General features: G+C 73.5%; 45 protein-coding genes (1 of these 45 running past the window's edge). 18 read left to right on the forward strand and 27 right to left on the reverse strand.

Annotation, left to right across the window (positions count from 1 at the left end; genetic code table 11):
• Nucleotides 1-2136 (reverse strand): type I polyketide synthase (locus IE313_RS14855; RefSeq protein ID WP_189932663.1); only part of this gene is annotated, 2136 nt, incomplete at its 3' end.
• Nucleotides 2137-2633: 497 nt separating this feature from the next.
• Between IE313_RS14855 and IE313_RS14860 the strand changes: the two genes are divergently transcribed.
• From IE313_RS14860 to IE313_RS14910, 11 genes are all read left to right on the forward strand, one after another.
• Entirely contained in the window at nucleotides 2634-3953 is a 1320-nt protein-coding gene (locus IE313_RS14860; RefSeq protein ID WP_189932187.1) for a nucleotide disphospho-sugar-binding domain-containing protein, read from the forward strand.
• Between the two features lie 5 nt (nucleotides 3954-3958).
• A complete protein-coding gene (locus IE313_RS14865) occupies nucleotides 3959-5371 on the forward strand; it encodes an NDP-hexose 2,3-dehydratase family protein (RefSeq protein ID WP_189932665.1) in 1413 nt (470 codons plus the stop codon).
• A gap of 14 nt (nucleotides 5372-5385) precedes the next feature.
• Entirely contained in the window at nucleotides 5386-6381 is a 996-nt protein-coding gene (locus IE313_RS14870) for a Gfo/Idh/MocA family protein (RefSeq protein WP_189932189.1), read from the forward strand.
• Between the two features lie 46 nt (nucleotides 6382-6427).
• Nucleotides 6428-7645: a nucleotide disphospho-sugar-binding domain-containing protein gene (locus tag IE313_RS14875; protein ID WP_189932191.1), complete on the forward strand. Its 1218-nt coding sequence runs from the start codon at nucleotides 6428-6430 to the stop codon at nucleotides 7643-7645.
• A 9-nt stretch (nucleotides 7646-7654) separates the two neighbouring features.
• Nucleotides 7655-8728: a glucose-1-phosphate thymidylyltransferase gene (locus IE313_RS14880; protein WP_189932193.1), complete on the forward strand. Its 1074-nt coding sequence runs from the start codon at nucleotides 7655-7657 to the stop codon at nucleotides 8726-8728.
• A complete protein-coding gene (rfbB, locus tag IE313_RS14885; RefSeq protein WP_189932195.1) occupies nucleotides 8725-9714 on the forward strand; it encodes a dTDP-glucose 4,6-dehydratase in 990 nt (329 codons plus the stop codon). The genes IE313_RS14880 and rfbB overlap by 4 nt, the downstream gene beginning before the upstream one ends.
• Nucleotides 9715-9749: 35 nt before the next feature.
• A complete protein-coding gene (locus IE313_RS14890) occupies nucleotides 9750-11231 on the forward strand; it encodes an MDR family MFS transporter (RefSeq protein WP_189932197.1) in 1482 nt (493 codons plus the stop codon).
• Complete coding sequence (locus IE313_RS14895; RefSeq protein WP_189932198.1) at nucleotides 11231-12187, forward strand: NAD-dependent epimerase/dehydratase family protein; 957 nt, start codon at nucleotides 11231-11233, stop codon at nucleotides 12185-12187. The genes IE313_RS14890 and IE313_RS14895 overlap by 1 nt, the downstream gene beginning before the upstream one ends.
• Nucleotides 12188-12382: 195 nt before the next feature.
• Complete coding sequence (locus tag IE313_RS14900; protein WP_189932200.1) at nucleotides 12383-13012, forward strand: dTDP-4-dehydrorhamnose 3,5-epimerase family protein; 630 nt, start codon at nucleotides 12383-12385, stop codon at nucleotides 13010-13012.
• A 363-nt stretch (nucleotides 13013-13375) separates the two neighbouring features.
• Nucleotides 13376-14125 (forward strand): dienelactone hydrolase family protein, encoded by a 750-nt coding sequence (locus IE313_RS14905; RefSeq protein ID WP_189932202.1) that lies wholly within the window; start codon nucleotides 13376-13378, stop codon nucleotides 14123-14125.
• A gap of 467 nt (nucleotides 14126-14592) precedes the next feature.
• Complete coding sequence (locus IE313_RS14910; protein WP_189932204.1) at nucleotides 14593-15597, forward strand: LacI family DNA-binding transcriptional regulator; 1005 nt, start codon at nucleotides 14593-14595, stop codon at nucleotides 15595-15597.
• Nucleotides 15598-15610: 13 nt separating this feature from the next.
• Here IE313_RS14910 and IE313_RS14915 read toward each other — a convergent pair whose 3' ends face one another.
• The 4 genes from IE313_RS14915 to IE313_RS14930 are packed head-to-tail and all read right to left on the reverse strand — an operon-like array spanning nucleotide 15611 to nucleotide 21157.
• On the reverse strand, nucleotides 15611-17071 hold the full coding sequence (locus tag IE313_RS14915) for a hypothetical protein (RefSeq protein ID WP_189932206.1): 1461 nt from the start codon (nucleotides 17069-17071) through the stop codon (nucleotides 15611-15613).
• Nucleotides 17072-17081: 10 nt separating this feature from the next.
• On the reverse strand, nucleotides 17082-19400 hold the full coding sequence (hypF, locus tag IE313_RS14920) for a carbamoyltransferase HypF (protein WP_229924653.1): 2319 nt from the start codon (nucleotides 19398-19400) through the stop codon (nucleotides 17082-17084).
• A complete protein-coding gene (hypE, locus tag IE313_RS14925) occupies nucleotides 19400-20410 on the reverse strand; it encodes a hydrogenase expression/formation protein HypE (protein WP_373316989.1) in 1011 nt (336 codons plus the stop codon). Before hypE ends, hypF begins: the two co-directional genes overlap by 1 nt.
• Before the next feature lie 33 nt (nucleotides 20411-20443).
• Nucleotides 20444-21157, reverse strand: coding sequence for a hypothetical protein (locus tag IE313_RS14930; protein WP_189932211.1), 714 nt, complete (start codon nucleotides 21155-21157; stop codon nucleotides 20444-20446).
• Between the two features lie 267 nt (nucleotides 21158-21424).
• Here IE313_RS14930 and IE313_RS14935 point away from each other — a divergent pair, with 267 nt between their 5' ends.
• The 3 genes from IE313_RS14935 (at nucleotide 21425) to IE313_RS14945 (ending at nucleotide 24670) form a co-directional block, all read left to right on the forward strand.
• Nucleotides 21425-22009, forward strand: a complete 585-nt coding sequence (locus tag IE313_RS14935; RefSeq protein ID WP_189932214.1) for a cysteine hydrolase family protein — start codon at nucleotides 21425-21427, stop codon at nucleotides 22007-22009.
• Nucleotides 22010-22112: 103 nt separating this feature from the next.
• On the forward strand, nucleotides 22113-23066 hold the full coding sequence (locus IE313_RS14940; protein ID WP_189932216.1) for an arginase family protein: 954 nt from the start codon (nucleotides 22113-22115) through the stop codon (nucleotides 23064-23066).
• A 293-nt stretch (nucleotides 23067-23359) separates the two neighbouring features.
• The gene (locus IE313_RS14945; protein WP_189932217.1) at nucleotides 23360-24670 is read left to right on the forward strand and encodes an MFS transporter; all 1311 of its coding nucleotides are present in this window, start codon (nucleotides 23360-23362) and stop codon (nucleotides 24668-24670) included.
• Nucleotides 24671-24776: 106 nt separating this feature from the next.
• Here the strand turns inward: IE313_RS14945 and IE313_RS14950 are convergent, their stop codons facing one another.
• The 11 genes from IE313_RS14950 to IE313_RS15000 form a co-directional block, all read right to left on the reverse strand.
• Complete coding sequence (locus tag IE313_RS14950) at nucleotides 24777-25556, reverse strand: LacI family DNA-binding transcriptional regulator (RefSeq protein ID WP_229924654.1); 780 nt, start codon at nucleotides 25554-25556, stop codon at nucleotides 24777-24779.
• A 932-nt stretch (nucleotides 25557-26488) separates the two neighbouring features.
• Nucleotides 26489-27748 carry a sulfotransferase family protein gene (locus IE313_RS14955; RefSeq protein ID WP_189932221.1) on the reverse strand — a complete coding sequence of 420 codons (1260 nt, stop codon included), beginning with the start codon at nucleotides 27746-27748 and terminating at the stop codon, nucleotides 26489-26491.
• 282 nt (nucleotides 27749-28030) lie between these two features.
• Nucleotides 28031-29365, reverse strand: coding sequence for an NADase-type glycan-binding domain-containing protein (locus IE313_RS35190; protein WP_229924655.1), 1335 nt, complete (start codon nucleotides 29363-29365; stop codon nucleotides 28031-28033).
• Nucleotides 29366-29368: 3 nt separating this feature from the next.
• Nucleotides 29369-29932: a phage tail protein gene (locus IE313_RS14965; protein ID WP_189932222.1), complete on the reverse strand. Its 564-nt coding sequence runs from the start codon at nucleotides 29930-29932 to the stop codon at nucleotides 29369-29371.
• On the reverse strand, nucleotides 29929-31884 hold the full coding sequence (locus IE313_RS14970; RefSeq protein ID WP_189932224.1) for a putative baseplate assembly protein: 1956 nt from the start codon (nucleotides 31882-31884) through the stop codon (nucleotides 29929-29931). The genes IE313_RS14965 and IE313_RS14970 overlap by 4 nt, the downstream gene beginning before the upstream one ends.
• A 4-nt stretch (nucleotides 31885-31888) precedes the next feature.
• The gene (locus IE313_RS14975; RefSeq protein ID WP_189932226.1) at nucleotides 31889-32323 is read right to left on the reverse strand and encodes a GPW/gp25 family protein; all 435 of its coding nucleotides are present in this window, start codon (nucleotides 32321-32323) and stop codon (nucleotides 31889-31891) included.
• Nucleotides 32320-32640, reverse strand: coding sequence for a PAAR domain-containing protein (locus IE313_RS14980; protein WP_189932228.1), 321 nt, complete (start codon nucleotides 32638-32640; stop codon nucleotides 32320-32322). Before IE313_RS14980 ends, IE313_RS14975 begins: the two co-directional genes overlap by 4 nt.
• Nucleotides 32641-32671: 31 nt before the next feature.
• Entirely contained in the window at nucleotides 32672-34450 is a 1779-nt protein-coding gene (locus tag IE313_RS14985) for a VgrG-related protein (RefSeq protein WP_189932230.1), read from the reverse strand.
• Nucleotides 34447-35178, reverse strand: coding sequence for a CIS tube protein (locus IE313_RS14990; RefSeq protein WP_189932232.1), 732 nt, complete (start codon nucleotides 35176-35178; stop codon nucleotides 34447-34449). The genes IE313_RS14985 and IE313_RS14990 overlap by 4 nt, the downstream gene beginning before the upstream one ends.
• A gap of 101 nt (nucleotides 35179-35279) precedes the next feature.
• Entirely contained in the window at nucleotides 35280-35705 is a 426-nt protein-coding gene (locus IE313_RS14995) for a phage tail protein (RefSeq protein WP_189932234.1), read from the reverse strand.
• A 278-nt stretch (nucleotides 35706-35983) separates the two neighbouring features.
• Nucleotides 35984-36487 carry a hypothetical protein gene (locus IE313_RS15000; protein WP_189932236.1) on the reverse strand — a complete coding sequence of 168 codons (504 nt, stop codon included), beginning with the start codon at nucleotides 36485-36487 and terminating at the stop codon, nucleotides 35984-35986.
• Nucleotides 36488-37547: 1060 nt separating this feature from the next.
• Here IE313_RS15000 and IE313_RS15005 point away from each other — a divergent pair.
• Nucleotides 37548-37748, forward strand: coding sequence for a hypothetical protein (locus IE313_RS15005; RefSeq protein WP_189932237.1), 201 nt, complete (start codon nucleotides 37548-37550; stop codon nucleotides 37746-37748).
• Between the two features lie 1394 nt (nucleotides 37749-39142).
• Here the strand turns inward: IE313_RS15005 and IE313_RS15010 are convergent.
• The 8 genes from IE313_RS15010 to IE313_RS15045 all read right to left on the reverse strand — a co-directional run bounded on the left by IE313_RS15010 (nucleotide 39143) and on the right by IE313_RS15045 (nucleotide 49633).
• Entirely contained in the window at nucleotides 39143-39301 is a 159-nt protein-coding gene (locus IE313_RS15010; protein ID WP_189932240.1) for a DUF6760 family protein, read from the reverse strand.
• Nucleotides 39298-39789, reverse strand: coding sequence for a hypothetical protein (locus IE313_RS15015; RefSeq protein ID WP_189932242.1), 492 nt, complete (start codon nucleotides 39787-39789; stop codon nucleotides 39298-39300). The genes IE313_RS15010 and IE313_RS15015 overlap by 4 nt, the downstream gene beginning before the upstream one ends.
• Complete coding sequence (locus IE313_RS15020) at nucleotides 39786-40226, reverse strand: phage tail protein (RefSeq protein ID WP_189932243.1); 441 nt, start codon at nucleotides 40224-40226, stop codon at nucleotides 39786-39788. The genes IE313_RS15015 and IE313_RS15020 overlap by 4 nt, the downstream gene beginning before the upstream one ends.
• 74 nt (nucleotides 40227-40300) lie before the next feature.
• The gene (locus tag IE313_RS15025; RefSeq protein ID WP_189932245.1) at nucleotides 40301-41824 is read right to left on the reverse strand and encodes a phage tail sheath family protein; all 1524 of its coding nucleotides are present in this window, start codon (nucleotides 41822-41824) and stop codon (nucleotides 40301-40303) included.
• Between the two features lie 203 nt (nucleotides 41825-42027).
• On the reverse strand, nucleotides 42028-44274 hold the full coding sequence (locus IE313_RS15030) for an AAA family ATPase (RefSeq protein ID WP_229924676.1): 2247 nt from the start codon (nucleotides 44272-44274) through the stop codon (nucleotides 42028-42030).
• Between the two features lie 119 nt (nucleotides 44275-44393).
• The gene (locus IE313_RS15035; RefSeq protein ID WP_189932249.1) at nucleotides 44394-45104 is read right to left on the reverse strand and encodes a Pvc16 family protein; all 711 of its coding nucleotides are present in this window, start codon (nucleotides 45102-45104) and stop codon (nucleotides 44394-44396) included.
• A 22-nt stretch (nucleotides 45105-45126) separates the two neighbouring features.
• A complete protein-coding gene (locus IE313_RS15040) occupies nucleotides 45127-48432 on the reverse strand; it encodes a DUF11 domain-containing protein (RefSeq protein WP_229924656.1) in 3306 nt (1101 codons plus the stop codon).
• A 418-nt stretch (nucleotides 48433-48850) separates the two neighbouring features.
• The gene (locus IE313_RS15045; protein WP_189932250.1) at nucleotides 48851-49633 is read right to left on the reverse strand and encodes a helix-turn-helix transcriptional regulator; all 783 of its coding nucleotides are present in this window, start codon (nucleotides 49631-49633) and stop codon (nucleotides 48851-48853) included.
• Between the two features lie 285 nt (nucleotides 49634-49918).
• Here IE313_RS15045 and IE313_RS15050 point away from each other — a divergent pair, with 285 nt between their 5' ends.
• On the forward strand, nucleotides 49919-51247 hold the full coding sequence (locus tag IE313_RS15050; RefSeq protein WP_189932252.1) for a COG1470 family protein: 1329 nt from the start codon (nucleotides 49919-49921) through the stop codon (nucleotides 51245-51247).
• 243 nt (nucleotides 51248-51490) lie between these two features.
• On the opposite strand, the gene IE313_RS15055 is transcribed toward IE313_RS15050, so the two are convergent.
• Nucleotides 51491-52651: an acyltransferase family protein gene (locus IE313_RS15055; protein WP_189932254.1), complete on the reverse strand. Its 1161-nt coding sequence runs from the start codon at nucleotides 52649-52651 to the stop codon at nucleotides 51491-51493.
• Between the two features lie 177 nt (nucleotides 52652-52828).
• Here IE313_RS15055 and IE313_RS15060 point away from each other — a divergent pair, with 177 nt between their 5' ends.
• Both IE313_RS15060 and IE313_RS15065 read left to right on the forward strand, forming a co-directional pair.
• Entirely contained in the window at nucleotides 52829-53446 is a 618-nt protein-coding gene (locus IE313_RS15060) for a pyridoxamine 5'-phosphate oxidase family protein (RefSeq protein WP_189932256.1), read from the forward strand.
• A gap of 232 nt (nucleotides 53447-53678) precedes the next feature.
• The gene (locus IE313_RS15065) at nucleotides 53679-54866 is read left to right on the forward strand and encodes a damage-control phosphatase ARMT1 family protein (RefSeq protein WP_189932258.1); all 1188 of its coding nucleotides are present in this window, start codon (nucleotides 53679-53681) and stop codon (nucleotides 54864-54866) included.
• Nucleotides 54867-55018: 152 nt separating this feature from the next.
• Here the strand turns inward: IE313_RS15065 and metE are convergent, their stop codons facing one another.
• Entirely contained in the window at nucleotides 55019-57340 is a 2322-nt protein-coding gene (gene metE / locus IE313_RS15070; protein ID WP_189932260.1) for a 5-methyltetrahydropteroyltriglutamate--homocysteine S-methyltransferase, read from the reverse strand.
• A gap of 308 nt (nucleotides 57341-57648) precedes the next feature.
• Nucleotides 57649-57671, reverse strand: the 3' end of a protein-coding gene (gene nagA / locus IE313_RS15075; protein WP_189932262.1) for an N-acetylglucosamine-6-phosphate deacetylase. Its footprint extends 1270 nt past the window's final position; 23 of the gene's 1293 nt are visible here — the last part of the coding sequence; its start codon lies beyond the right edge, outside the window; it ends in the stop codon at nucleotides 57649-57651.

Here is a 57671-nt window from a genome sequence, read left to right on the forward strand (position 1 = left end):
GATGCCCCAGTGTTCCAGGAGTCGGAAGAGTGCGACTTGGAAGGCGAAGAGGGCGGTCTGGGTGTATTGGGTCTGGTGGAGTAGTGCTGCCTCGGGTGTGTCGTCCGGGGCGAACATGATGTCTTTGAGTGACCGTCCGAGCTGGGCGTCGAGCAGGTGGCAGACCTGGTCGAGCGCGGCGGCGAACACGGGGAACGTCTCGTACAACTCGCGGCCCATACCCGGCCGCTGACTGCCCTGCCCCGACAGCAGAAAAGCCACCTTGCCCTCGTCACCGCGGCTCGCGCCCCGTACGAGCGCCGGGTTCGATCGGCCCTCGGCGAGGGCGTCGAGTCCGGCGAGGAAGGCGTCCCGGTCGTCGGCGGCGGGGGCCACGGCGGCGCGGTGCGTGAAATGGGTACGCGTGGTGGCCAGGGCGTACGCGATGTCACCGGTGCCGAGACCAGGATGGGCGGCGGCGAAGTCCCGCAGCCGGGCGGCCTGGGCGCGCAGCGCCTGCTCGGACTTGGCCGACAGCACCCACGGCGCCACCGGTACCGGGCACACCACCGGCGCGGCCGCTGCCTCCGGCGCCGCCGACTCCTGCCCACCGGCGGCCGTGCCGGTCTCCGCCGTGCCGGTCTCCGCCGTGCCGGCCTCCGCCGTGCCGGCCTCCGCCGTGCCGGCCTCCGCCGAGGCGGGCTCCGTCGAAGCGGCCGTCGCGCCGCCTTGCACCGGCGCCCCACCGTCCTGCGCGGCGGGCTCGGGAGCGGCTTCCAGGATGACGTGGGCGTTGGTGCCGCTGATGCCGAACGAGGACACCGCGGCCCGCCGCGGCCGGTCCGCTCCCGCAGCCGCCGGCCACGGCTCGGCCTCGGTCAGCAGGCGTACGGCACCGGTCTCCCAGTCGACGTGCGGCGACGGCTCGTCGACGTGCAGGGTCCGCGGAAGCACCCCGTGGCCCATGGCCGCCACCATCTTGATCACACCGGCGACACCGGCTGCTGCCTGCGTGTGGCCGATGTTGGACTTGACCGAGCCGAGCCACAGCGGCCGGTCCGCAGCACGCTCCTGCCCGTAGGCGGCCAGCAGCGCCTGCGCCTCGATGGGGTCCCCGAGGGTGGTGCCGGTACCGTGCGCCTCCACCGCGTCGATGTCGGCGGCCGTCAACCGGGCGGCGGCGAGCGCCGCCTCGATGACACGCTGCTGGGCGGGGCCGTTGGGCGCGGACAACTGGCTGCTCGCACCGTCCTGGTTGACGGCGGAGCCGCGCACCACCGCGAGCACCGGGTGGCCCTTGCGCCGCGCGTCCGACAGCCGCTCCACCAGCAGCACGCCGACGCCCTCGCCCAGGGCCGTGCCGTCGGCGGCCGCCGAGAACGGCTTGCACCGGCCGTCCGGCGCCAGGCCGTGCTGCCTGCTGAACTCGATCATGCTCGCGGGCGAGGACATCACCGTGACGCCGCCGGCCAGCGCCAGTTCGCACTCACCGCTGCGCAGCGCCTGGCAGGCCAGGTGCAGTGCCACCAGCGACGACGAACACGCCGTGTCCACGCTGACCGCCGGGCCCTCGAAGCCGAAGGTGTAGGCGACCCGGCCCGACACCACGCTGTAGGAGCTGCCGGTCGCCAGGTACGCCTCCAGGTCCTCCGGAGCCCGGCCGGTGAAGCGGGCGCCGTAGTCGCCGTACATCACGCCCGTGAAGACTCCGGCGCGCGAGCCCCGCAGGGTCGCCGGCGGGATCCCGGCACGCTCCAGCGCCTCCCAGGACACCTCAAGCAGCAGCCGCTGCTGCGGGTCCATCGCCAGCGCCTCGCGCGGGCTGATCCCGAAGAACTCGGCGTCGAAGTGCTCGGCGTCGTCGAGGAACCCGCTCTCGCGGACGTAGATCCTGCCCGGCGCGTCGGGGTCCGGGTCGTAGAGGTCCTCGGTCCAGCCGCGGGCCGCCGGGAGCTTCGCGACGGCGTCCGTGCCGTCGAGGACCAGCCGCAACAGGTCCTGGGGCGAGCGCACGCCGCCCGGGTAGCGGCAGCTCATCGCCACGACGGCGATCGGCTCCTGGCCGGCCGACCTGGCTTCCAGGAGTCGCTGACGGGTCTGGTGCAGCTCGGTGGCCACCCGCTTGAGATAGTCGCGGAGCCTGTCCTCGTTCGTCATCTGGAGCTCGTCCTTCAAGCGGTCCGGAAGCTCGCGGAATCCCGAGCCCTTCGGCACGGCGCCGGCGGGGCGGGGTTCACGGGTCCTGGCGTCCCGGCGGCCGACGTCGTGCAGGAATCCGCCCCCGTCCGTGGTGCCCGAGCTTGAGTGGTGCCGGTCGGCAGGCCGGCGTTCGGCCCGGTTCGTGCCCACTGGCACACGGCCTGGTCCATACTGGGAAAGAGCTCTTAAGCGGCTCTATACCGCAGCTTGCGCGGTCGGCCGCCGCGGCGGCCCCGGGCACCACCGTGACCTGCCGCAAGACGTCCCGGCAGCCGTCCGCGGCACCGGGTGCCGACGCCCGCACCCCCCGCTTTAGAGGTGCATCGCCCCCGCTTTAGCCGCCCTTGGTGTGCTGAGTTCCCTCAGCACGGTACCCACGGCCGCCCCGCGTTCAGCCGGGCTGCCGTTTTGGCGTCCAGCGACCGAAAGCGACCGTAGGCGACAACGGAGCATTGATGCGCGCACTGTTCATTCCGGCGGCCGCGGCTGGTCACTACTTCCCGATGGTGCCCCTGGCCTGGGCGCTGCGGACCGCCGGCCACGACGTCTGCATCGCGGGACAGCCCCCGGTCACGGACCTCGTCGTGCGATCGGGCCTCACCACCGCGGTCGTCGGCGGGTCCTACGACCTCATGGCGGCCATCGCGGACGCGGACAGGGAGATCAGGGACCGGCTCGGGAGAAACCCGGCGTCCTTCGCGGAACTCGGCCGGATGGACCCCGACCTCAGGAAGTGGCACGGCGGACTGCGCACCGCGCCGCACACCAGGGCCGCGGAGGCGATGGCCGACGAGCTCGTCGCGTTCGTGCGCGGCTGGCGCCCCGACGTCGTGGTGAGCGACCCGATCACGATGGTCGCGCCGCTGGTCTGCGAGGTGGCGTCGGTTCCACTGGTGCACCACATGTGGGGCCCGCAGGAGCCGTCGCTGACGAACTTCGCCGGCTATGGCGGCCCCGTCGAACGGTGGCCCGCCGGCCTCACCGCGCTCTACGAGCGGTTCGGCGCCGAGGTGCGCGCCGACTACAGCCCGTTCAGCATCTCGGCCTGCCCGCCCAGCCTCCAGACGGCCGCCGTGCCCACCCGGCACACCACCCGGTACGTGCCCTACAACGGCTCCGGTGTGCTGCCCGGGTGGCTCACCCAACCGGCCGGGCGGCCCCGGGTGTGCGTGTCCTGGTCGACGTCGCAGGCCCTCGTGCGCACCGGAGGCCGGCACCCCGTCTCGGCCATCGCAGAGGCGCTGGGTGCCCTGGACGTGGAACTGGTCGTCGCCGTCACGGCCGCCGACCGCGACGCCGTGGGCGCCCTGCCCGCCGGGACCCGGGTCATGACGGATCTGCCGCTCGGCGCCGTCCTGCCGACCTGCGCCGTCTCCGTCAACACCGGGGGAGCCGGCAGCATCCTGACCGCCGCCGCGCTCGGCGTGCCGCAGGTGATCGCCCCGCAGGGCCCCGGGCACGCGTTCAACGCCGAGCGCATCGCCGCCGTCGGAGCCGGCATCGGCCTCGGCGCGCACCCCTCCGAGATCACCCGGCCCGGCCCGCTCGCCGAGCTGACCGGGTCCGTTGCGGCCCTGCTCACCGAGGAACGCTGGGCCGAGGCGGCCGGCGACCTGCGGCGGGAGAACCTGGCCCAGCCCCCGCTGAGCGACGCGGTGCGCCGTGTCGAAGAGCTCGTACGGACGACGAACGCAGCACCTCCACGACGGAACGGGAAGGTCACAGTGCCCGGATCAGCACCGTACGCGACGGCCCGGGACACGGAGGCGCCGTGAACACGATGGCACCCTTCGCCACCTCCGTGGCCGGCCGCGACGACCTCGCGTCCACCGTCGCCTTCGACGTCTGGTGGGCCGGACGGCAGAAGGCCAACCGGTTCGAGGTGGAGCGGATCCCGTTCGCCGCGCTCGACGACTGGCGGTTCGACCCGGAGAGCGGCAACCTCGGACACACCAGCGGCCGGTTCTTCACCATCGAGGGACTGCACGTCGCGGCCGACGGCGCCCAGGGGGCCGCCACCTGGCACCAGCCCATCATCCACCAGCCCGAGATCGGCATCCTCGGCATCCTCGCCCAACGGTTCGACGGCGAACTGCACTTCCTGATGCAGGCCAAGATGGAACCGGGCAACATCAACACCCTCCAGCTCTCGCCGACCATCCAGGCCACCCGCAGCAACTACACCCGGGTGCACCGCGGCGGTACCACCCGCTACCTGGAGTTCTTCCGCGGCCCCGGCCGCGGCAGGGTCCTCGTGGACGTGCTCCAGTCCGAGCAGGGCTCCTGGTTCTGGCACAAGCACAACCGCAACATCGTCGTGGAGGCCACCGGGGACGTCCCGGAGCACGAGGACTTCCACTGGGTGTCGCTGCACCAGCTCCGAAGACTGCTGCGCACCGACAACCTGGTGAACATGGACGCCCGCACGGTGCTGTCCTGCATGCCGCTCGCCCCGTCCGGCGGGCCCGGCGAAGGGGCCGTCCGGGCCGCCGACGACCCGTTCACGGCCGCCCTGCTGCGCTCCTACGGCACCTGCCCGCGCAACGGCACCGACCCCGGGCCTCCCCTGCACACCACCACCGAACTGCTGAGCTGGTTCACGGAGATGAAGACCCGCAGCGAATGGCGCACCCGGCTCGTGCCGCTGTCCGGCGTCGGCACCTGGACCCGCACCGACGACGAGATCACCAGCACCGACGGCAGCGGCACGTTCCGGATCATCGGGGCCCGGGTCAAGGCCGCCAACCGCGAGGTCACCAGTTGGACCCAGCCGCTGCTCGCGCCCCTGGAGCAGGGCCGCGCGGCCTTCCTCGCCCGGGCCGTGGACGGTGTGCTGCACCTGCTGGTGAAGGCCCAGCCGGAACCCGGCCTGCTGGACACCGTGGAACTCGCGCCGACCGTGCAACTGCCCGCGGCGGGCGCCGGCGGCCGCCCGGTGCCGTTCCGCACCGAGGTCACCGGGGCCGATCCCGACCGGGTGCGGTTCGACACCGTGCTGTCGGAGGAGGGCGGGCGCTTCCACCACGCGCAGACCCGCTACCAGATCATCGAGGCACCCCAGGACTTCCCGCTCGACGTGCCCGAGGGCTTCTGCTGGATGACGGTGCGCCAGCTCATGGAGCTGCTGCGGCACGGCCACTACCTGAACGTCGAGGCACGCAGCCTGCTCGCCTGCCTCCACAGCCTCTGGTGACGGGAGAGGGCGACATGGCACCCCACACGACCGGCGCACCCCTGCGGATCGGCGTCCTCGGCTGCGCCGACATCGCCTGGCGGCACACCCTGCCCGCCATGGGCCGGGTCCCCGAGGTCCGGCTGACCGCCGTCGCCAGCCGCGACCCGGCCAAGGCGGAACGCTTCACGGCACGCTTCGGCGGCGCCGCCGTCCAGGGCTACGAGGCGCTGGTGGACCGCCCCGACGTCGACGCCGTCTACGTCGCACTGCCCACCGGACTGCACCACACGTGGGCGCGCCGCGCGCTGACCGCCGGCAAGCACGTGCTGGTGGAGAAGCCGCTCGCCACCGGCCTCGCCGAGGCCGAGGACCTGGTGGCCACCGCCGCAGGACACGGTCGGTGGATCATGGACGGCTTCATGTTCCTGCACCACTCCCAGCACGCCGCCGTACGCCGGCTCCTGGACGACGGCGCGATCGGGGAGCCGCGGCTGTTCTCCAGCGCCTTCGGCATCCCGCCCCGCGACCCCGGTGACGTGCGCTACCGCCCCGAGCTGGGCGGCGGCGCGCTGCTCGACGTCGGCGTCTACACGGTGCGGGCCGCCCAGCTCTTCCTCGGCGAGGAGCTGACCGTGGCCGGCTCCGTGCTGCGCCGGGACACCGGGCGGGGCATCGACCTCGGCGGCAACGCCCTGCTCCTGTCCGCCGCCGGCGTGCCCGCCGAGCTGTCCTTCAGCTTCCAGTCCGCCTACCGCTCGACGTACGCGATCTGGGGCAGCGAGGGCCGCATCAGCCTCCAGCGGGCCTACACGCCGCCCGCCGACCTGCGGCCGACCCTGCGGATCACCCGGCAGAGCGGGACCGAGGAGCGCAGCCTGCCCGCGGACGACCAGTTCGCGAACCTGGTCCGCGCGTTCGCGCACGCGGTCCGGGACGCGGCCGGCTTCGCCGCCCACGGCACGACGCTGCTGCGCCACATGGCCCTGGTCGAGGAGATCAGGAACCGAGCGCGGTGGGCCGCGGCGTGAGTGACGCGCCCACCGCCCCGAGACCACAGCGCAAAGGAAACCAACGATGAAGGTTCTGTTCGTCCCCTGGGGCCTGGCCACCCACTACTTCCACATGGTGCCGCTGCTCTGGGCCTGCCGGGCCGCCGGACACGAGGTGCGGGTGGCGTGCCAGCCGGACGCCGCCGAGGCCGTCAGGAACTCCGGCATGACCCATGTGACGGTCGCCGAGGGCCATGACTTCAACGCCGAGTTCGTCGCACTCGCCGAGCGGCTGCGCGGCGCGCACCGCAACCTCGACGGCCGCGAACTGAAGGTCAGGGAGACACCCGAGCTGTCGCCCGAGGCGCGGGAGAGCCTGCGCAAGATCCGCTTCGTGCCCTTCGTCAACGCCGCCGCGGCGATGGCCGACGACCTGGTGAAGGCCGCCGAGGACTTCCGCCCCGACCTGGTCGTGGCCGACCCCATGGTGCTGGCCGCGCCGCTCGCCGCCGAGGCCGTCGGCGTCCCGCTGGTGCACTTCCTGTGGGGGCCCGCCCTGCTCCGGGAGATCGGCTTCCCCGGTTGCGGCACCCCGGTCGACACCTGGAGCGAGGACCTGCGCGGCCTCTACGGGCGGTTCGGCGTCGAGCCGCGGGACACCCACGCCGTCGGCACCGTCGACACCTGCTCGGCCGACCTCCAGATCCCCGCCGTCACCGACCGCATCCCGATGCGCTACGTCCCCTACAACGGCCCGGGGCAGGTGCCGGGCTGGCTCGGGGAGCACACCGGGCGGCCCCGGGTCTGCGTCACGTGGGGCACCACCACCACGGAGATGTCCGGCTCGGACAACTTCGTCATCCCGACCGTCCTGGCCGGCCTCGAAGGACTCGACCTGGAGGTGGTGCTCGCCGTCGGCAGCGCCGAGCGGGAGCGCCTGACCGGCCTTCCCGAGCGGGTCCGCGTCGTCGAGGGCCTGCCGCTGAACCTGCTGCTGCCGACCTGCGACGCGCTGATCCACCAGGGCGGCTCGGGCACCATGCTCACCGCCGCCTCGCTCGGCGTCCCGCAGGTGATCGTCGTCACCATGCCCTATCAGCAACTGAACGCCCGCCAGCTTGCCGACGTCGGCTGCGGCATCACGGTGAACGCCAGGGAACTCACCGGGGAGCGCATCGCGTCGGCCGTGTCCACCGTGCTGAACGACGACGCCGTGCGCGCCTCGTCGCGCCGCCTGCGGGAGGAGATCCTCGCCCAGCCCACGCCGGCCGAGACCGTCGGCACACTCGAGAAACTGATCTGAGAGGTCACCGTGAAGGCTCTCGTGTTGGCGGGTGGCGCGGGTACGCGACTGCGCCCGCTCAGCCACAGCACCCCCAAGCAACTCGTCCCGGTCGCCGGCAGGCCCGTCCTCTTCCACGCCCTGGACGAACTGCGCGCCATCGGCGTCCGCGAGGCCGGCGTCATCATCAGCGAGGGCAGGCCCGGCGAGCAGATCAGGGCCGCGGCCGGCGACGGCTCCCGCTTCGGACTCGACATCACCTACCTGCCGCAGGACGCGCCCCGCGGCCTCGCCCACTGCGTCATCATCGCCCGGGAGTTCCTCGCCGACGACGACTTCGTGATGTACCTCGGCGACAACATCTTCGCGGGCGGTCTGGGGGAGCCGCTGGCCGCCTTCCGCTCCGGCGCACCCGCCGCCCAGCTCGTCGTCACCAAGGTCGCCGACCCGTCCGCGTACGGCATCGCCGAACTCGACGCCGAAGGCCGGGTCACCGCGCTCCAGGAGAAGCCGGCGGTGCCGCGCAGCGACCTCGCCGTGACCGGCGCCTACTTCTTCACCCCACGGATCCACGAGGCCGTCCGCGGCATCCTGCCCAGCGCCCGCGGCGAGCTGGAGATCACCGACGCCATCCAGTGGCTGGTGACCCGGGGCCACCCGGTGCGGGCCGACAGGTTCTCCGGCTACTGGGCCGACACCGGTACCCTCGCCGACGTCCTCACCTGCAACAAGGTGCTCCTGGACGACCTCGCGGGCGCCGTGCGCGGAGTCGTGGACCGGGCCAGCGAACTCACCGGCCAGGTGGTCGTCGAGCAGGGCGCCGAGGTGATCGGATCGGTGATCGACGGGCCCGTGATCATCGGTGCGGGCAGCGTCATCGAGGACAGCCGCGTGGGCCCCTTCACCTCGATCGGCTCCGGCTGCCGGCTGCGGGGCGCCGGCGTCGAGAACTCCATCCTGCTGGACCAGGCGTCGGTGCACGGCGTGCGGACCATCCAGGGCTCCATCATCGGGAAGGCCGGTGACGTGCGCCGGCAAGAAGACGGTTCGACGATGCACAGACTGCTCGTCGGCGACGACTCCAGAATCGATGTACCGGCATGAAGCTGTTCGTCACCGGCGGCGCCGGTTTCATTGGATCGCACTTCGTACGCTGCGTGCTCGAAGGGCGCTACCCCGCGCTGGCGGGCGCCCATGTCACCGTGGTGGACAAACTGACCTACGCGGGGAACCTGGCCAACATCCCCATGGAACACCCGCGTCTGTCCTTCGTGCACGGTGACATCTGCGACGGGCGGCTGATGTCCGCCGTCGTGCCCGGGCACGACGCGGTGGTGCACTTCGCGGCCGAGTCGCACGTGGACCGCTCGCTGATGAACGCGCAGCAGTTCGTCATGACGAACGTGGTGGGCACCTCCACCCTGCTGGAGGCATGCCGGCTGGCGAAGGTGCAGCGCATCGTGCACGTCTCCACCGACGAGGTGTACGGCTCCATCAGCGAGGGGTCGTGGACGGAGGACTGCCCCCTTCGGCCCAACTCGCCCTACTCCTCGTCCAAGGCGTCCTCGGACCTGATCGCCCGCGCCTACTGGCGCACCCACGGCCTGCCGCTGTCGATCACCCGCTGCTCGAACAACTACGGGCCCTACCAGTTCGCCGAGAAACTGATCCCGCTCTTCGTCACCAACCTCCTCGACGGCCGTGACGTGCCGCTGTACGGGGACGGCCACAACGTGCGCGAGTGGCTCCACGTCGACGACCACTGCCGGGCCATCTACCTGGTACTCGCCGACGGCCGGGTCGGCGGCGTCTACAACATCGGCGGCGGTGTCGAGCTGAGCAACCGCGAACTGACGAAGCGGATGCTCGAACTGTGCGACGCGGACTGGTCCCGCGTGCGCCACGTCCCGGACAGGAAGGCGCACGACGAGCGGTACTCGGTGGACACGACCAGGATCCGCGAGGAACTGGCGTTCGTGCCGCAGATCCCCTTCGAACGGGGCCTGGCCGACGTAGTGGCCTGGTACCGCGACCATCGCGCGTGGTGGGAGCCGCTCCGCATCCGCTCGGAACTGACCGGGAGCCGGTGAACCGGCCGCCCCACGGCCTAACAAAGGACTGATCAGTGGCAGCAGTGCAGGCCGCAACCGCAACCGCGCCCGGCGCCCAGGCGACCACGCGGACCGGGCTCCCACCCGCGGTGATGAAACTGGTGGGCGTCATCCTGCTGGGCACCGTCCTGGTGCAACTGGATGCCACGATGACCAACATCGCCCTGAACACGCTCAAACAGACCTTCGACATCGAGCTGTCGACGCTCCAGTGGTTCGGGACCGGCTACATGCTCGCCATGGCCTCGGTCATCCCGGCCACCGGCTGGTCGCTGATGCGCTTCGGCGCACGCAACGTCTGGATGTTCTGCATCGCGCTCTTCCTGGTGGGCTCCGCGCTGTGCGGCGCGGCGTGGACGGCGCAGACGCTGATCGTCTTCCGGGTGGTGCAGGGCCTGGCCGGCGGCATGGTGCTGCCCCTTGGCACCGCGGTACTGGCCCAGGCGGCGGGCCGGGAGAATTTGGGCCGCGTGATGAGCCTCATCGGCATCCCGTCGGCCATCGGCCCGGTCCTCGGCCCGGTGCTGGGCGGCCTGATCATCGACGGTCCCGGCTGGCGCTGGATCTTCTACGCCAACGTGCCGATCTGCCTGCTCGCGCTCTTCGCCGCCCGCGGCATGCCCAACAGGAAGGCGCCGGTCAAGACCAAGCTCGACCTCGTCGGCATGCTGCTGCTCTCGCCCGCCTGCGGTGTGATCGTCTACAGCTTCTCGGAAGCCGGCAGCAAGGGCAGCTTCACCAAGGAGCGGCCGCTGGTCACCATGGGCATCGGCCTGGCGCTGCTCGCGGCCTTCGCCCTGCACGCCCTCAGGAAGAAGGGGCAGCCCATCATCGACCTGCGGCTGCTGAAGCACCGCAGCTTCACCACCTCCTCGCTGGTGCTCTTCCTCGCCAGCATCGCGCTGTTCGGCGCCATGGCGGTGCTGCCCATGTACTACCAGCAGGTCCGCGGCTACACGCCGCTGAAGGCGGGCCTGCTGCTGGTGCCGCTCGGCGCGGGCATGGGCCTGTCGCTGCGGTTCACCCCCAAGCTGATCCGCACGTTCCTGCCCCGCTCGATCATGCAGTTCGGACTGCTGCTGACCGCGGTCGGCATCGCGACCTTCACCCAGCTCAGCACCGACACCGACCAGATCCTGCTGAGCGCGGCCCTCGTCGTCAACGGCGCCGGGATCGGCGCCGTCATCGTGCCCGCCATGACCGCGGCCCTGCGCGACATCCCGCCCATGTCGATCCCCGGAGCGACCGCCGAGAACCGCGTGTTCATGCAGATCGGCAGCTCCTTCGGGGCCGCGGTGCTGCTCGTCGTGCTCCAGGCCCGGCTGATCAGCACCGCCAAGGCGCACCGCGGCAGGATCACGCTCGACGACCTCGCGGGAGCCTTCTCGCACAGCTTCGTCTGGGTGATGGGCTTCGCCGCGGCCTCCGTGCTCGCCAGCTTCCTGATGCCGGGCCGCAAACGCGGCCGGCACGCCCGGCCGCGCAGGTGGTCGTGATGCCCGGCGCCGCCCCGCGGCCCGCGCCGCCCCCCAAACCGTACTCGGTCGCCGTGGTCGGGGCCACCGGCTGTCTCGGCAGGGCCGCGTGCACCGCGTTCGCCGCGCAGGGCCACGACGTCCTGGCCATCGCCCGCCGGCACGCCCCGGGCGTCGCCGCCCGCACCTTCGCCGCCCTCGACCTCACCGACGCGGCCCCCGCCGCCGTCACCGACCTGCTGGCCGCCCACGGGGTGGACGTCCTCGTCAACGCGGCGGGCGGCTGGGTGCGCACCGAGGCCGAGATGGCCGGCGTCCACGTACGCCTCGTCGAACGCCTGCTGGCCGCCACCGCCGCCCTGCCGGGTCGGCCCCGGATCGTCCAGGTCGGCTCCATCCACGAGTACGGCCGGACGGTGCCCGGTACCTCCGTCGACGAGAGCGCCGAACCCGCCCCCGACACCCCCTACGGCCGCACCAAACTCGCCGGGGCCCGGGTCCTGCTCGACGCCACCCGCGAGGGCGCCGCCGACGGTGTGGTGCTGCGGGTGGTCAACGTCTGCGGCCCCGGCACCACCCCCGCCAGCTTCCTCGGCGCCGTCACGGCCCGGCTGCGCGCCGCGGCGCCCGGCGAGCCCGTCGAACTCGACATCGCCGACGCCCGCCGGGACTTCGTCGATGTGCGCGACGTCGCCGACGCCGTGGTCAGGGCCGCCGAGCGGCCGGTCACCGGCCGGGTCGTGAACATCGGCAGCGGCACCGCCGTCGGCATGGCCGAACTGGTCGCACTGCTGGTCTCGGCGGCCGGCCTGCCACCCGGCGCGGTACGGATCCGCGGTGCCAGGGCGCAGAGCTACAGCAGGGGCAACGACTGGACCCGGGCCGACATCACGCTCGCCGCCGACCTGCTCGGCTGGCGCCCGCGCGTCGGCCTGCGCGAGTCGCTGCGCGACATGTGGCGGGCGGCCGGGGACTGACCCGGCGGGCTTTGCCTGCGCGTTGTCCCCGCTTCAGGGGCCGCTGGTTACCTGGTGGCCCGGTGAGAGGATGCGCCGGCCACCGCGCACCGGTCGCGACGGGCGCCGGTGGTCCGCCGGCAGGAGACCGTCGGGACGACCCGCGCGCGGCGCGGCGCCTTCACGGCGGGCAGTCGAGGGAGGCCCGAGGTCGGCATGCAGGTACGTAGGCTCGCCGTGGACGGCGCATACGCGTTCAGCCCGCAGGTGTTCCGCGACGACCGGGGCCTGGTGGTCTCGCACTTCCAGGAGGACGCGCTCGTCGGCGCGATCGGCCGGCCGCTGTTCCCCGTCGCGCACGCCAGCCACAGCACCTCGCGCCGCGGCACGGTGCGCGGCATCCACTTCACCGCGACACCGCCCGGCACCGCGAAGTACGTCTACTGCCCCCGCGGCAGGACCCTCGACATCGTGGTCGACATCCGCGTCGGCTCGCCCACCTTCGGCCGCTGGGACAGCGAGGTGCTCGACCCCGAGGGCTTCCGCGCCGTCTACCTGCCGATCGGGGTCGGCCACGCCGCCGTCGCGCTGGAGGACCACACGATCATGCACTACATGTGGTCAGGACCCTACGTAGCCGAGCAGGAGATGGCGCTGGCCGCGCTCGACCCGGCGCTCGCTCTGCCCCTGCCCGGCGGGATCGAGCCCGTCCTCTCGCCGCGCGACAGCGCGGCCCCCACCCTCGCCGAGGCCGGGGCCAGGGGCATCCTGCCGCGCTACGACGAGTGCAGGAAACTCGAAGAGGCCCTGGCCGGGGCCCGCCCCACCGGTCCCGGGACGCTGTGACCCCGGCACACGGCGACCTGCCCCGCGGACCCGCAGCGGGCTGAGGTCAGGCAGCCGCTGCACGACGGGGCCCGTGGCGCAGCCGGTGAACAGGCCCCGGAAGCCGACCGTGCCCGGCGGGGCGGGGTGAACCGCCCAGTGCAGCGCTCAGCTTCGCGGCGCGATCACCTGTGGTCGCAGGGCCCGCCCCCACGGACGAAGTGGACCGGGCGACGGCACGGTCGGGGAGGGGCCCTGCCCGGACCGGGGCGTCACCACGGGGCGAGGCGTGCGACGGCGGCCATCGTGTGGGATGACTTCTCACCTGCTTTGGTGATCGACTACGAAGCGTCCGAGCACCGGTCCACGGAAGGAAGCTCCGCCATGCCCACCGAGACGCTGTACATTCCCACTCCGGACGGCCGGGCCGACGCCCTGGCCGTCTTTCCCGACGACGGCGAGCGGCACCCGGGTGTGCTGCTGTACATGGACGCCTTCGGCGTGCGGCCCGTGTTGGAGGAGCTGGCCCGCGACCTGGCCCGGCACGGGTACTACGTGCTCGTCCCCAACGTCTACTACCGGCACGGCCCGACACCGGTGGTCGAACTCCCCGAGCACATCGGAGAAGAGGCCCGGCCCGCGGTCTTCGCCCGGCTGATGCCCTTGATAGAGGCGCACACCACCGAACATGTCCTGCGGGACGCCGACGCCTACCTCAGGTTCCTCACCACCCGGCCCGAGGTCAGCGCCGGACCGGTCGCCGTGACCGGCTACTGCATGGGTGCCGCCCTGGCCATGCGCACCGCGGCGGCCCACCCCGGCCAGGTGGCCGCCGTCGCCGGATTCCACCCCGGCTTCCTGGTCACCGACGCGCCGGACAGCCCGCACCGCCTCGTCTCCGAGCTGACCGCCGAAGTCCACCTCGGCCTCGCCGAGAACGACCTGTCGCCCGAGGCCATCGGCGAGCTCAACCAGGCCCTGGACGCCGCCGGTGTCGCCTACACCACCGAGGTCTACCCCGGCGCCGTCCACGGCTTCACCATGTCCGACACCGACGCGTTCAACCCCTCCGCGATGCAGCGCCACTGGGACCGCCTGCTCTCCCTCCTCGACCGCACCCTCGCCAAGGGCTGAGGCTCCGGCCCGGAGACCGGCAGTCCGGTCGACGTCCCCACGCCCCCGTTCCCAGGGACCAGGCCGTCCCTGCGGGAACGGGGGCGGCTTCATTTCCCGGCCGACCGGTGAGCACGGCCCGGCTGCTGCCTTCCCCTTCCGACCGGCACGGCGGTCATGGCGTGCACCGAGCCGACCCGCAACGGTCCAGCGCAGGCGCCACCTTGACGAGTTCGAAGTCAGTAATATGCAGGCGGCGCCAACGCGTATTCCTCTGGTCGGTTTCTGTGTCAACAATCCCCCGGGTGACTACCGCGGTAGTACGAGCCATTACTTGACGTCGCGTGCTCGCCAAGTCGAGACGCTCAGATCTTCGTCGATTCAGCCGAGGGAGTTGTCGAAACGTACGAACCTCCGCGATGGGTCCGCCACCGGTGCGGTACTAGTAACCCGAAGGAGTTCCATGTCACCCAACAGAAGATCCCCGAATGTCTGAAAAAGAAGTTTTCCGGGCTGTTACCGCGACGGACGTCGCCCGCGTTGCTGGGGTCTCGCAGTCGACGGTCTCCCTGGTGCTGAACGGCAAGGGCCGGGGACGCATCAGCGACTCGACGGTGCGGCGTGTCACCGCTGTCGCACAGCGGATGGGGTACCGCATCAACCAATCGGCTCGTCATCTGCGACTGGGGGCCAGCGGTACGGCCCTGCTGGCCGTGCCCACCCTCGCCAACAGCGCGTTCGCCGCGGTGCACGCCGGAGCGGCGCGCCGGGGGGCGGAGCACGGCCTCGGCCTCGTCGTCTTTCCGGTCGGCGCCGAGGACGGCGCCGGCCGGTTTCTCCTGCCGCAGCAGGCACTCGACGGAATCATCGCGTGTTCCATGCCCGCGGAGACGGTTGCCGAGGTGAGTGCGGGAGTGCCCTTGGTCATACTCGACGACGCGTCGGCCGCGGGGGTGCCGGCCGTGACGATGGACGTGGCGGCAGGCATGGCGATGGCCCTGAACAGGCTTCTTGAGCTGGGGCACCGGCGTATCGCACACGTACGGGCCGAGCGGCCGGCATGGACCTTCGTGCAGCGGGCACGCGCCTTCGACCTCGGGGTGGGCACCCGGCCCGACATCGCGGTGCAGAGGATTCCGTGCCCCTTCAGTCCGGCGGCGGTCAGGGACCGTGTGATGCCGGTGCTGTCCGCCGCGGACCGGCCCACCGCCGTCATCTGCGACGACGACAACATGGCCAGCGGCCTCTACTCGGCTGCGATGGGCCTGGGAATGGGCATCGGCACGGATGTGTCGGTCGTCGGGTTCAACGACGCGCCGGTCGCCCTGCAGATGATCCCTCCACTGGCCAGTGTGCGCCTGCCGTTGGAGGAGCTGGGCGAGCAGGGCGTGCGGGCACTGGTCGGGCTGCGCGGCGGCGAGCCGGCGCGGCCGGTGAACCTGCCGGTCGAGTTCGTCGAGCGGGAGTCCATCGGCCCGGCGCCGCGGGAGTAGGGGATCCGCCGGGTCACAGCCAGTCGTGGACGACCGTCGCGGCCTCGTCGAAGCCGATGCTCTCGGTGAGGCGCTGGTCCGCCGGGATGTAGGTGTGCGAGAAGAGGTCGTAGACCCCGCTGGACCCCACGGACAGGACGTCCTTGAACGGGGTGCGGAGCACGCGTTCGAGGTAGGGCCGGTCGACTCCGCCCGCGCTGATCACATCGGCGGCGTAGAGGGTCCGCAGCGTCGATCCCGCCCGTTCGAAGAACACCGGTGTGCCCGCGACCATCCCCGTCACGTCGACGCCGGCCAGCAGTCGCGCCTCCCTTGCGTGTCCGTGCTGGTCCAGAAGCCGAAGCCAGCCGTCCTTGAGCTGTGTGGTGTAGACGAGGGAGCCCGGACCGACGAGCGGTCGGACGCCTGCGTGGAGCAGCAGGGTCATGTACAGCGCCACCGAAGGGATGATGTCCTCACGGTGCAGCGCCTCGCACAGCGCCTGCCGTTCCAGCGGGACGCGCAGATGGGAGTAGCGCCGGTCCGCCGGGACCAGGGCATCCCCCTCGACGTACAGACGCAGCAACCGCGGCCGGTCGGGGTGCCGCCGCCAGAAGAAGTGCGTTCCCTTTCCTGCGGCTTCGTCCCAGGCCACCACGACCCCTCTGAAGGTGTCGAGGACGTGTTGCCTCTGTTCCGCGTCGAACAGCGCTTCGCTCAGGAAGTTCTCCTGCGCCAGTACCTCGATCAGTGCCTCCCTGGCGACGTCCTCGGCGTTGGCGTAGAGCAGATCAGGAACGCGGGGTCGCAGCTCGCGTGAGAAGAGCAGCGGCCATGTCGCCTGCACCACGGAGGCAAGCTGGTCGCGGTGCCGGCTGCCACGGGAATGGTCGAGGCCGTTGAGCAATGACTGGTACTCCTCCAGGAACTCCTTGTCGGCCGGGGTGAATCCGGCCCAGCGTTTCATCCTGTGCAGCCGCTGCACGAAGTCGAAGGGACGGGGCCGGAGGTAGTACATGACGTCCCGGTGTTCTTTCGCCGAGAAATACGGGATGTCGGTGCCGCGGAATCGGAACCCGTTTCTCATGTAGGCGTTGCTCGGATTGACGTTGCTGCACGACAGCGTGACGATCGGTCCAGGCGCCTCTTCGGAGAGCAGGCGGGCGGCATTGCCGATGATGTTCGTGCCGAGCAGCAGGGGGTGGTTGAGCACCTGGTGGTGGTCGACGATGTTCGTCACGCGGATGCTCTCCACGGTGACGCGGGCCGCGGGTCCCCCCGGTCCGAACGACCTCTGCAACACCCGGCGGACGGAGTGCGCGATCTGCTGTTGTCGCTGCGCATGTTCGGGGGCGACGTCCGGCGCGGTGCGCAGTCCGTGCGCGTAGTCGCCCAACGGGCGGTCGTCCTCGAAGTACGGCGCCATCACGGGCACGTACGTGCGGATCTGCCCGACGACGGAGTCCAACGACTCCCTTACCCGCTGCTTGTCCATGCCCGCCCCGTCAGCTCTGTTCGTTCGCCGCGACAGCTCGTGCCGCCGCCACCATCGCCTGTCCCACGGACACCCCGCCGTCGTTGGTCGGCACGCGGCGGTGGGTGTGCACCCGAAGCCCCGCGGTGGTCAGCTCCTGTTCGGTACGCACCAGCAGGTGCTGGTTGAGGAACACCCCGCCGCTCAGCACGACATCGGACAGACGGTGGGTCCGGGACAGCCTTCGGCATGTCTCCACCACCGCGTGCACGATGCTCTCATGGAACGCCCGGCTCAGATCGGCGGTGCTCCGCCGGGGGTCGGACAGGCCGGAGACCAGTGCTTCCAGCCAGGGGCGGTGGTTGAGGACCAGACGGCCCTCCTCGTCGTCCAGTTGCAGCGGCCAGGGCGGCGCGGGCGTGGGGTCCCAGGCGATGAGGTTTTCCAGTTCGATGGCGGCCTGGCCTTCGTACCCCACCTCTTCGCACACGCCCAGCAGCGCGGAGAAGGCGTCGAAGAGGCGGCCCATGCTGGAGGTGACGGGGGCGTTGAGGCCGCGCTGGGTCATCTTCATCAGCACGTCGACCTCGAACGGGTCCCGGCTTCGTACGAGATCGATCGGCAGGTCCTTCGTGTCCTGGCCGAAGTGCTGGGTGAGCAGGGCGATCGCCACCCGGGCCGGCTCGCGCACGGCCCTGTCCCCACCGGGCAGGCGGAAGCGCCCGAGGTGCCCGGCGCGCTCGAAGCCGCGGTAGTCGCCGATCAGGAACTCCCCTCCCCAGATCGTTCCGTCGCTGCCGTACCCGGTGCCGTCGAAGATCACCCCGATGACCGGGCGGTCCAGGCCGTTGTCCGCCATGCAGGAGGCCATGTGCGCGTGGTGGTGCTGGACGGGGACCTGCTCCATGTCCGGGCAGGAGCGCGCGTAGCGGGTGCTGTGGAAGTCCGGGTGCAGGTCGTGGGCGACGTATCGGGGGCTCACATGGAAGATCTGGCGCAGGTGGGCGATGGTGTCGGTGAAGAAGCGCTGGTTGCCGGGGGTCTTGAGGTCTCCTATGTGCTGGCCGACATGGAGCGAGTTTCCTGCGCCCAGGCACACCGTGTTCTTCAGCTCGGCGCCGACCGCGAGGACGGGCGGTATCGGGAAGGGGGTGGGGAGGGGATCGGGGACGAAACCGCGCGCCCGGCGCAGGAGCACCGCCGCGGGACCCTGCGGGGTGGGTACGACGCGGGCGATGGAGTCGTCCACACGGGTGTGGATGACGCGGTCGTGCACAAGGAAGGCGTCCGCCAGCCCCGGGAGCGCGGCGAGTGCCTCCTCTTCGGTGCGGGCCATGGGCTCGTCCGGGGCGTTGCCGCTGGTGGCGACCAGCACTCCGGCCGTGCCCGCCAGCAGGAGGTGCTGCAGTGGCGTGGTCGGCAGCATGAAGCCCAGCGTGGGCGATCCGGGGGCCACACCTGGATCGAGCGGGGTGTCCCGGCGGGCCCGCAGGAGGACGATGGGCCGTGCCGGGGATTCCAGCAGTCGGCTCTCCGCGCCGTCCACGTGGGCGTACCGGGCCACCACCGCGCTGTCGGCGGCCAGCAGGGCCAACGGCTTGGCACTGCGTTCCTTGCGGGCACGCAGCTCGGCCACCGCCGCGGAGTTGAACGGGTCGGCCATGAGCTGGTAGCCGCCCAGTGCCTTCACGGCCAGGACCCGTCCCTCGCGGAGCATCCGGACAGCCGCCCGGACGGGGGCGTCACCGCCGGCCCGGCTGCCGTCCGGACGGAGCAGCCGCACCTGGGGACCGCAGCGCCAGCAGGCGTTGGGCTGGGCGTGGAACCGCCGGTCGGCCGGTGAGTCGTACTCCTTCCGGCAGTCGGGACACATCACGAAGTCGGCCATTGTCGTCAGCGGGCGGTCGTAGGGGACGCCCCTGATGATGCTGTACCTGGGTCCGCAGTTGGTGCAGTTGATGAGGGGATAGCCGTGTCGGCGGTCCTCGGGGTTTTGCAGTTCGTCGACGCAGTCCTGGCAGACGAAGCTGTCGGGGGTGACCAGGCCGCCGTGGCCCCCGTCCGAACGGCTCTGCCGGATGGTGAAGTGGCTGCTCCAACTGCGCAGCGGTTCCTCCGCCAGCAGTTCACAGGAGTCGATGCGAGCGAGCCCGGGCAGTTGCGCGTGGAGATCGGTGCCGAAGGCGTCCACCGCGGGACTCGCGCCTTCGACGCAGATGGTGACGCCTCGGGTGTCGTTGAGCACCCAGCCGCCCAGCAGGTGCCGGGCGGCCAAGCGGTACACGAAGGGGCGGAATCCCACCCCCTGGACGAACCCGGTCACCCGCAGGGTGCGGCGGACCGCCGCCATCAGCACAGCCTCGGAAGCTGAGCACCGTAGAGCAGGTCAACGGTCCGCTCGCGGCCGTCCTGGGTGGTCATGCGCACCGTTCCCGGTTGTCCTTCGACGACGCTGCCGACGACGGCTGCGTGTGCGCTCTCCGCATGGGAGTGGAGGGCCTTGAGCGCGGCCTCGGTGCGGTCCGGGGAGACGACCAGGCAGAGGTTCCCCTCGTTTGCCAGGTAGAGCACGTCGACGCCGAGCATGTCGGCGGCCATGGCGGTCTCCGGCCGGATGGGCAGGGCTGTCTGGGAGAGCTGTATCGCGGTGGTGGATGCCTGGGCGAACTCGTTGAGAACCGTGCCCAGGCCGCCGCGGGTCACATCGCGGATACACCGTACGTCCTCGCCGCAGGCATCAAGGACGTCGGCGACGACGTGGTTGAGGGCGGCGCAGTCGCTGCGCACCCGGTGTTCGAACCCCAGGCCCTCCCGCTGCGACAGCAGGTGGATGCTGTGGTCCCCCAGATAGCCGGTGACGATGACCTGGTCCCCGGTGCGCAGTGAGCGGCTGGACAGGCGCAGGGGGCGTTCGAGGATTCCCACACCCGTGGTGTTCAGGAAGATGCCGTCGGCTTCCCCGCGTCGGACGACCTTGGTGTCACCGGCGACGATCCGTACGCCCGCCCCGGCGGCGGTGTCCCGTACGGAGTGCAAAATGCGTTCGAAGTCCGCGAGGGGGAAGCCTTCCTCCAGCACGACCGCGAGGGTGAGGTAGAGCGGGCGGGCTCCGCTGACGGCGAGGTCGTTGACCGTGCCCGCCACGGCTATCTTCCCGATGTCACCGCCGTCGAAGAACAGCGGCTCCACCACGAAGGAGTCGGTCGTGACGGCGATCCGCCTGCCGGGGAGCTCCAGCAGGGCGCTGTCCTCCATCTCCCCGATGTAGGTGTCGCCGAGGATCAGGGCGATGGTGCCGGAGATGAGTTCCTGACTCATCCCGCCTCCGGCTCCGTGGTCCAGAACGACGGTTCTCGTCACGCGCCGGCCTCCTGCGTAAGGGTGGGTTCTCGGTCAGACGGACTGGAGGACGGATTCACCCAGGGACTTCTTCAGCAGGGCGTCCCACCACGTCCTCATGATGGCGATGGCCTCCAGGGCACCCTTGCGGACCTCGTCCATGTCGATCGGCTCGCCGTCGCCGTCGGCGGCGTCCGGGCCGAGGTCGACGAACGCGGCAAGGCCGTCCTTGTGCCCCTGCTCCACACCGTCCTCCAGGTGGATGTCGTGGAACCGCTTGATGAGGCTGCCCTCGTAGGTGAAGCCGCGCCGGTCGGCGATCTCCTTGCAGATCTCGTGGAAAACCTCGTGCTCGAAGATCGCGGCCGTCTCCGTTGCGTACAGGGACCCCAGGGCGCGGGAGGGATTGGGGGCGCACAGGGCGTCGACACCGGCCAGGAACCGCGTGGTGGGCGGGAACTCCACTCGGCTGTCCATGTCGGTCCCGGCCTCCAGCATGCCCTTCTTGTACATCGGGGCGTGGCCGTCCTCCTCGTCGACGTTGCGCTGCAACTCGATCGAGACGCCGGTGTCGGCCAGTTTCCTGGTGCAGTCCACGGCCTTCTGCAGAAGGGCCTTGTTGGCGAACGAGAACTGGTAGTGCTCCATCACCAGCCACTCCAGCGACTCCGTGTCGACCTGGGGTAAGGATTCGAGGAGCTGTCCCTTCACAGCTTTGGTGAAGGCGTCGTTCTCAGCGTCGATCAGCGCGGACAGACGCTCGGCCATGGCAGACCTCTTCTCTCTGTGAATGATGACGGGGGATCTGTTGCGCAGAAGCGCAGACAGGGGTCGGCTGCCTACTGCGTCCCGCATGCTAGTCATACGCATGACTTCGAAACAAGAGCCCCATTGGGACATCAACTACGCTGATTTTCAGGCAGTTTACCGATCGCGCGCTATCGAGTGTTGCCGCTCCATCATGCGTATGACTAGGCTCGCCCCGCTCGGTACGGCCCTGTCCCGCTCCACTCCCCACTCGAACCAGGAAGTTGCATGCCTCGATATGCCGTCCTGACCAATGACCTCCAGCGCGACCTGGTGGACAAGAACGATCAGCGCAAGGCGAACGTGGAGCGGCTGACCCCTTCGTTCCAGAAGTTCCTGGCCCGGATGCGCGAACTCGATGTGCCGGTGATCCATCTGCAACTGATCTACGACGAGGGCGACAAGAAGATCGAGTACCACGACGGCCGCATCCCGGTTCTGCGCGGCACTCCCGGAGCGGAGCTCCTGCCGGAGTTCGTGGCCCCCGGCGACATCGTCATGGAGAAGAAGAAGGACAGCGGGTTCTTCGAGACGGACCTGCACGCCTTCCTGGAGCAGCACGGCATCGACACCGTCATCATCACGGGGATGCAGGCGCAGGTCTGCATCCAGACCACCGCGGCCGACGCCCACTTCCGCGGCTACAACGTGGTCGTCCCCTCCGACGGGGTCGTCTCCACCCGCGAGGAGGACCGCCGGCGGGCCCTGGAGTGGCTGGCTTCCTACTGTGCCGTGGTGACACCGATGGACGACGTCGTCCACCGCATCAGCAGCGCAGAGGGTTTCGACTTCTCGGTCGCGGCGCTTCCCTGAGATCCGCCGGTCCGCCCAACGGATACGCACACCACTCGTGTACACGGCAACCATCGGCCCGCCGCGGTCCTTGCTGCCGTTCAAGCCCTGCGGGAGACGGCTCATGGACGTGACAGGAACCCCGGCGGCCCATACCTGGAACGGGCTCGCCGTGCCGCCCGGGGCGGAGGGGCAACCGGACGTCTTCGTGGTCGGCGTCCCCTTCGAGGGGGGTGCCGGTGGTGCCGGTGGCGCCTCGCTCGGGCCCGGACGGGTCCGGGAGCTCACGCCCCGGCTCAAGACCATCGACCGCAACGGCCGGGACGCCTCCGCCCTGAGGCTGCGCGACCTCGGTGACATCGAGACCTGGCGATTCGATCTTCCACGGTCCGTCGAGCACCTCGCCGTGGCCTACCGGGACATCTTCGACACCGTCACGGCACCCGTACTGACCTATGGCGGGGACCACTCGATCACCTATCCCATCGTGGCGGCGGCCGGCGCCGGACGCAGCCTCGGACTGGTGTGGTTCGACGCCCACCCTGACGTGCTCGACGGATACCAGGGCTCCGGTGTCTCGCACGGCTCGCCGCTGCGGCGCATCATCGAGGACGGGGCGGTCGCCCCGGAGAACGTGCTCCTGGTCGGCACCCGCGCGTACGACATCGGGGAAACCGACTTCATCGACAAGCACGGGATCCGTGAGGTGCGCGCCGCCCGCTTCACGGACGATCCCCGGGCGGCCCGGGCCGACTACCGGCGGCACCTGGCCGACATCGCCGGTCGTGTCGACCACTTCTATGTCACGCTGGACATCGACGTGCTCGATGCCTCGTGCGTGCCGGGCACCGGCACACCCGTCGCCGGCGGCATCGGGACCGGCGAGCTGCTCGGGCTGCTGGAGGAGCTCCCGGAGCCCGTAGTGGCCTACGACATCGTGGAGTTCGCGCCCGCCCACGACGTCGGTGGCATGACGGGACATGCCGTCATGGCCGTCACAACGGCCTATCTCGCGCGCATCGCGGCCCGGACACACGCGGCGGGCTCGCTGGTGCCTCCGCCCGGACGCGTCCCGTGAGGCCGCGTCCCGTGAGGCCGCGTCGAGGAGTGACGCCGTGGACGCGATGACGGGGGGTGCCGGGCCCCCTGGGCACCGACGCCACCGGCGGGCGTGGCGGGCGCCTCGCGACGGCCCCGCGAGGACATCGCGTCCAAGCCGCCCCCTCACCGCCGCCCGCACCGAGCGCCCCGCGGCGCTGCGACCGGTCCCTGGCGGTGGGGCATGGAGAAGTCCCAGCACCCGATCACGGCCGACAGGCTCACCCCATCACGCCGGCAGCGGACGCCCGGCAGGAAAGGCAGAATCCACCAGTGGAGTCGAGGGAAGAGGAGAGCGCGCCGCACCATGCGCCGCACGCTGAGCGGCGCGGGCCATCGAAGTGGGTGCGGGACGCCGCGCGCTTCGCGCCACGAGAACGCGCGGCCCGCATCTTCTTGCTGGTCGCGTTCGTCGACGCCGCGGGGCGGGGCCTCTTCCTCGCGGGCTCGGCGCTCTTCTACACGCAGGTCATCGGCCTGACCAACGCACAGGTCGGCTTCGGGCTGTCGGTGGCGGGCCTGGTGGGTTTCGTGTGCGCCGTTCCGATCGGCTGGCTGGCGGACCGCTTCGGTGACGTGCCCGTCCTGGTGGGGATGCAGGTCTGGCGCACCGCGGCATTCCTGGTCTATCCCCTGGTCGGCGACTTCCGGATGTTCCTGGTGGTGGCCTGCCTGGTCGGTGCGGTCGAATGGGCCGCCATGCCCATCATCCAGTCGGTCGCGGGAGCCACCGCGCAGCACGATGGAATGGTGGGAGCCATGGCCGTGGTCGCCGTGGCCCGAAACTCCGCCTATGCACTCGCCGCGCTGGCGGCCACCGCCATCATCACCTGGGCCTCCCCGGGCGTGTATGTGGCCTTCGTGCTCTTCAACGCCCTGGGCTTCTTCGTCTCCGGACTGCTGCTGCTGGGGTTGCGACTGCCGCGCCGGGCGCCGGTGCGGGCCACGGCGCGACCGACCGGGGCCAAGTGGCTGCCGTTCAAGGACCCGCGCTTCCTGCTGCTGTCCTTGACCAACGGCGTTCTCTACGCCCACATGCCGATTCTGTCCGTTGCCCTGCCCCTGTGGATCGTCACCCGTACCGACGCGCCGGACGCCCTGGTGGGTGTGGTCCTGACGGTCAACACCGTGATGGCGGTGCTGTTGCAGGTCCGGCTCAGCGCGGGTGCGGACGATCTCGGCAGCGCCGGGCGCAAACAGCGCCTGGCCGGGCTGGCGCTGGCCGCGTTCTGCGTGCTGCTCGCCGCCACACGCTCGGTGGAAGGGGTGGTCACCACGCTCCTGCTGCTGCTGGCCGCGGTGGCCCTGACCCTGGGCGAGCTGTGGCAGTCGGCGGGCGGCTGGGGCATCTCCTACGGTCTGGCTCCCAAGGAGCAGCGCACGTACTACCTGAGCGTGTATCAGCTCGGGGCGAACGGTGCGACGGTGGTGGGCCCGGCGTTGCTCGTGACGGCCGTGGTCGACGTGGGCCCGGTCGGCTGGCTGGGGCTGGCTGTGCTGCTCGCGGCCACCGGCTTGCTGACCCCGGTGCTCGTGCGGCGGGCCGGGCACGGGGCCACGGCCGTGCCGACCCGTACCGACTGAAGCGGCTGTGCCGAATGCGGCACGTCGGCCGATGGCCTTTGGAGAGCGGTGCCCGCGCCGAGGCAGGGCCGTGCCGGTGGTGGGTTCGCGGGGTGCGGCGGGTGTCTCACGGTCCGGGCGGCGCCGCGGAGGCACGCTCGATGAGGGTGACCGGCATGACCGTGCTGGCCGGTCCTGTGCCGCTCGCCAGGAACTGCTCCATACCCAGGCGGCCCAGTTCGTGGGCGGGCAGGCGCACGGTTGTCAGGGCGGGTACGAGCAGGGAGGCGATCGGCAGGTCGTTGAACCCGATGACGGACAGGTCGTCGGGAATGGCCAGCCCCAGGTCGCGTGCGGCGGAGTACGCGCAGGCGGCGAGGTTGTCGTCGTCACAGATGAGCCCGGTCACCAGGCCGTCCGCCCGAAGCCGGACCGCGATCAGTTCGCGTGCCCGTACGGACTGGAACGGGACGGCTAGGCTCTGGCCGCGGATGCCGTGGTGCGCCGCGACCCGGTCCTCGAAGGCCGCGGCGCGCTGGGTGAAGGTCCAGGCGTCGCGTTCGGCGCGGATGTGCAGCAGGTGCTGGTGTCCCAGGCGGGCGAGGTGGTCCACGGCGGCCCGCATCCCGGCGGCGACGTCCATGGTGACCGAGCAACCGCCGGCCTCGGGCTCGCTGTCCAGGGCGACCATGGCGACCCCGTCGCGCAGCACATCCATACTCCTGGCGGAGACCGCACAGGCCAGGACGCCGTCGATGGCCCGTCGAGCGGAGAGGAAGGGGCCTTTGCCGTCCTCGTCCTTGAGGGGGTAGACGATCACTCCGATGCCGTGCTCCGCCCCGGCGCGGGCGGCTCCGCTGTGCACGTCGGCGAAGTGGGGGTTGGCCAGGGAGGGCACGACCAGCATCACGGTTCCGGTACGGCCTAATCGCAGGTTGCGTGCCGAAACGCCGAGTCCGCCGGCCGGGGTCGTGGCGGCCGCGAGAATACTGTTCGCCACTTCGGCCGAAACGCATCCCTGCCATTTATTCGCCATTACCAGCGAGACGGTGGCCGGGGATACCTTGAGGCTTCTGGCGATCTCTTTTCCCGTCATGCGGTGTGGGGTGACCGGCGTGTTCTCCGGGGTGGCGGATATGTCGGACAATGATCCCCCAAATCGCATACAGAGACGCGTGTACGTTGAACCGTGAACGGGTTATGTGTACGTGTCAAGTTTAGTCCGGTTGCCCGTGCACGGCACATCATACGTACGGTCGGGTTGCTCATTCGGAGTTGATTGACGGGCAGGGAGTGAATCGGCGCACGGCGACTTCCGCTGATTCCGCTGTCACCGTGTATTGCGGAGCCTCCCGGAACGGGCACCGCACCCCGGGGATGCCGACGCCGCACGTCGACGAGGGGACACCGCGGCGCCGGCCGGATCGAACCCGGTGCGCGGCGGGGGAGTGCCACGGGAGTGACTCCGCAGGACCCGTCCGATGCGAAGTGGCGCACACCGCTTCGGCACGCCGCTCATGAAGGGTTCGTGCACCCGCGCTTTCCGGACGACCTGATCGGCGGCGACGATCCCCACCGGCCGCCCTCCCGTCTCGCACGCCACCGCCGCCACACCCGTGGGAAGAGGCGGCTCAGGCGTGGCCTCGCCGACCGGAGCGGGTGACGCCGTACCCGTCCGCACGGGCGGCGGTTGCGCAAACTCGTCCGACCCGTACGGCACGGGGCGGCGCCAAGCCCGCCGGCGGACGGCCGGGCGGCGCCGCGGCAGGCCCCCGCCGGCCGGCAGGGACGCTCCGCCGTCCCCGGACCACCGGCCGGTGGGTGGCGACCGCCCTGCGCTCAGCGCACCGTCTCGTCCTTGAGGCCGAAGCGGGACACGTACCCGGCGAACGCGGCGCGCCGCTCGGACACGTCCAGACCGAGGTCCGACAGCCGGTAGTCGACGCGGCCGTTGCGGCCCCTGCGGTGGCCGGCGAGGTACTCCTCGACCGCCGCCTGAGCCTCGTGCGTGTACGGCTGGTCCGCCATCTCGTAGATGCGGCGCACCGTGCCCTTCTCGTCCGCCATGAACTCGTGGAAGCGCACGTCAAGCGACTGCTCCGCGGGCACCACGTCGCGGTCGCGCATCAGGCCGTCCAGCAGGTTCCCGAGCCGCTCGGCCCAGTACTTGCCGACCGCGGCCGGGTCCGGACGGGCGGTGCTCATCCGCAGTGCGTAGCACACCATCGTCGCCATCGAGGCGGTGACGGCGGCCGGGTCGCGGTGGGTGAACACCACGCGCGCGTCCGGGAAGACGTTCATCAGCGGGCGCAACTGCTCCAGGTGCTGCGGGCACTTCAGGATCCACCGCCTGCCGGCCCTCTCGCCGCGCAGCCAGGTCATCGCCTGCATGGCGCGCTTGAGGTAGGCGTAGGCCGGGGTCTGGTCGTTGGAGAGGTACCAGTCGCGGTACGAGGGCACCATCACCTGGGTCTCGAAGTGCATCGACGCGAACTGCAGCGCCAGCACGTTCAGTTCCTCGTGCGCGTACGTGGGCGTGAAGTCCAGCATCCGCTTGAAGTGCGGCATCGCGTTGTGCATCAGCTCCAGGGTGCTGGTGGTGCGTGCGATGCGCGGGGTGGGGTCGTCGAGGGACTCGCCGGGCGGCGGCACGGGCTCGTTGGCCTCCCACAACTGGAGTTCGCGAAGGGCCGGATCGGCCGACAGGACGTTGTGCAGGTGCGTCGAGCCGGTACGGAAGAGACCGGTGATCACGATCGGCCGCTCGATCGGGATCCGGGTGATCTCCGGGTGCCGCGCCACCAGGTCCTCGATGCGCAGCCGGTTCTTCAGCAGCTCCACCAGTTGGAAGAACGTCGCGGTGCGGCCCGACGCGCTCAGCCCGGCCTCGATCTCCAGCGACCTGCACAGCACGTCCAGCGGCTCCCGGAAGCCCGGGTCGCCGAAGTCGTCCAGGTCGGTCTGTGTGGTGGCCGCCTCCATCAGCACGTCGGGTTCGAAGGCGACGGACGGCGCCATGGTCGCCATCGCGTCGAAGATCTCCCTGACCTCGGCAGAGAACCGCGGCTCGGCCAGGTCCTCAATGCGTACCGTGTCCACCCATGTCTCCGTTCTTCGCACCCCTGGGCGCAACTCACCTGCATCGCGTGATGGCGGCGGGCGGCCCGGTGCGCGCGCACCCCGCAGGACGGCCGCCGGTACGGCCGTGCACTCTCGTGCCGGTAGGGCCTGCGCTCCTGTGCAAGCTGGGGGGATGCCTCCACCATCGAGTGGGGCACAGGCTTCCGCATCGTTCTTAAGGTCGGCTAACCCGCGGCGAAAACCCCGACCGGCCGAGTCCGGGCCCCGGCCCGGGCTCGGCCGCGCCGGAAGAACCCGGGCTCAGCCGCGCCGGAAGAACTCGACCTCGCCCAGCGCAGGCCGGCGCCCCGAGGCGAGGCCCGCCGCCTGGCGGACCACGAGACGGACCGCCACCACGTCGCTGATGCCGGTCGGGACGGTCTGCGGCCCCGGCTTGTCGGCCAGCGGCACCTCCTGGGTGCGCACCGTGCCGTCCTCCGCGGTCACCACGAGGTCCAGCAGGGTGGGCCTGGCCGTCGCCCGGAAGTCCTGCGGCTCGGCGGAAGGACCGGTGTGCACCACGAGGTCCACCAGCCTGAACGGCCGCTCGAAGGTGAACGTCAGCGAGGCGCCGAGCGCGGGCGCGCCCCAGTACCTGTTGGTGAGGCCGTCGGTCGCGGCGGACGCCGGGTGGCCCCGCACCGCGCCGCTCGCGGTGACCTTCGACGGGCTGACGGCCGTCGCGTCGCCGAGCTTGTCCCGGACGTCCTCGAAGGCGGCGCGGCCCGCGGGCAGGAGCAGGAAGCCGCAGGCCACCACGGCGAGCACCGCGAGCAGCGCCAGGATCCGGCGCGGCCACCGCCCGGAGCCGCCGATCCGCACCCTGCGCCGGAAGGGCCACCGGGTGCGCCACCACGGCAGCGCGGCCACCGGCCGCGGCGGGGCGAGCGCGGTGGCGCAGCGGCGGCAGAACCTGCGCCCCGACCGGTTGAGCGTCCCGCACGACGGGCACGGCACGCCGCCCTCCGGCTCGTCCGCGACCGAGGGCCGTACGACGGGCCTCGGGGCCACCGGCTTGGCGGGCCGGACGGCACCGACGGTCCCGGGGTCGGCGGCGGGACCGGGCGCCTTGGGACCCGGCGCCGTGGTATCGGGCGCCGCGGCGCCCGGACCGGAGGCGGGGCGGACGGCGGACGGGGTGGTGGACGGCCGCCCGGGTACGGGCGGGGCGGACGCATCGGACGCATCGGACGCATCGGATGCACCGGACGCCCGCCCGGCCTGGGGCGGCCGGGTGCCGGCGGGGGTGGAACCCGCCGGCGCGACGTCACCGCCCGCCCCGGTGGCCCCGGTGGCCCCGGCGGCGCCGGTTGCCCCGCCCGCCGCCGGTGCGCGGCCGGCCGCGGCCGCCTCGCCCCCTGCCGGTGCGTCACCCCCTGCCGGTGCATCGCTCCCTGCCGGTGCGTGGTCCGCCGCCGGTGTGCCGTCTGCCCAGGCAGCGTCGCCCGGCAGGGGCATGCGGCCCTCTGCCGCGGCACCGTCCGGCACGGCCCCGCCGCCCGCCGTCCGGTCCGACCAGCCCAGGTAGGACCCGCAGTTGCCGCAGAAGTCGTCGCTGTCGCCGTTGGCCGAGCCGCAGACCGGGCAGGCGCGCATGGTTCAGTTCCCTCCGTCGTCGGGCGGGCCGCTGAGGACCTCCACCCGGCAGGTCAGATGGACCGGGCAGGCCGCCGCCACGACGGCCTGCACCTGGGCCCTGTCCACGGCGGACGCACGTTCCGGCCAGACCCGCACCAGCAGTTCGCCGGACGGCGGCGGGGGCGGTGCGGTGTCCGGGGTGGCCGACCAGATCGCGGCACCGCCGTCCAGGACCTGGGCGCCGACCCCGAGGCAGAGCCGCAGCCGCTCGACCAGGCCGCGCCGGGTACCGCGCCACCGGTGCAGCTCGACCGCCCGTGCGACCACGCTCCTGCGCAGCTCCTCGGGCCACTGCCCGTCCACCTCGATGCCCACCCAGGACGCCAGCCAGCCGACGAAGTCCGCGGGCGCCAGCCGCGGGTCGAAGTAGGCGGGCAGGCTGTCCAGCGTGGCCGGCACCGGGGCGAGCACCGTGTCGAGACCGGCCGTGAACCGCTGCGCCAGGTCGTCGTCCGCGTACAGCGCGGGCAACTGCTCGCCGATCGGGTAGCGGCTGCGCAGCCCCGGCACCGCCGCCCGCGTCATGACGGTCCGCCGGACGAGGCGACGGCGACCTGGTGCCGGTAGGAGAAGACCAGCGCGTTCGGCGCCACCGCGACCCGCTCGACGGGACCGCCGCGCCGCCCGGTGATCGGGTCCGCGGGAAAGAGCCTGACCTCCTCCACCAGGCCGGCTCCCGGCACCCGTTGGAGCACCGCGAACACCTCCCCGTACTGCACCGGCCTGCCGAACTCCCACCCGCCGCCGGCGGCCCCGCCGACCAGCGGGTTGAGGTGCCGGTAGAGCGCGGCGAGCGCGTCCTCGCGGACCCGGTCCGCCTCGCCCGGCGCGGCCACCAGCCGGGCGACGACCGTGACGCCCTGGTACGCGGGCGGCTCCACCACCAGCCGGGTGCCGACCAGGCGCCGCTCGTCGAGCCGGGCCGTGATCGCCGCAAGCGTCTGCTCGGCCGGGACGAGCTGCTCGAACCGGAGCCGGTCCCCCTCGTCGGCGACCGCGTCCGGCACCACCAGCACCCGCACCGCGCCCGCGCCGCCGTCGGCCGGCGGCAGGCAGCGCACCCGGGCCACCGAGGGCGCGGCCTGCCGGGCGATCAGCTCGTAGTCGTCCGCGGTGACCGCACGCTCCTGGAGGCGCAGCACGTTCGGCGCGCGCACCTTCGCGTTCGCCACGCTCTCGCCGTCGACACCGCCGCGGGCCGCCTCCCGGTTCTGGACCCGGGCGACGTAGGGGACCGAGCTGCGCAGCACCGAGACGGCACCGCGGGCGACGTTGCCGGCGGCGCCACCGCCCGTGCGGTAGCGCGGCACCCTGATCCTGGCGCCCTTCGCGGGCACCGCCCCGAAGGTGCGCAGGGTGCCGTCCGCCTCGCGCACCGCGGGCGGGAACGCGAACTCGCCGGTGGTGGCGTCCACGACGACGTGCCGGTCGGTGGGCCCCGAGGCACCGAAGTGCTCCACCGGCGTCCAGGTCTCCCAGCCGTCCGCCGCGGACACCTCCACCACGGGCGGGTCGCCGTCCAGCAGCACCGGCGGCCTGGGCAGCACGAACCGCTGGCCGGCCACGCCCTCCGAGGTGCCGAGGGGCACGTCGAGCACCGTCTCGGCGTGCTCGGCCGTCACGGTGCCGCCCACCGTGAAGACCTCCGCCTCGCGGACCGTCGGCGACTCCGAGTAGAACGGCTGACCGGGCTCGGGAGCGGTGACCCGGCAGCGCAGCCAGCCCGCACGCACCCCCGCCACCACCGAGGCGGTGTGCCCGGCGGGCACGTGCACCATCACCTCACCGGGCCGGTTGAGGCCGCCGGTGGTGTCGGCACCCCTCTCGCAGCCCAGCCACCGCGCCCCGTCCCACGCCTCCCACACCAGCGGAGGCTGCCGGGGATCGACGCCCACGCCCTCCACCCGGCTGTCCAGGCGCACCGCGACGATGCACCGCGGCACGGCGGCGGGCAGCCCGAACAGCATCGCGTCGCCCGCCCGGGGCGGTGCCTGGAAGCACGGCACGTCGCCGCCCGCGGCCAGCTCCGGCGTCCGGTCGGACGGTTCGCCCGACACCGGAACCGTCACCAGGCGCCGCAGGGCGCTCGGCACGATCGGCAGGTCCTCGGTGGTGGCGAACACCACCTCCTCCTCGGTGTCGCCGCGCGGCGTGGCGACCTCGGTGCCGGCCCGCAGCAGCACCGTCTCCGGCTGGGGCGCCGAGAGCCAGAAGTCGACCTCGGCTCGGGCCGCCGCCGGCGGGAAGAGGCGGATGCCGAGCAGGTCGAGGAAGGCCGCGTAGTTCTTCTCCGGCACCCGGTTCAGCCGGTACAGCAGTTGGTCCACCATGTAGGCGAAGGTCTCGATGAGGGTGACGCCCGGGTCGGAGACGTTGTGGTCGGTCCACTCCGGTGCGCGCTGCTGCACATACCGCTTGGCCTCGTCGACCAACTGCTGGAAGCGCCGGTCGTCCAGGTTCGGGGCGGGCAGGGCCATCGCCTCACACCTCCCCGCCGGCCGGCCCGGGCGCCTGGTCCCCGGGGCCCGAGGGGATGGTGTAGAAGGGGAAGACCAGGTTGCGGCGGTCGTTGGTGGAGCGCACCGCGTAGTGCACGTCGATGTACAGCACGCCCTCCTCGACGGTGTCGAAGGCGACTGCCACGTCCGTGACCTCGATCCGCGGTTCCCAGCGCGCCAGCGCCACCCGCACCTCGTGGGCGATCCGGCCGGCGGTGGCCCCGTCGCCCGGCGCGAAGACGTACTCGTGGATGCCGCAGCCGAACTCCGGCCGCATCGGGCGCTCCCCGGGCGCCGTGCCCAGCACCAGACGGATCGCCTCCTCGATTTCCTTCTCGCGCTCCACCATGGCGATGCCGCCGGTGGGCCCCACCCGCAGCGGGAAGCCCCAGCCGCGCCCGATGAACCGCTCGCTCACGCCGGCCCCCCGATCAGCACGTCCACGGCACCCGCCACGACCAGCGCCCCGCAGGCCGTCCTGTCCCGCATCCGGGCCGCGGGCAGACCGCCGATCAGGACCTGGCCCGAGGCCGCGGCGGCCGCGTCGGGCAGGAGCACGTTCGCGGGTCCGAGCGCCGCGTGCGGGGGCACGGGGCAGACGTGCAGGCTGCCGGTGACCGCGGCGGGCCGGCCGCCGATCAGCACGGTGGCCACCGAGGCGGCGGCGCCCGGCGGCGGGGCGCCGATCACACCGCCGTGGGCCGTGGCGTCGCCGGTGCGGGCTGCGGGGGGCATCGTGGTCCTCCTCGGACGAGTCGGGACGGTCTCAGTTGATCCGGATGAGCCTGGCCTTGAGCACCCCGAGCAGACCGCCGTCGACGGTGACGTCCGAGGTGCCGTTCACGGTCACGGAGCGGCCCCTGATGTCCACCGTGCCGGTGCCCGCGTCGAGCGTGATCCCGGTCGGCGACAGGGACACCGAGCTGACCGCCCGGCGGCCGCCCGGGCCGAGGACGGTCAAGTCGATGCGGTCCCGCAGGGCGTCGAGACGCACGTCGAGGCGTCCGTCGTCGGTGACGAGCCTGACCCCGCAGGGGCCGCCGCGGGCGTCGAGCAGTTCGAGGCGGTGGCCGCTGCGGGACGCCACCGAGCGGCGGTTGACCTTTCCGCTGGTCGGGTCGACCAGCGGAACATCGTGCGGGGAGGGCCCGTCGACGCCGTTGTAGAGGCCGCCCAGCACATAGGGGCTGTCCAGCGAGCCCTGCTCGAAGCCGACCAGTACCTCGTCGTTGACCTCGGGACTGAACACCCCGCCGCCCTTGCCGCCCCACTGCACCGTGCGCACCCAGTCGGTGACGTAGTCGTCGGACAGCCACGGGAACCTCAGCCGCACCCAGCCGCGCTCGGCGCCGCCCGGCTCGCGCACATCGGTGACCACCGCGATGGCGAGCCCGGGCATCCGCGGCCCGCGCGCCGGCGCGTTCCCGCCGGTCACCAGGCCCGCCAGGGAACGGTCCTGGGCGGCGCTCACCACCACCGTGGTCCGGTAGCCGCCGTGCGGCTCCAGCACGTGGCGGGCGGCGGTCGCCGTGTAGCGGCCGCAGAAGGCGGCACCGACGTTGCCGAGCGCCACCGGCACACCGGCGCGCAGTTTCGGATTGCCCTCGGCGACCGCCTCCACCTCGGCGAACCCGGCACCCACCGACGCGGCCAGCGAATCCGCCGCCGCCCTGGTCTCGGCCTGTGTGCGGTACGGGGTGTCGGCGACCGTCAGCACCCCGGGCGAGCCGAACGGCCGCGTCGCCGCGGCCGGGTCGAGGCCCGGCGCCACCGTGCTGCTGCGCACCGACGGCGCACGGGAGACCAGCGGCTGCCTGGTGGTGACGTTCCAGCCCCGCACCTCCACGCTGCCCGCCCCGTCGGCACTGGTCAGCGCCGCCCGCAGGGCCAGCAGGTTGCGGCCGTACTCCAGCACCAGAGGGTCCTGGGTGGCCGGAGTGCCCGGCGCGGGCGCCTTCGCCGCGGGCTCGGGCCGCACGAACTCCAGCAGCCCCCCGTCGTCCACCACCACCTGGGCACCGCTCTCCTGCGCGAGGTGCTGGAGGAACTCCCAGTCCGAGACGTTCGCCTGGGTGAGCTGCGGGTACGTCACCGGCGCGGCCTGGATCCGGCCGCACGCCAGACCGGCACCGGTCACCACCTTCCGCACGATGGCGGACGCGGTCATATTGCGGAACGCCACCACCTTGCGGCCGCGCATCAGACGGTGCGTCCTCGCCAGCGCCCGCACCACCGTGAAGGACCCGGTGGTGTCGCTGTCCAGTTCCAGCGCGGTCACCTCGCCGGCGAACAGCCGCTCCCTGGCGTTGCCCTGCACGGTGACCACGGAGATCGTCAGGGGCGTGCCGATGGTGATCCCGGTTGCCTGGAGCAACTCGTGGTCCGGGTCGCGGTAGGTCAGCACGGCGGAGTCCGGCAGCCCGACGTTCTCGTCCACCACACAGCTCACCAACTGGGCGACCCAGGTGGGCGGCAGCTCGCCCGGCGCCGCCACGACCGGGTCCGCCGCGAAGGACCGCCCGCCGCGCGCCTGGGGTGTCGTCATCCCGCCTCCCCGTCCGGGACCTCTTCGGGCCCCCGCGGCCCCGGCACCACCAGTTCCGTGCCCGGCACGAGCGCCATCGGGTCGTCGATGCCGTTGGCCTCCGCGATGGTCCGCCACGCCGTCGCGTCGCCGTACTCGCGCCAGGCCAGCAGCGGAAGGCTGTCCCCGGCCACCACCCGGTGCGTGCTGTGCGCCTGCCGCGCGCCCGACGTCGGGTTCTGCCCGGCCGGGTCGACGCTCGCCTCCTCGATCGACAGCGCACAGGTGGCCCGCAGCGGCTTCCCGTCGACGTCGAAGAGCGTGTACGAGACGGACAGGCCGGCGAGCACCCCGTCGAACGATGTGGTCCTCGCCGTGCCCCAGTCGAACCGCACCCAGGGGCTCGCCGGCTTCTTGCGCGCCAGGCTGGCGGGCGTCGGCACACAGGCCGTCATCAGTTGTTCCACCGCCTTCTCCACCGAGTTGTCGTGCGTGGCGGTCGCGTCCAGGAAGACCTCCAGGGACAGCGCGCGCGGCCCGCTGCCGACGAACTCGGGCAGCGCCGACTGCCCGGCCATCCGCGACGGCGTGCGCCGCCACTCGGTGGTCTTGGTCAACGACAACCGCGCCGGGTTGAACTGCAACTGCAAGCGGACCAGGGCCCCGCCGGGCCGCGCCCCGACCTTCGCGGGCGGTTCCATGATCGTCAACTGGGCTCGGGCCCTGCTGGTGCGGACTGCGGGGGACACGGTGCTCCTTGCTGCCCGCGGCGCGGGCGTCCGGGCGGGTGCGGGTGGGCGTGGTCGGGGTGCGCGGTCGGGGGCGCGCGGTCGGGGAGGAGGAGGGCGGGTCACGAGGGGCGCAGGCCCTCGTGGGCGATCTCCAGGGTCTCGACGGCCGCCTCCGAGTTCGCCGGGTCGAAGGACGGGCCCTGCCAGCGCACCGGCACCGCGCCGAGCACCTGCCAACTGACGATGCGGCTCAGGTCCGGTTTCAGGGCCACGATCTCGCCGTCCTTGGGCTCCACCTTGCGCAGGATCTCGTCGAGCCAGCGCGCGATCTTCGCGGTGTCCGCGGTGACGGGACGGGTCAGGGTGATGTTGGACCAGGTGATGCGGCCGGGTAGCTGCCACGCGAAGCCGTTGTTGCCGCCCTCCGCGTACTGCTCGATCTCCACCTCGGCGCCGAGGCCCGAGCAGGTGTGGAAGGCGCCGAGGTCATTGCCGCCGATCGCCAGTCTGAAGAACACGCTGGTGGCGAAGATGCCGTCCGTCATGCCTCGATCCGTCTCTGCTCAGCACCTCTCGGTGGCCTGTCGTGCCGTGCCGTCCCGCGGCGGGCGCCGCCGCCTCGTCCCGTCCGCCGTTCCGCCGTGCCGTCGGGTTGCGTCCTTCGGGTGTTCCGCCGTCCCGTCGGGTCGCGTCCTCCCGGCGGCCCGCCGTCTCGCCGTCCCGTCGTGGGCCGCGCCCGTCCGTGCCGTGCCGTCCTCTCCGTGCGTCTGCCTGTCCGTCGGTCTGCCTGCCATGTCTGTCGGCCCCCATGTCTGCCGTGTCGTCAGCGGTGCCTGTCGTACGGTCGGCCGGTGCGCTCCCTGCCGCGCCGCAGCTCCGCCCTGAGCAGCCGGCCGACCGGGTCGATCAGCCGGCGGGCGAGCTCTTCGAGGTCGATGCCTGCCACCCGGTCGGGGGCCGAGGCGGCAGTGGCGCCCGTGGTCCGCCCGGCGTCCGGTGGGGTCGGCGGGCCCGCCGACCGCGGCTGGACAGCGGTGAGCGGGACCCCGGTGACTCCGGCGGCGGCCGCGGCGCGTTGCAGGGCGGGGGCGCCGGGACCCGCGGCGGCAGGGGGCGCGGTGCGGGGCCGCCGGTGCGTCCCCTCGGGAGCCCGGTCACCGGACCGTGCCGTGGCGCCGGGCACCTCCGCACGGTCGCGGACTCGTACCGGCAGGTCGTGCGGGACGACTCCGGCGGTGTGCGGGGCGGCCACGACGGGTGGGCGCGCGAGGTCCGGGGTCACCGGCAGGCGCTGGAGGGAGCCGGGGCCGGGCCGGGGGCCGTGCACGGGCGAGGGGTGCACCACAGTGCCGGTGCCGGTGCCGGTGCCGCCGGGCCGGGGCGGGGCCGGGTCCGGGCCGGGGACTCCGCCCGGGCCGGTGCCGGGGGTGGGGAGGCCGGACGGGCCAGTGGGGTGCGACCCGCGCTTGGCGGCCACCGGAGCAACGGCGGCCACTGGATCGGGTGGCCATGCGGAGCCAGGTGCCGGGGGCGCCGTTCCGGGCGTCTTGGGCGTCCCGTGCCTCCCGTGCGTCCCTCGTGTCCCGGCGTTCCCGGTCTCACGCAGCCTTCCTGTTCTTCCGGTCCCTCCTGTCCCTCCGGCTCCTCCTGTCCCTCCGGCTCCTCCTGTCCCTCCGGCTCCTCCTGTCCTTCCTGTCCTTCCGGTCCCTCCGGGGGGTGGGACGGACGGCGCCGAGGGGGCGCCGGGTCCGGCGGGCGGTGCCTCGCCCGCCGTGCCGTGCTGCCGGGTGTCCCGCCGCCAGGTGGCCCGCACCAGGGGCGGCGCCGCGGTGCGGGCGGCGGGAGCGGTCGGCGAGAAGCCGTCCGCACCGCCGGTGCGCACGACCAGGGGCCGGTCCGCGAGCAGTGCGCGGGTCGGGACGGCAGGGGGGCCGCCGTGCGAGGCGGCGGTGCGCCGGACGAGCGGTGCCGCGGTGGTTCCCGCCGTCGCCTCGGGGACCCGTGCGGCGGCGAGCGCGCCGGGGCGGTGTTGCGCCGCAGGCCCGGTCCGCACCGCGTCCAACCCGTTCCCGTGCACCGGTGTGTCCTCTCCCGGGGGCGTCACCACCGGTGCACGGCCGGACGGCGTTGTACCGGGCTCCTTGGGGACGGCACGCTGGAGGGCGGCCCGCGTCGCGGGCCCGACGTCCACCGGTTGCCGCCCGGCGTCGCGGGACCGCGCGGCCTCCCGCACCGGACCGGACGCCGGTTCGCCTCCGAAGCCCGGGCCGCCCTGTGCACCACCCCGGTCGTGCGCGGAACGGGCCCTGTCGTCCCCGGCGCCGTCCGGTACCGCCCGGTCCCCGTCGTCCGCCCTGTCCCCGTCGTCCGTGCGTGCCGTGTGTGCCGTGCGTGCCGCTTCCGCGGTACGCCGGGCCGAGACGGCCGAGCGCAGCTCGGGCAGCGCGGCGACCGCGGCCGCCCGGGCGGCGGAGGGGGCGCCTGCGGCCAGGACCGGCATGGCGGCCCGCGCACTCCCGGTGGCCGGGGACGCCTCCCGGCGTGAGCCGGAGTCGAAGTCCGGGCCGGAGCCGGAGCCGGAGCCGTAGCCGGCGTCGGGGACGGGGCCGGGGCCGGCGGTGGTACGCCGCACCGGGGGGCGGTCACCGAGGAGTGGCGCCCCGCCCGGGAGGACGGCGGTGTCCGGCAGGGCGGCGAGTGGAGCGCCGAGGCCGCCGCTACGGGCCGGGGGCCGGGGAGCGGCCGTCCCCCGTGGTGCCGTGTCCTGCGGCGGACGGCTGCCGGGCCGGGCCGCGGGCGCCGTCCGCTCCGCCGGTCCCGGTGCCTCGTCCGCCCGCGCCGTTGCCGCCCCTCCCACTGCCGCCGGTGCCGCCGTTGCCGATGGTGTCCTGTCGTCCGTGCCCGTCGACGGGTCCTCGGCCTCGTTCCGCTGCACCACCGGCAAGGGGGCCGGGGCCGCGGGACCGGCGGCGGCCACGGGTGCCGCGGGCAGCGGTGCCGCCGTGCCGGGCAGCGTACGCAGCGGTTCGCCCAGGGCGGGGCGCACGGAGGCGGGCGGACGGACCGCGGGGCGCTCGGCCGAGAACGTCACCCCGGCATGCGCGCCGCCACCGGGGCCCGTCGCCGCCTCCGTGCGCTCCGGGGGCGGGCCTGCGTTCGCCGGGGACGGCGGCGGGACGGCGGCGAGGCGTCGCACCGGCAGCGCGGGACGGGGGGCGACCGTCAGGGGCTCGCGCACCCGGCGCGGGCGCACCGGCGCGGGCCGGTGCGGGGAACCGGAACCCGGCGGGGCCCCGGCGCCGGCCCCGCGGGCCGAACCTGTCGGTGTCCCCGGCCCCGGCGTCCCCGCCCCACGGCGTACCCGTCCTCCGGCGCCGGGGCGCGGAACGGCGGCACCGGGGGGCTCCGGGTCCGCGGTCGGCGCCGACTCCGTCGGCGCCGACCGCGCGGCGGCGGCACGCAGCAGCAGGGGGCCGCCGTCCGCGGGAGCGGGGGATCCGACACGCGGGACGGCCGGGCGTGCCACACCCCGGATCAGCCCCACGGGCGCGCCCGGCAGCACGGCATGGCCGAGTCGCCCCTGGAACGCCGGGTTCTGCCAGGCCGAGAGCCCGGCACGGAACCGCAGCCCGTCGCTCACCCCGAGCGCGTCGCGCGCCACGGTCAGCACCGGCGGAGTCAGGTGCCGCCAGCCACCGTCCCACGCGGCCGGGACACCCGCCCCCGCCGCCCCGGAAGCCGGGGACGCCGGAGACGCCGGAGACGCCGGGAGCGCCGCGGACACCGGGACCGCCGGGGAGGTCCCGGGCACCGCGGTGCCGCCTGACCCGGCCGGGGACTCCGGGCTGTCCGCCCCTTCCCCGGACTCCGGGCCGCCCGCCCCCGCGCCAGGCACCGTGGGGCCGACCGCCGTCTCGCCCCGTCCGCCGCCGCGGCGGAACACGTTGCGCATCCTCACCCGCATCCCGTCACCCGCATCCCGTCACCCGCCCTCGTTCACGCGGGTGTTGATCCGCGCTATCTCGTGCACCCACTGCCCGCGTTCGTCGTGGGTGAGGTCGAGGATGTCCTCGCGCCGCCAGTGGAAGTGGTAGGCGATGTACGCGATCTCCTCCCGCAGCCGGGGGAGCGCGTACGTCACGATTCCCCCAGGCGCCCACCCGAGAGGTCGATCTCGAACGAGCCGTCACAGTGGGGGCAGGTCACTGCCGCGCGGGTGTGGCCCTCGCTGTTGATGCGGCGGTAGAAGTCCTGGAGGAACGCGATGTCGGTGGCGTACATCCGCTCGACGACCCCGGCGTGCACGTCCGTGACGCCGCCGAGCCGGGTGATCACCTGGCTGAGCAGCACGACGCTGAGGTACGCCGGGTTCTCCTTCACCCGCAGGTCGATCTGCGGCCGCAGCTCGTCACGGGCCGTGGCGAGCCGCATGGTGCCCGAGCGGTGCAGCACGCCGTCCTCGTCGACGTACCCGCGCGGCAGCTCGAAGTCGAACTCGGTGCGCAGCGGCTGCCGCTGCGGCTGCCCGGCCGGGGCCGGGGCGTGCGCTCCGGGCTCCGTGCGGTCCGGCGGCCTGGTGGTGTCCAGGATCTCTTCCAGCGTGTTCGCGGTGACCGTACGCCGTCTCATTCGACCACGATCTCCTCGAAGGTGATGGTCACGGTCTCGGTGGCGGCGGACGACTCGCCTGCCTTCAGCGAGGGCCCCTCCCACTTGCTGGCCCAGCCCTGCATGAGCTGGATGCGCCGCACCGTGGCGCCCGTCGAGTCCTTGATCTCGATCGTCAGGTTCTGCCGTGCGGTGTCCACCGCGCCGTTGTTCAGCGTCTCCTTGATCCACTTGGTGAACTCGCTGCTCTTGTCCAGACCGCGGGTGATGGTCACCTCGCCGGCCTGCCGCGCGCCGGGCTGCTTGCGGATGATCTGCTTGCCGTCGGAGGTCACCTGGCGGACCTCGACGACCTCCTCCTCCACCGTCAGACCGCTGATCTCCTGGATGGACTCGACGAGATAGCCGCCCAGTTGCACGCCGAAGACGTGCGTGGAAAGAGCGTCACCCTCTGCCATGGCTCTGTGTCACCTTCCGGAACGGGACCTCGTGGGTCGCCTTGCGGGTACGGGCCGTCCGAGCGGCCCGCGGGTCACTCGTTGACGAGGCTGGTGCTGTCGGAGAACTGGGCGAGCCGGAACACCACGAACTCGGCGGGCTTGACCGGCGCCACCCCGATCTCGCAGACCACCTGCCCGAGGTCGATGGACTCCGGCGGGTTGTTCTCGCGGTCGCACCTGACGTAGAAGGCCTCCTCGGCGGTGCGGCCGAACAGCGCGCCGCGGCGCCACTCCTCGGTGAGGAAGGCGGTCACGTTGCGCCGGATGCTCGACCACAGGCGGTCGTCGTTCGGCTCGAACACCACCCACTGGGTGCCGAGCAGGATCGACTCCTCCAGGTAGTTGAAGAGCCGGCGCACGTTCAGATAGCGCCAGGCCGGGTCCGAGGAGAGCGTGCGGGCGCCCCAGATGCGGATGCCGCGGCCGGGGAAGGCCCGGATGCAGTTGACCCCGACCGGGTTCAGCAGGTCCTGCTCGCCCTTGCTGAGCCGTACGTCGAGGTCGACCGCCCCGCGGATCACCTCGTTCGCGGGCGCCTTGTGCACACCGCGCTCGGTGTCGCTGCGCGCCCACACCCCCGCGACGTGCCCGCTCGGCGGCACCGTGGTGTTGCGGCCGGTCGCCGGGTCGAAGACCTTGATCCACGGGTAGTAGACGGCGGCGTAGCGGGAGTCGTAGCCCGCGCCGTCGTTGCGCCAGGTGCGGGCGTGCTGCGCGGCCAGGGCGGGCGGTGTGTCCAGGACGGCGACCCGGTCGCCCATCTGCTCGCAGTGCGAGATCACCGCGAGCTGCACGGTCTTGACGCCCTCCGCGTCGATGTCGCCGCGCTGGTGCGCGCTCATCAGGTCCGGCACCGCCACCATGGTGATCTCGTCGATGGCCTCCAGACCGGCGAAGCCGGTGCGGGCCGCCGCGTCGCCGACGTACTCGGTGGGGCTGAGCGCCCGGGCCGGGGCAGCGGGGGCGGGGGCCGCGCCGAGCGCGACGGTCCCCTTCTGCGGACGGGTGGGGGTCACGCCCTCCTGCTCCTCGGCCCGTACCAGCCGCGACTCGCGGAGCTGGGTGAGGACGTATGCCTTGACGTTCCTGCGCGTGGACACGTCGAAGGTCTCGGCCGCCTTGCCGTCCTGGCGGACCACCAGCCTGAACCGGTCCTCGGGCGGGTTCTCGCCCTCCGCGTCGGCGACCTCCACCGAGATCCCGGAGCCCGCCCCGGGCAGCGCCGACACCAGCAGCCCGCCCAGCTCGACCGGCGCCGGCTCCTGCCCGCCGTCCGCACCGGCGCCGCCGGCCGGACCGCCGATCCGCACGACGTACGCGCTGCCGCCGCCGTTGGCGAAGTACCCGTACACCGCGTGCGCCAGGTAGGTGCCCTCGGTGAAGCCGCCGAACTGCTGCGTGTACTGGTCCCAGTTGGTGACCAGGGTCGGCTGGTGGAAGGGGCCGGCCGCGGCGAAGCCGACGAACGCGGCGACCGCGGTGCCGACCCCCTCGATGGGCCTGGCTCCCGACTGGACCTCCTCCACGTACACGCCGGGGGTGAGGTACGACGGCATGCTCGCTCCTTCGTGTGGCCACTGCGTCGCCTCAGAGCCTCGCGTTCCGCGTCCGCCCGGCAACAGGTCCCCGGGACCTGCACCCGGGGCAACGGTGCTGCCTTCCCGGGCACCCCCGAAGGGGCGCGGGGAGCCGGGCGCCCGCCCGCGACGGGCCCGCGGTGGCGGCCCCGCGGCGCCGGGCCCCGCGGCGGGGCGCGCCGCTAGGCGACCTGGACGGAGTCCAGCCAGGGGCCGAACTCGCTCTCCAGGACGAGCCGGCCGAGCTTGCGGTACTCCTGCATCACCGCCGAGACCACCTGCGCCATGCCCACCGGCCGGCCGGCCTCCGCCGCCAGATAGGCCGCGGTCACCGCGCAGGCCCGGATCGAGCCGCCCGCCAGCTCGAAGCGGCGGGCGCAGAAGTCCAGGTCGAGCCCGTCGTCACGGGGCAGCACGGAACCGAGGCAGCGGTCCCACAGGGCGCGTCGCTGGGCGTGGTCGGGCATCGGGAAGTCGGCGACCACGTCGAGCCGCCGGGTGAACGCCTCGTCGAGGTTGGCACGCAGGTTGGTGGTGAGTACCGCGATGCCGTCGAAGGACTCCATGCGCTGCAACAGGTAGGCCGACTCCATGTTGGCGTGCCTGTCGTGCGCGTCCTTGACCTGCGAGCGCCTGCCGAAGACGGCGTCCGCCTCGTCGAAGAGCAGGATGCCGTTCACCCCCGCGGCCTCGGTGAAGATCCGCTCCAGGTTCTTCTCGGTCTCGCCGACGTACTTGTCCACGACCGTGGAGAGGTCGACGACGTACACGTCCATGCCCAGCTCCGCCGCCACCACCTCCGCGGACATCGTCTTGCCGGTGCCGGACTCGCCGGCGAACAGTGCGATCACCCCGCGGCCCCGGCCACCGCCCGGGCGCATCCGCCACTGCCCCAGCACCTGTTCGCGGTGCCGGGCGCGCAGTGCCAGCTCGTGCAACTGGCGGCGGGTGGGCTCGGGCAGTACCAGATCGGTCCAGTCGACGGCGGGTTCGATCCGGCGGGCGAGGCGTTCGAGGCCCGCGCCGTTCTGCGCGCGCACCGCCGTCCGCAGGTCGTCGGTGCGCACCGGCCGCCCGTCGGCCACCGCCATCCGCACCGCCACCGCGGCGGCCCTGTGCACCTGTTCCGCGTCCAGCCGGTAGGAGGCGACGGCGTCGGCCAGTTCGGCGTCCGGCGGCAGGACGGCGGCGGCGCGGTCCGCACCCGCGGCACCGGTGAGCGCGGACCGCCACTGCCGCAGACGGTGCCCGGGCGTGAGCGGCGCGACGGTGAACGGCACCGGGCTCTCGCTGGTCCACAGCGGGTCCCAGCCCCGCGCGCCATAGGTGATCAGCGGGATGCCGGTGGCCGCGGCGCAGATCTCACGCAGCAGCCTGGCGCGTTCCGGGCGCTCGGGGGCGAGGGTCTCCAGGGGGCCGAGGACCAGGCCGCCGCCGCTCAGCCGGGCCTCGGTGGCCAGTACCCGGGGCAGTTCCCCGGGTGTCGGGCCCGCGACGAGCGCGGCCGGGTCGAGGACGAGCGGCCGGCGGCCGCAGTGCAGCAGCGCGTCGACCGCGAGGCCGCCCGCGTCGCCGCCCCGGTCGTGCAGGTGCACCAGACCGCTGCCGGTGGCCGCGGCCGCGGCCACCCGGGCGGTCAGCGGGTCCGCGGGCCGGCGCCCGCCGCCCTGCCCGGCACGGACCAGGCCGTGCAGGGCGGGGTCCGGCTCCTCGTCGCCGAGCAGGTGTGCGGTGACCCGGTCGGGCACGAGCAGCACCCGGGACAGCAGCGGCCGCTCGCTCTCGCAGACCCTGACCAGACCGCCCGCGACCAGGGGCGCGGCCGGCGAGAACCGGAAGCGTCCGGGGCCCGCCGGGGGCACGTCGCACAGCTCCAGGGCCAGGCCGATGGTGGCCCGCCGCCGGGTCAGGTCGTCGTTGAGGTACCCGTAGAGCCGCTCGAAGCGCGTGTCGATGTCCGGGGCAAGCGCGACGAGCAGCAACTCGACGTCCAGCGGGAGCAGGCCGAACGCGGCGGCGAGGCGCTGCAACCTGCTCGTCGGTGGCGTCGGTGGCGTCGGTGGCGTCGGTGGCGTCGGTGGTTCCTGCGATGTCTGTGACGCCTGTGACGCCTGTGACGCCTGTGACGCCTGCGATGCCCGTAATTCCTGTGGTGTCAGTGGTGCCTGCGGTGCTGCCGGGCCGGTTCCCGCGGCCGGTGGCCCCGCGTCAGGCGGCTCGGCGGACGGCGGCCCGGCGGCAGGAGGTACGGGGGCGGGTGGCGCGAGGGCCGACGGGGCGAAGGCCGAGGGCGCGCGCGCGATCCGCTCGGCGTCCTCCGGCGTGAGGTACTGGCCGCGGTACGGGTCGTCGGGATCCGGATCGTCGGCCCTGCGGGCCGCGACCGCGCGCCGCACCCGGGCCTCCACCAGGCCGAGCCGGGTCCACAGGTCCGCGAGGTGGTCCGGGCCGGCCCCGGCGGGCGCGGGCGCCGTGCCGGGGTCCGGGTGCGCGGCCGGTGCCGTGCCGTGCGACGCGGTGGCCGGCCCGCCGCGGCCGGTGCCGGCGGTCACAGGGCCGCTCCGCCGCGCCGGCGCCGCCCGGGCGGCAGGGGACGGTCGCGCCGCGCGGTGAAGCCGTCCGCACCTGGGTCGACCGCGCCCTCGTAGCGCAGCCGCCGGCCGGGGGCCGGGACCCGCGCGTTGCCCGGGCCACCCTGTGCGGCCCGCACGACGAGGCCCTCGGTGACCGGCGGGCCCACGGCGGCGCGTTCGCCGGCGAGCGGCGCTAAGACCCGCAGCTTCACGGCCGCCTTCAGCTCGCCGCCCAGCGCGGACCAGATGTCCGACGGGGACGGGCCCTCCGCACCGGGTGCCGCGACCGCGAGGCCCACCGGCAGGCCGAGTTCGGCGAGCGAGCCGGTCAGCAGCTCCCGCGGCAGCACGTCGGAGCGCACCAGGCGGCGCAGCACCTCCGACAGCAGCCGGTGCTCGTCCTGCGGCCGGTTGGTCCAGGCGGTCACCAGGTACGTCAGGAGGAACCACCGCGGCGGCTCCCGCCGGGCGACGACCGCGCCCGCGGCATCGTGCTCCTCGGTGCCGCCCGTGTGCCGGCGGGCGGTGTCCTCGCGGATGTCGTGCAGGAAGACGCTGATCGTCGGTGCGTTGCGGCGGGCCGACCAGTCCCTGGTGGGCGCGTCGAAGACCAACTCGACGCCGCCGCCGGCGGGGCCGCCCTCGGTGAGCAGCAGCCGCAGCCCCTCGTCGACTTCGTGGATCACCCGCGCACCGCCTGCTCCCGGCTCACCGGCGCGTCACCTCGTCCGGTGGGCCGATGGTTCCGCTGACCACCAGGAACGGCGTGGTGACGGGGCCGAATCCGGGGCCCTTGGCCGTGATGGTGCGCTTGCCCGTCTGGTCCTTGGCGAGAATCAGCAACTGGCCGGCGAACCTGCCGTTGCGGGCCGCGGTCGTGGGCGCCGCGGCCGCGGTGATCCCCGGCTTCCAAGTGAACCGCACCGGTGCCCCCGGCGGGAAGTCCACGCCGCGTACGGAGGTGACGAAACCCGGTTCGCCGATGGGCGGCACCGCGACGATCCGGGGCGCGAGGACGCGCAGCGACGCCCTCGCGGTGTTGTCGCCCGGGTCGGCGTCGGTGCCGGTGGTGGTGAGCCGGGCGGTGACGGCCGCCTTCCCGACGGCCCTGTCCGGACGCAGGACCACACGGACCACGTGGGAGTCGCCCGGTGCCAGGTCGCCCAGCGCGCACTGCCCGTCCGCGCAGCCCGCCGGCAGCCGGTCGCGCGGGATGCCCGCGGGCAGTCCGAGGCGCAGCCGCAGGCCGGTCGCCAGCGCGTCGCGTCCGTTGCGGACCGTGTAGGTGACCACGACCCGGCCGCCCACGTAACCGGGGTCCGGCTGCGCGCCGACGGCCACCGCGGGGCCCGCGACCGGCTCGGGCGGCGGCGGGTCCGCGGGCGGCGGGTCCACGGGCGGCGGGGGCGCGGCGCCGACCGGCACCAGGGTCCGGGCGGTGTTGTCACCGGGTTCCGGGTCCAGCACGGCGCCGCCGGCCGACCAGCCGATCCGCTGTCCGCCCTCCACCACCCCGGTGATCCGTACCGTCACTCGTACGCTCGAACCCGGTGCGAGCACGCCCAGGTCGCAGCGGAGCGCTGCGGTGTCGCAGCGGCCGACCGGTGCCGTGAGGCCGTCGACGCGCACGCCGGACGGCGGGTCCACGGTGAGCGTGGTACCGGGCGAGGGCGAGGGGCCGCGGTCGGTGACGGTGACGGTGACCGCGGTGGCCTTGCCGACCTCGACCGGCGGCAGCGCGGCGGGCGCCGCCACGGCGAGGTCCACGAACTGCTGGAACGCGGGCTCCTTCTGCCGCCCCGGCAGGCCGCTGTCCAGCGGGGTCAGGGTGCCGTCCGCGAGGTCGAGCAGCAGCAGGCCCTCGGGTGAGTTCGCGGCCACCGTGCGGCGGGCACTGAGCACCAGGTGCCCGCCGTCCGCGGACCAGGCGACGTCACGGGGCTGGAAGGGCCCGGTGGCGGTGGTGTCCGGCAGCTCGCGGGTGCAGGCGTCCGCGGCGTCCTGGCCCGCGGGCAGCACGACGCGGCACCCGTCGCCGGTCGGCGAGGCGATCAGCACGCCGTTGCGCTCGTTGACGCGGCCTGCGCCGTCCTTGCGGTTGAACGCGACTCGGGTGCCGTCCGGTGAGAACGCCGGGCTGTCGTCGATGACCTGGCAACTGCCGGGGCAGACGGTGGCGCTCAGGTCCTGCTGCCGGTCGAGCGCGGTCACCTGTGCCGTCCAGACGTGCTTGTTGCCGCCCGCCCCGTCGACGGTCGCGTCCCGGGTGAACGCGATGCGGGTGCCGTCCGGGGACCAGGTGGGCTGGGCGTCGTTGCCGTACTGGCCGGCCGGCGGCTCGACGGTGCCGATGATCCGCCCGGTGGCCGCCTGCGCGATCAGCACCCGGCTCGGCCCGGCGCCGGGCACGCCGTCGCCCGGTGGGACCCGGGTGAACGCGAGGCGGGTGCCGTCCGGTGAGAACGTCGGGTCGGTGTCCCGGTCGAGCGGCCCTCGGCCGTCCAGCGGCAGCACGTGCGGATCGGCGCCGTCGGCGTCCGCCAGCCAGATCCGTTCGATGCGGCCCGCCTCCGTGTCCTCGAAGCGGGTGACCACGATCCGCCGGCCGTCCGGCGTGTAGTTCTGCCGCTCGGTCCACGGGTCGTAGCCGGGCGCCGGACGGAACAGCGGGTCGGCGGCGGGATCCGTGGCGGTGTCGGCGGCGGGGTCCTCGCGGAGGACGGGCAGGCCCAGGTCCCGCGGGTCGGTCCCGTCGGCCCTCATGTCCTGGAGTGTCGCGGTGTGCGGCCCGTCCGCGGTGGTGCGCGTGACGACGACGGAGCCGTCCCGCGCGCCGCCCAGCCAGGTGGGCCAGTCGACCGCGCGGTTCTCGCTGAGCACCGTCTCGGCCGTTTCCTCCGCGTGCGCCGTCGCACGGTGGACGAGGTCGTACGTGGTGTCGCAGGTGCAGGTGTGGTCCGGGCTGACGAACAGGACGGCGTCGCCGCCCGGCAGCCAGTCCGCCGACCTGGTCCGCCAGCCGGCCTGCTCGCCGCCGAGCAGCGGCTGGTCGTCGCCGTCGCCGTCGGTGACCCGCAGCCGGGGGTTCAGCGGCACCGGGGCGTCGTCCACGGAACCGTCCCCCGCGGCGTCGGGCGTGTTGGCGGCGGCGTCGGGCGTGGTGGCGACCCGAGGCGGTGCACCCGTGCCCGCGCCCATGCCCGCGTCCGTGCCCGCAACCTTGTCCCTGTCCGTGCCCGAAGAACCGTCGGCGCGGCCGGTGCCGTAGGTGAGCTGCGGCGGGTCGAGGGTGTAGGCGACGAGGTCGCGGTGGGCCGGGTCGCCGGCCGGATTCCACACCGGCTGGGTGGCGTTGCCGGCCAGCGGGTCGGTCACCGCCCTCGGCGCCCCGCCGGACAGCTCCCGCACGAAGATCCGCCAGCCGCCCAGGACGCCCGCGTCGCCGGTGAACGCCAACCGGGACCCGTCGGGAGAGACGGTCGGCGAGATCTCGGCGCCCGGGGTGTCGGTGAGCCGGGTGAGGCCGGACCCGTCGGTGCGCACCAGCCACAGGTCCCGCTGGGTTCCGCCACCCGGGCCGCCGGGCTCGGCCGAGTCGAACACCACCGCGCGCCCGTCCGGGGTGAGCCGGGGGTGTGCCGCGTCCCGTCCCGTGGTGAGCCTGTGCACCGCGCCGCCCGCGTCCCGCAGGTACACCTGCGGGTGCGGCTCGTCCCGGAGGCTGGTGAAGGCCAGCAGATCGCCGCGCCCGGACGCCTGCCGGTCGAAGTGGGCCGGGCCCGCGCCGAAGAGCGGATCGCTGTGCTGCGGGTCCGCCACCCGGCCGAGGCTGCGGTGACCGGTGCCGGCGTAGGCGATCCGGCCCTGCTGGTCCGCCCGGGTGCCCCCGGTGCCGGGCCCCGGCCCGGGTGCGCCCTGCGCGGAGCCCGCCGCGAGCGATGCGAGCACCAGCACCACGGCGGCGGCCAGTCTGGCCGGCCGGGCACGCCCGCCCGGCCCAGTGGTGCCGATCACGGTCCACCTCGCTGTCTGGGAACGGCTCGCCGCGAGGGTCCGCGGACGGCCTGCCGCCCGGAGTGTCTCCCCGCCCGGGGGCCCTGCCCAGGACCGCGGGGCCCGCCCCGGGGGAAGGGCCCGTTGACCTTTCGGGCAACCGGGCCGCTCCCACGGCCGGGACGGGCCGGGCCGGAGGACGGTACCGGTACCGGTGCAAGGGAGCGTGCCGCTGCCCGCACGGCGGCCCGTGCCGTGGTGCACGGGCCACGGTGCCGTGGTGCATGCGGACCCGTGCCGTGGTGCATGTGACCCGTGCCGCGGTGCATGCGACCCGTGCCGCGGTGGTGCCCGGCTGCCGGGGCGGCCCGCAGGCGGCTCGGCGGGACGGCGCCGCCCGGCGGGGCCAGTCCTGCCGAGCACCGGCCCCGGCGGGCCCTCAGATCAGTCCGTGCCGCATCGCGTATCCCACCGCGTGGGCCCGGTTGCGGAGTTGGAGACGGGTGGAGAGCTCGTGCAGCACGTTCTTCACGGTCCGCTCCGAGTACGAGGTCTTCTCGGCGATCTCCACGGTGTCGAAGCCCTCCGCGACCAGCCTCAGCATCTCCACCTCCCGCGCGGTCAGGGTGGACAGCGTCAGCCCGCGCGGATCGAGCACGGTCCGCTGGAGGCTGCCGACGTGGTCGAGCAGCTTGCCGAGCAGATCACCCGGCAGCACCCCCTCGCCCCTCGCCAGTGCCGTGACCAGGTGCACGAGGCGGTCCTGGTCGGCCTCCGCACGGCGCAGCACGGCTGCCACCCCGCACTCGATCATCGTCTGCAGCGAGTTGGCCTCGAAGGAGCCGACGACCAGACCGGTACGGGTGGTCGTGTTGCGGCGGAGCCGGTTGAGCAGCTTGACGGTGGACTCGCTCACCCTGTCCACCACGACCAGGGAGGACTGCGCCCGGTCCGCCTCGGACTCCGGCAGCAGCTCCACCTCCGGCCGCTGCCGTAACTGGTGCACCACGCCCGCCTGTAAGATCAGGTCCCCCGCGTAGACCGCCACGGAGACCCTGTCCTGCCTGCCGCGCTGTGTGGCGCGACCTGACGCCGTCGGCGGGATGAGTCTGCGGGTCGCCTCGGCCGCCGTGCGCCCCCGGCGCGCCGTGCCGCCGCCGTCCGGCCCGTCCGGCCCGTTCGGCGCTGCCGCCCCGCCCGGTGTCTCGTCACTGTTCTTCATTGGTCATCATCCTTAGCATCGTGCGGACTTCCGCTGGATTCGCGTTGCGTTCCGGTCTCCCGTTGCGTTCCGGTGGTGCCGGCAGGTCGCGGCCTGCCGCCGTGCGGACGTGCGGTACCGCGGCGCGTGACGGGCCCCCCGCGCCGTCGTCCGGCGGGGGCCGCCGCGCCGACCGCGCGGCTCGCGCGGGGCGCGGCGACGGTGTTCCGCCGGGGCACGGGCGCTGCCCGCCCGTTGCCCCCTGGTTCCTACCCGGGTCAGGACCCGCCCGGCTACCTTCGGCCCGTGACCACAGCAGCCGAACTCGCGACCCCGACGGTGACGGTGTCCCCGGGTGGAACGGCGACCACGACCCTGACCGTCCGCAACGACAGCGACATCGTCGAGGGTTACGCGCTCGAAGTGGTCGGTGACTGCGCCGCGTGGAGCACCGTCGAGCCCCCGCGGGTGTCCCTCTACCCAGGCACCTCCGAGACGGTGACGGTGCGCCTCGCGCCGCCGCGCTCGTCCCGGGTGCGTGCGGGCGAGGTGCCGCTCGGTGTGCGGGTGCTGCCCGCGGAGCGCCCCGAGTCCGTGGTCGTTCCCGAAACCACCGTCACCATCGAGCCGTTCTGGGAGTTGCGCGCCGAACTCGCCCCGCAGCGCCGCCGCGGCTGGCTCGGCGCCCGCTACCGCACCGCTCTGCGCAACCAGGGCAACACCCCGGTCGGTGTCGCGCTGTCGGCTGAGCAGGCCGGTGAGGAAATGCGGTTCGCATTCGCCCCGGGCGCGCCCGAGCTGGCACCCGGCGAGTCCGCCGAGGTACGGCTGCGGGTGCGCATCCGCAAGCCGATCTGGTTCGGCAAGCCGGTGACCTGGCCCTTCCAGGTCGGCGCCGGACCGACGGGCGAGGGGGTGCCGGAGCAGGGCCAGGAGAGGCAGCCGGGCCGCCCGGCACCGCTGGAGGGCGAGTTCGTCCAACTGTCCCTGCTGCCCAGGTGGCTGCTCGCCGTGCTGGCCGCGCTGCTCGCCCTGCTGCTCGCGTGGTTCGCGCTGGTCAGGCCCGCGGTGCAGAGTACGGCCAAGGAGGCGGCCGAGGAGGCCGCCAAGAACCCTCCACCGGTGGACGGCGGCGGGCAGGCCGGCCGGAAGGGCGCGGGCCCCGCGAGCGGTGACGAGCAGGAGGGCACCGGCACCGGCACCGGCAGCGGTGGTTCCGGTGGCGGCGGCGGTTCCGGTGGGCAGGGCCGGTCGGGAGGCGGTTCCCCGGTCGGCGGCCGGCAGAGCTCCGCGACCATCGACGTCAGGACGGGCCCGGGGGCCAGGAAGGTCGGCGCCTACACGGTGCCGCAGGACAAGGTCTTCAACGTCACCGACATCGTGGTGGCCAACTACCAGGGCGACGAGGGCCTGCTGACCATCGCCTTCGGGGAGCGCACGATCACCACGATCGCCTTGGAGACCTTCCGCAACCAGGACTACCACTGGGTCACCCCGATCGAGATCCCCGAGAACGCCACCGTCACCGCGGACGTCACCTGCCGCAAGCCCGGCACACCCGCATCCGGCAAGCAGGCCTCCGGCTGCGCGGAGGTGCTCAACGTCAGCGGAGTGCTGAGCGACCTCAAGAACTGAACCAGACCACTACGGATCACACCAAGCAGCGCGTCGACGCCCAAACGGGGCGCACCGGGGGCGCGCAGCGCTCCGAGAGGGGCGCGAAAACCGCGCGGGGGGCCGCGGTGGTGCGGCGGGTCGGCATCGGCCGCGGGGGCTCCTACTGCCGTGTCCGGGCCACCGGACAGCAGCGCGAGGGCAGCACCCCGGTCCGAGCACCGTGCGCCGCACCTGCGCCGTCGCCGCACCGGGGAAGCCGGGTCACCCGTGGTGGACCCGCGGGAGGCCGGACCCGTGGTGGAAGGCCGGGTCGTCCGCCGTTGACCCGCGGGAGGCCGGGTCGTCCGTGGCGGACCCGGCCGTGCGTCCCGCCGCGGGGGTACGCGCCGCGCGGCTGAACGCCCACGTCAGCTTCGGCTCCACCACCGCGCGGAAGACACGCCGCACGGGCGGCGTGCACAGCAGGGCCACGGCGACCGCGGCGGCCAGCGTCACCGTGACCTCGCCGAGCGGCCCGTGCACCCACGGGTGGTCGTACCAGCCTGCGTACAGAGCGCCCTTCACCAGGAAACCGTGCAGCAGGTAGCCGTACATGGTGCCGGTGCCGAGACCGGTGAACCAGGTGCGCCGGCGCGGCACCCAGGCCAGGAAGCAGGCCGTGAGGGTCAGCGAGCACACCAGCAGCCCCGCCGTCATCGCGGGCCCCGCCCACCATGGCGCCCCCAGCTCCTGGGCGCTGTTGTCGTGGTAGAACCACTCGTAGTTCATCCGCGGCGCCGCCCAGTACGCCACCAGCAGCGCCGCGGCGAAGACGGCCGGCGCGGCCGTGCGCAGCCGTCTGCCGCGCAGCCGCGCCAGATGCTCGGGCCGCAGCAGCAGGCCAAGCACGAAGAACGGCAGGAACTGCAGTACGCGCTGGAGATCGAGGTCGTCGCCGAGTTCCGGCGACATGGACGCGAGGGCGGCCAGGGCGAGCGCGGGCACCATCGGAGCGCGCAGCGTCCGCCACAGCGGCGTCGTCAGCCGCCACACGAACAGCGCGGGCAGGAACCACGTCAGGAACCACGGATCGAGCAGCGTCACCGGGTTCGACGGGTCGTCACCCGCCCAGCGCTCGAACAGCGCGTATCCGGTCTCGAAGACCACGTACGGCACCGCGACGCCGCTGACCAGGCGTCCGAGCCGGCCGGGCCGGGCGTCGAAGCCGCGCGAGAAGTACCCCGAGACGATGATGAAGGCCGGCATGTGGAACGTGTAGACGGCCATGTACGCCGCGTCGACCGTACGGCTGCCGTTCTGCAGCGGCTCCCACGAGTGCCCCACGGCCACCAGCACGATGGCCAGGAACTTGGCGTTGTCGAAGAACGCCTCCCGTGCGGGGACAGACTCCCGGGGCCGCCCTGCTGAGGAGTTTTCGGACATCTTGTCGACACCGCTAACCCGTCGCGGGCTCCGTAAACCGGGCCGTGGCCGACTCGTCCCGCGGGTGCACGGAGGCCGGTCCGCTACTCACTGCCCGCGTGGTACGACGTTTATCGTAGGTACCGGCGCCGGGACCGGGGCGGCCGATCCGAGCACACTCCGTCGAGGGGGTCCTGCATGAGCCGTTTCGGTCGACTGGCCTTCACCGGGCACGTCCGCCGCGTCCAGGCCGAGGAGGGCAGCGAACGGGCCGTCGCCCGGCTGGCCGAGGGCGAGGGGCCCGACCCGCTCACCGACCGGGAGGCCGCCCACATCGCACGGAGCGACGGCTTCTACCTGGCGAGCGTCGGCGACACCGGCTGGCCCTACGTCCAGCACCGCGGCGGCCCGCCGGGCTTCGTCCACGTCCTGGACGAGCACGTCCTCGCGTTCGCGGACGTCGGGGGGAACCGCCAGTACGTCACCACCGGCAACGTCCGCGGCGACGACCGCGTGGCCCTCTTCTTCATGGACCACGCCCACCGGACCCGTCTCAAGGTGCTCGGCCACGCCACCGTCACCGGCCCCGCGCAGGACCCGGAACTCGCCGCCCGACTCGACGCCCCGCGCACCGCGGGGCGCGTCGAGCGCCTGGTGTCGGTCCGCGTCGAGGGCCTTAGCTGGAACTGCTCGCACCACATCACCCCGCGCTACACCGAATCCGAGATCCACGAGGTCCTGGCGCCGCTCAGGGCCCGCCTTGCCGACCTGGAGGAGGAGAACGAGCGGTTGCGCGCCCGGCTCGCCGGGGAATGAGGCGCCACACCGGCGCGCACCGTACGGTGAAAGCCCACTGCCGGGCGCCCGCGCGGCACGGGGCGCCGGGCCCCCTCCCCGGGAGGAGCGACCAGCCGCCGGCCGCCAGTGATCCGGGCCGGCGACCAGGAACCGGTGCCCGGCGACCAGCGGCCAGTGAGCAACCCGTGCGCAAGGACCGGCCGCCGAGGCCCCCGGCCCGCACCCACCCACCCCCGAGGAACAGGACGCCATGCCAGAACCCGGCGAGACCCCCGCCACCGCGCCGGACGCTCCCGTCATCGTCAGCGAGCCGGGCTCCTTCGCCCACGGCGTCCTCACCGAGCGCCATCCCGCACTGATCGAGAAGGTCCGCGCCGCCTTCCCCTACGGTCCCGGACGCCGCCGCGCCCTGGACGCGCTGGCCCGCGAGATCACCGGCGCGATCGAACCCCTCGGCCCGGACGCCGCCGACCGCGACCGGTGGCAGCGGTGGGGCGCCCCGTACATCGGCCGGTCCTGGCTCGACGTGCCGTTCCTGTGGGCGGAGGCGTACTTCTACCGCAAGCTGCTCGGCGCCGTCGGCTACTTCGACGAGGGGCCCTGGCAGGGCATCGACCCCTTCCGCCCGTTCAAGGAGGCCGAGCTCGGCACCACCGAGGCACGAGAGGAACTGGCCGCGCTCGACGGGCTCGCGACGCGGCCGCCGGCCGAGCAGGACGCCGCGCTGCTGCACGGTGCGCTCTGGGGCAACCGCGCCGACCTCGGCTTCCGCATCTCGGCCGGGGACCGCGCCGCCGCCGAGGACACCGCGCTGGTCGCGGACGACTCCGCGGCCCTGTGGTCCCTGCTGCCCGCCGGCGCCCGGGCCACCGTGCACCTGGTCGCCGACAACGCGGGACGCGAACTGGTCCCCGACCTCCTCCTGGTCGACCATCTGCTGCGGCGCCACCGCGCCGACCGGGTCGTGCTGCACGTGAAGCCACGCCCCTACTACGTCTCGGACGCGACGATGGCCGACACGCTCGACTGCCTGCGCCACTGCGGTGCCGCGGGCGGTGCCGCAGCCGAGGCCGCCAGGCGGCTGCGGGACGCGTTGCGCCGGGGCCGGCTCGACGTGTCGGCGCACCCGTTCTTCTGCTCACCGCTGACGTACGAGGAGATGCCCGGCGACCTGCGCGAGCGGTTCGCCGGGGCCACCGTGACCGTGCTGAAGGGCGACCTCAACTACCGGCGGCTCGTCGGCGACCGCCACTGGCCCCCGACCACGTCCTTCACCGACCGCACGGCGTACTTCCCGTCCCCGGTGGCCGCCCTGCGCATCCTCAAGTCCGATGTGATCGTGGGCCTCGGCCCGCGCACGGAGGCGTCCCTCGTCGCCGCCCGCGGTCAGCGCTGGCGCACCAGCGGCGAGCACGCGCTGATCCAGGTACGGCACTGACCCACCGGCCGGCGCGCGAGCTGGTGCGCGCACTGCGCGGGTGCGGAGCGCGCGCCCCGGCCCGTCGGACGGTGACCCCTACGCCCCTAACGCATACGCCCATACGCAGATGCCCATACGCCCATGCCGTTCCGGCCCGCCGGACGGTGCGCTCAGTGCCGTTCCGGAAGCTGAGCGCGGATCTCGCGGGCCGCCGCCACCAGGTGCTCCAGGGAGGCGCCGGCCTCCGGCCAGCCGCGGGTCTTCAGGCCGCAGTCCGGGTTCACCCACAGCCGCTCGGCCGGGATCGCGCGGAGCGCCTCGCGCAGCAGGGCCGCCGCCTCGGCGGTGCCGGGCACGCGCGGCGAGTGGATGTCGTACACGCCGGGGCCCACCGCGCGCGGGTAGCCGTACGCGGCGAGTTCGCCCGCGACCCGCATGTGGGACCGGGCCGCCTCCAGGCTGATCACATCGGCGTCCAGGTCGTCGATGGCCGCGAGGACGTCGCCGAACTCCGCGTAGCACATGTGCGTGTGGATCTGGGTGCCGGCACCGGCGGCGGCGGTGGCCAGCCGGAACGCCTCGGTGGCCCAGGCCAGGTAGGCGGCCCGGCCGTTGGCCCGCAGCGGCAGCGTCTCCCGCAGGGCGGGCTCGTCCACCTGGATCACGGGGGTGCCCGCGGCCTCCAGGTCGAGGACCTCGTCGCGCAGCGCGAGCGCCACCTGGCGCGCGGTCTCGGCCCGCGGCTGGTCGTCGCGGACGAAGGACCAGGCGAGCATGGTGACGGGGCCGGTCAGCATGCCCTTGACGGGGCGTTCGGTCAGCGACTGGGCGTAGGAGGTCCAGCGCACCGTCATCGGACCGGGGCGCGAGACGTCCCCGGACAGGATCGGGGGGCGGACGTACCTCGTGCCGTAGGACTGGACCCAGCCGTGCCGGGTGGCGACGTAGCCGGTGAGCTGCTCGGCGAAGTACTGCACCATGTCGCTGCGCTCAGGTTCCCCGTGCACCAGCACGTCGAGCCCGGCCCGCTCCTGGAAGTCCACCGCCGCGCGGATCTCGCCCCTGATGTGCTCCTCGTAGGCGGCCGTGTCGATGCGTCCGGCGCGCAGGTCGGCGCGGACCGCGCGCAGGTGGCCGGTCTGCGGGAAGGAGCCGATGGTGGTGGTGGGCAGCAGGGGCAGCCGCAGCCGGGCGCGCTGGGCGGCCGAGCGCTTGCCGTACGGCTCCCTGCGGTGCGCGTCGGCGCCGGTGACGGCCGACGTCCTGACGCGCACGGCGGGGTCGCGGGTGTGGCCGGATCCGGCTCGGGCGGCCAGGGCCGCGCGGCGCCCGGCGAGCTCGGCGGCGATGGCGCCGGTGCCGTGGGTGAGGCCGCGGGCCAGGGTGACGATCTCGGCGGTCTTCTGCCGGGCGAAGGCGAGCCAGCCGGCGACCTCGGGGTCGAGGTCCCGTTCGAGGGCGGCGTCCAGGGGGACGTGCAGCAGCGAGCACGAGGCCGCCACGTCGAGGCGGGCCGCCAGGCCGCGCAGCGTGCTCAGCGTCGCAAGTGACACGCCGAGGTCGTCGATCCAGACGTTGCGGCCGTGCACCACGCCCGCGACCAGCCGCTTGCCGGGCAGGCCGCCGATCGCGGCGAGGCCCTCCAGATTGGCGGCACAGTCCTCCGCGAAGTCCAGCGCGAGCCCTTCGACGGGCGCCCGCGCGAGCACCGGCAGCGCCTCGCCGAGCCGCTCGAAGTACGACGCGACCAGCAGCCTCGGCCGGTCGGCGCGCCCGCCCAGGTGGTCGTAGGCGCGGGCCAGGGCGGCCAGCTCCGCCGGGGTGCGGTCCTGCACGAACGCGGGCTCGTCCAACTGCACCCAGGAGGCGCCCGCGGCGCGCAGTGCGGCGAGCACCTCGGCGTAGACGGGCAGCAGCGCGTCCAGCAGGGCCAGCGGCCGGAAGCCGGGCGGGGCGTCGGGTGCGGGCCTGGCGAGCAGCAGGTAGGTGACCGGGCCGACCAGCACCGGACGCGCGGTGAGACCCAGCGCCTGTGCCTCCCGCAGCTCGGCGGCCTGCTTGCCGGGGTCGGCGGTGAAGACGGTGTCGGGGCCCAGCTCGGGCACCAGGTAGTGGTAGTTGGTGTCGAACCACTTCGTCATCTCCAGCGGCGCGGTCTCCTGCGTGCCGCGGGCCATCGCGAAGTAGCCGTCGAGCGGGTCGGCCGCCACGGCCGCGCGGTGCCGCCCGGGCACGGCGCCGACCATGACGGTGGTGTCCAGGACGTGGTCGTAGTACGAGAAGTCACCGGTCGGCACCTCGTCGATACCGGCCCCGGCCAGCCGGAGCCAGTTCTCCCGGCGCAGCCCCGCCGCGGTGCGGTGCAGCCCCGCCGCGTCCACCCGGCCCCGCCAGTACCCCTCGACCGCCCTCTTCAACTCCCGCCGCCGGCCCTGGCGGGGGCAGCCGTACACCGTCGCCCCGGCCGGCGGGGCCCCGGACTGCACCGTCACAGAACCCTCCTAGCGGGCGAAGCGGAACAAAACCGTCACAGTCGGCCAGCCTAGTCGCTCGGGCCCGTGGGTGCCGGGTGCGAGGGCGTGAGGGTCCGCGGGTGCCGGTGCAAGGGTCCGCGGGGTGCGGGGTGCGGGGTGCGGGGTGCGGGGTGCGGGGTGCCGGGTGCCGGGTGCCGGGTGCCGGGTGCGAGGGTCGCGGGTTCGCGCTCCGTAGGCCACGGGTCCGTAGGCCGGGGGTCCGTAGGCCACGGGTTGGAGGGACCACGGGCCCGTGGGTGGCGGGTGGCGGGTGGCCGCGTCGGGTCTCAGTCGCTCTGCGCCACCGGCT

This window comes from Streptomyces sulfonofaciens, from assembly GCF_014656295.1.
GTDB classification, from domain to species: domain Bacteria; phylum Actinomycetota; class Actinomycetes; order Streptomycetales; family Streptomycetaceae; genus Streptomyces; species Streptomyces sulfonofaciens.

Coding starts and splice junctions, on each gene's coding strand:
- IE313_RS14930 (WP_189932211.1), bottom strand. CDS start 21,157: ATGGCCGAGCGTCTGTCCGCGCTGATCGACGCTGAGAACGACGCCTTC.
- IE313_RS35190 (WP_229924655.1), bottom strand. CDS start 29,365: ATGCGCGCCTGCCCGGTCTGCGGCTCGGCCAACGGCGACAGCGACGAC.
- IE313_RS14895 (WP_189932198.1), top strand. CDS start 11,231: ATGCCCGGCGCCGCCCCGCGGCCCGCGCCGCCCCCCAAACCGTACTCG.
- hypF (WP_229924653.1), bottom strand. CDS start 19,400: ATGGCGGCGGTCCGCCGCACCCTGCGGGTGACCGGGTTCGTCCAGGGG.
- rfbB (WP_189932195.1), top strand. CDS start 8,725: ATGAAGCTGTTCGTCACCGGCGGCGCCGGTTTCATTGGATCGCACTTC.
- IE313_RS15020 (WP_189932243.1), bottom strand. CDS start 40,226: ATGGCAGAGGGTGACGCTCTTTCCACGCACGTCTTCGGCGTGCAACTG.
- IE313_RS14995 (WP_189932234.1), bottom strand. CDS start 35,705: ATGACGGACGGCATCTTCGCCACCAGCGTGTTCTTCAGACTGGCGATC.
- IE313_RS14935 (WP_189932214.1), top strand. CDS start 21,425: ATGCCTCGATATGCCGTCCTGACCAATGACCTCCAGCGCGACCTGGTG.
- IE313_RS15055 (WP_189932254.1), bottom strand. CDS start 52,651: ATGTCCGAAAACTCCTCAGCAGGGCGGCCCCGGGAGTCTGTCCCCGCA.
- IE313_RS14875 (WP_189932191.1), top strand. CDS start 6,428: ATGAAGGTTCTGTTCGTCCCCTGGGGCCTGGCCACCCACTACTTCCAC.
- IE313_RS14970 (WP_189932224.1), bottom strand. CDS start 31,884: ATGGCCCTGCCCGCCCCGAACCTGGACGACCGGCGCTTCCAGCAGTTG.
- IE313_RS15015 (WP_189932242.1), bottom strand. CDS start 39,789: ATGAGACGGCGTACGGTCACCGCGAACACGCTGGAAGAGATCCTGGAC.
- IE313_RS14950 (WP_229924654.1), bottom strand. CDS start 25,556: ATGCTGGTCGTGCCCTCCCTGGCCAACCCCCACTTCGCCGACGTGCAC.
- IE313_RS14860 (WP_189932187.1), top strand. CDS start 2,634: ATGCGCGCACTGTTCATTCCGGCGGCCGCGGCTGGTCACTACTTCCCG.
- IE313_RS15060 (WP_189932256.1), top strand. CDS start 52,829: ATGAGCCGTTTCGGTCGACTGGCCTTCACCGGGCACGTCCGCCGCGTC.
- IE313_RS15045 (WP_189932250.1), bottom strand. CDS start 49,633: ATGAAGAACAGTGACGAGACACCGGGCGGGGCGGCAGCGCCGAACGGG.
- IE313_RS15025 (WP_189932245.1), bottom strand. CDS start 41,824: ATGCCGTCGTACCTCACCCCCGGCGTGTACGTGGAGGAGGTCCAGTCG.
- IE313_RS14985 (WP_189932230.1), bottom strand. CDS start 34,450: ATGACGACACCCCAGGCGCGCGGCGGGCGGTCCTTCGCGGCGGACCCG.
- IE313_RS14865 (WP_189932665.1), top strand. CDS start 3,959: ATGGCACCCTTCGCCACCTCCGTGGCCGGCCGCGACGACCTCGCGTCC.
- IE313_RS14870 (WP_189932189.1), top strand. CDS start 5,386: ATGGCACCCCACACGACCGGCGCACCCCTGCGGATCGGCGTCCTCGGC.
- IE313_RS14980 (WP_189932228.1), bottom strand. CDS start 32,640: ATGCCCCCCGCAGCCCGCACCGGCGACGCCACGGCCCACGGCGGTGTG.
- IE313_RS14910 (WP_189932204.1), top strand. CDS start 14,593: ATGTCTGAAAAAGAAGTTTTCCGGGCTGTTACCGCGACGGACGTCGCC.
- IE313_RS14915 (WP_189932206.1), bottom strand. CDS start 17,071: ATGGACAAGCAGCGGGTAAGGGAGTCGTTGGACTCCGTCGTCGGGCAG.
- IE313_RS14965 (WP_189932222.1), bottom strand. CDS start 29,932: ATGACGCGGGCGGCGGTGCCGGGGCTGCGCAGCCGCTACCCGATCGGC.
- IE313_RS14940 (WP_189932216.1), top strand. CDS start 22,113: ATGGACGTGACAGGAACCCCGGCGGCCCATACCTGGAACGGGCTCGCC.
- IE313_RS15065 (WP_189932258.1), top strand. CDS start 53,679: ATGCCAGAACCCGGCGAGACCCCCGCCACCGCGCCGGACGCTCCCGTC.
- IE313_RS14900 (WP_189932200.1), top strand. CDS start 12,383: ATGCAGGTACGTAGGCTCGCCGTGGACGGCGCATACGCGTTCAGCCCG.
- IE313_RS14905 (WP_189932202.1), top strand. CDS start 13,376: ATGCCCACCGAGACGCTGTACATTCCCACTCCGGACGGCCGGGCCGAC.